Origin of the sequence: Vibrio sp. V30_P3S12P165 (assembly GCF_009904905.1) — a bacterium.
GTDB classification, from domain to species: Bacteria; Pseudomonadota; Gammaproteobacteria; order Enterobacterales; family Vibrionaceae; genus Vibrio; species Vibrio fujianensis.
In genome coordinates this window covers 1-57,671 of sequence record NZ_WXWH01000055.1, presented here as the reverse complement: position 1 = coordinate 57,671, position 57,671 = coordinate 1, and the positions used below count along the sequence as shown (strand labels likewise).

Genomic DNA, 57,671 nt, shown 5'->3' with positions numbered 1-57,671 from the left:
TTATGAGATTCGGTCGTGGTTGGGTGTTCAATCACGACAGAGGATTTTAGCTCGGCCATGTGGTACCAAATTTCATCATCGAAACAATAGAATAAAATGTACCTTGGATTGAGCTAGGGGACTAGTGAAACTCTTGGTGATAGCGCACAAATTTGCCCTATCAAATATGATAATAATTTGTTAAAATTGTTATCATATTTGTGGGGTGATGATGAAGTGCAATAAAGGAAGTCGCTGGTTTAAATACCTATCGGCCACATTACTATTCATGGTTTACTTGGGCTTACTTAGTTATCTGGCCAAGTATCTTGTGTAAATAAGATGGCTCGATAGGTGATCATTTTTATAACTAATAGTTACATATCATCATAATCGGCCAGTGCCTCGCCTTCGATAAGGTAGCCCGTTTCTGCGATATCAACGCTGACGATCTGTGTTTTTAGCGTGCCTATAACGTAAACCACATCCCATAATTGTTGTACTGGAGCGCCTTGCGGGAATTTCACATAAACAATTTGATTCGGGGGAGGTGGCGGGACATGAATACAGGCACCAAAGTAAGGGACAAGTAAAAATTCAGTGACAGTATTTTCATCACCTTCTAAAGGGATCACAAACCCTGGTATTTTTACTTTGCTGCCATTAAGTTCAGAGCGAACACTGCCGATCTGATTCTGCTGGGCGGGTAATTCACGGTTATGATCCACCATGGGCATGCCTATTTTATCCACTAGGTGGCGTTCATGTTCTGGAATAAGATCAATCCAATCGAGTTTGAGAACCTCACCATGGCTATAAGCGCGAGGTACAAACAGCATCAGTATCGTTAAAGTTAGGTTGAGTAATCCTTTGTACATCAAGATCTCCTAAAGTCTAATGGTCATACCATCACTCAGTGATTGTCGATAGGCGCGCAGAGCCGGAATAAAGCCGATCATGGTCCCCGCGATCTGCACATAAGCCAGTAGCAGCCATTCATAAGTCGTCAGTGATTGCAACGATAACTGAATACCATACTGGCTGGCTATGATCGGTGCGGCGAAGGCTAGTAGAGTATATAAGCCAATGATTCCGGTCAGAATCCCGAAAAAAGTCAAAACCGTTGCTTCACTAATTAATAACATAAAAACATGCTTAGGTTGTGCGCCCATAGCACGTAAAATAGACATTTCTCTTCGTCGCTCTTGTAGACTAGTGAGTAAACTACTCAGCATTCCAAGTAGTCCGGTAATGACCACAAAGATAGAAACAGCCTTTAACGCTTGTTCTGCAACCGACATCATGCCCCAAAGTTCATGCAGGGCGACGCCAGGTAAAATAGCACTAAGTGGTTCATCCCGATATTGATTAATTTGTCTTTGTAAGGCAAAGGTTTGAATTTTCGAATTTAGACCAAGTAGCATGGCGGTAATTTGCTTTGGCGTAAATTGATATTGTTCTAATTGCTGCTTATTGGGGGTGTGGCCTAAATTGGCCCCCGATTCCCAGCCTACATGGATGGCTTCAATGGCTTCAAGAGAAACGTGGACGGTTTTATCCACTGGAGTTCCTGTTGGCGCTAAAATTCCGACGACGGTAAAAGGTAAGTTATCATGTCGACTAAAACCCACATCACTGATGCCATGAGCGATAATAATTTCGCTACCTAATTGATAACCGAGTTGTTTGGCAACGTCTGCACCGAGAACCGTTTCAAATAAACCAGTAAACGCTCTTCCTTTGGCAAGCGTGAGTGGTTGCTTATGCCCATAGCGAAAATGTTCAAAGTAACTATGGTTTGTTCCCATCACTCGGAATCCTTTATGAGAATCACCTAAGGAAATTGGAATGGCCCATTTTACGGCTCGGTGTTGACTAAATTCTTGATAGCTTTTCCAGTCAATATTATTGGTCGCATTACCGATACGAAAGACTGAATAAAGTAGTAAGTTCACTTGGCCTGAACGTCCGCCGACAATGAGGTCTGTGCCTGAAATGGTATTTGCAAAGCTTGCTTTAGCTTGAGTTCGAATTCGTTCAACTCCCACAAGAAGCATCACGGAAATCGCAACAGTTAATAACGTTAATAAGGCCGTTGCTTTTCTATTGAGTAAGCTTTTCCAAGCTAAATTATAGATAACATTCATTCGATACCTCGTGCCTGATTTAAGGAAGGTAAGTACACACTACGCTGGAAAAGTTTTTCTAAACTTGGGTCATGACTGACAAATACCAATGTTGAACCAATCCGATTAGCCTCTTCTAATAACAGTTCAATAAAAGCGGTACGGTTATCGTAATCTAAGGCGGAGGTCGGTTCGTCTGCGATTAATAAAGCCGGTTCCCCGATTAATGCTCTGGCTGCCGCGACTCGTTGCTGTTGACCGATACTTAACTCCAACACAGGTTTATGCAATAGCGATGTTGGTAAGTGTAATTGAGTCAGTAATTCAATGGCTCGATGTTTCAGGCTGCCTTGGATGGTTTTTCGGCGCGGTAATGAAAACTGACAAGGAAGGATGACATTTTCAACTAGCGAGAGATAAGGCAATAAATTAAATTGTTGAAATATGTAGCCAATATGATCGGCTCGAAAACGATCGCGTTGTTGCGCTTTCAATTGAGCAAGATCATGTCCAAGTAGACGGACTTGACCTTGATTGGCAACATGAATTCCTGTCAGTAAGCTTAACAAGGTAGATTTACCACAGCCACTTGGCCCTTTAATAAATAAGTGCTCTCCGGCTGAAACAGAGAGTTTTTCAATATCTAAAGTCACTTGGTTGTTATTTGGCCACTGAAATTTGACTCGCTCCAATTCAATGATTGCGGCGGTGGTATTGGGAAAGGTTGCGTTCATCACGGTTCCTTTTACAGAAAAATGGGCAAGTATTTACTTACCCAAATAAACGTTAGAGTGAAATACGTGTTTGTTTTGGCGTCAACGCTAAGGCGGTTTGTACTTTATCTGTCAGCAAATTTACACTCATTTTTTCTGTGCTTGGAAATAACTTAAACCACTGGCTGTCGATGTGACGAAGGTCAGAAATATTTTCACAATGGTAGTGGTATTGGGCGTTAAATTCACCATGCTGGTGGTCGTGGTCGTGGTCGTGGTCGTGGTCGTGGTCGTGGTCGTGGTCGTGGTCGTGGTCGTGGTCGTGGTCGTGATGATGTTGATCAGTATGATGTTTTTCGCCATCGAGTGAATGAGTAATATGTGCCTCTTCCAATTGACAGTTTGCTTGGGTCGTTAAGTTAAATAAGCCATTGGCCTGCTCTAGAATTTCTAGGGCACGGTTTAGGCTTTGTCTTTCTTGATCGGTTTCTGGTGGATGTTCAAATCCAACCACATCAGCACCTGGCGCAGTGACTTCAATCAATAAGTCGTGCCCATCTTGTGCAATATTGAGTTCAACATGTCCATGAACATGGGCATCATGTTGGCGAAAATCCTGAGCGAAAACCCCGCCGGATAAAGCAGCAGAGAGACTTAACACGAGTAAAGGTTTAGTGAACATAGTCATCAATTCCATCATAATAAAATAAGTTGGCCCCTATAATCAGGGGGAAAGCATAAATTAAAATAGAAAATCAGACCTGGGCGGGGAGCGTGCTAAATAAGCAAACTGATTCAGTACGCTAGAAAACAGACGAAAAAAACGGGCAGTTGGGTACCGGTTTGGCCAAATGGGAGGAGTCGCCATCACATGACTTAACCCATGTTGAGCCACTGAAAATAATTGACAGTGATGATGCTCATGATGGCTTGGGTCGATATCCAATTGATGAATGATCGAAGCGACATTTAGCCATAGACTCAATAAGACAGCAACTAAAGCGACAGCCTGGGTATTAAGACGTAAATGTTGCAAGCTGAGCTTCATAATTCACCGTATAAGAAAAACAGAACTGTTATAATATAACAATTCTGTTGGCAAGCAAGCAAAGAGTGGCAGCGATGAGTTATGATGAGGTTAAATGCGTTTGAATTAATGTGAGCACTTGGTTAATTTGATCGTCATTTAAAGCGCCTTGTTTGATATATATGACTAACCCTTGTTTATCTAACACAATAATCGTTGATGACTTTTCGGGTAATGCCCAGCTTTGTGCGACAACACCAGAGGCATCGAGAACAATAGAGGACCAAGGAAATGATTTTTTACTCTCTTCTGCTGATGATTTCACAAATGATCCGGTTCCCCAAATGGCATCATCTTGATTAATGATTGAGGTTGTTTGATAGTGTTGCTGTGGAAATTGTGCTGCTGTCAGCGCTGCCATCAACGGAGCATTCATCTCTTTTGCTGCACTTCGTCCAGCCAGGGCTTGAATCACTCTGACTTTACCGGCTAATTGTGTACTACTCCAAGGCACAAACTGAGGCTCTTTTCCCTTTAAAACTACTTCGCCATATTTTTCGACATTCACGGGTGGAAGTGGTTGGCCAAGCATTAAATTATGTGCCGATGTGACTAAGGTATAGCTAGAGAGCAGTAGCGTGAGCAATGTTTTTTTTATCATGGTGAGTCCGTTTTAACCAATAAATGGTTTAAGTTAATGGTATATCGGTAAGCGAGAACCGCATTATGTTCCTGAAATTGGTAATCACTGTTGTTAACGTAAGGACTAAAATTATAGAGCAAGAACGCATGTTTGCCTTTTTTGACTTCCAAATAGACCCCAATCGCCTCACCAAATTTACTAAATCGAATGTTTTTTGTTTCGCCAAATTCAGGATGAGATGGTTGAGTAATTTGATAATTACCGCGTAGATTAAGGTATCCCAAACCAACCCCAACTCCAGTTTTTATTTGCCATTCATCTGGCTGATGGCGATTAAAATGGTAAAAAAATAGTGGCATGGCATAAAGAGCATAACCAGATATTTTGGTATCAAGATTGGTTAGCTGATTGTTTTGATGAAGCGTTTGTCGATCAACTTTGATCAGGTTGCCATCGAGTTGAAACTGTACACCGAATGAACTTTGCTCTGAAAGATAATAGCCTTTTGATAAGAGAGAGACTGTTGGAGACAGAGCGAGCTTGTTGCTCATTTGTGCAATGTTTTGAGCTGATTCGTCGCGCACATCAATGTTATTGGTGGTTAATTGTAGACCCAGATTGAGCTCAATAGCGCAAACAGGCAGGCTATAGCAAAGAGTAAAAATTATGCTCGTACTTAAATAATGGCTCATACAAGAAGGCTCTTTTATCATTCAACCAGCGATTGATAAACCCGCTTCGTTGGTATTACTGAAGCGAGTGTTAAATTAGTCTGAGGGATGATTACTTATAAAAAGCACACCCCGGTACCGCCTAGGCCGCAATATCCTTGCGGGTTTTTAGCCAGATATTGTTGATGAGAACTTTCCGCAAAATAATAAGCGCCAGCAGGAGTAATCTCGGTGGTGATCGCCGCTTTATGGTGTTGGCTGAGCAATGCTTGATATTCTGCGCGGCTCTGTTCGGCCAGCGTTTGTTGTTCATCGGTGTAAGTGTAGATCACCGAACGATATTGAGTGCCTAAATCATTACCTTGCCGCATGCCTTGGGTCGGATCGTGATTTTCCCAAAAGGTTTGCAGGAGTTTTTTAAAAGATAGAACCTCGGGATCGTAGATCACTCGAACCACTTCTGCATGGCCAGTTTGGCCGGTACAAACCTCTTGATAAGTAGGATTTGGAGTAAAGCCGCCCGCATAACCGACAGACGTTGAAACGACCCCATGGCGTTGCCAAAATAGTCGCTCTGCGCCCCAAAAGCAGCCCATCCCAATCAGTAATTGCTCTTGTCCAGCGCTAGGTTGGCTGCTCAGAGAGGTGTGATGGATAAAGTGTTTGTCTTCAAACTCGATGGGAGTCACACGGCCAGGTAAGGCTTGATCCGCTGAAATAAGCGAAGATTTGTTGAGCATGGGATATTCCTTATTCATTATAGTCAATGGAACGTTGAGTGAAATTCTGTGTCTCACTGGCAGAGTTGGATAAAAACATCTTGCGGTAGTGAGATCAACTGAAATGATTTATCCAATCATCAACATTTATCATTCAATGATTGTTTGGATAAGTTCGCTCTCTTTATGACGATTTTTTATGGTTATCGATAAGCTTATGAGGGGTTATCCTACAGACTTCTTATCTTAGAGTCGGTATGATTTTATGTCTATTGACCTAGCTTGCGGTAAGGCGCTTAATCACTGTTGAACATGAAATCACTCCCATTCTTTATCCTATTCGTTGCTTTATGCTTCTCTTGCACTGTGCTGGCGAAGGTTGATTTAACCATTCGAGGCTTGAGTGGTGATCTAAAAGATAATGTTGATGCCTATTTGTCGTCGATAGCGGACAGTGATTATTCGACTCAATTACGTTTTCAATCACGTTTAGAGCGAAGAATGGCCGAAGCATTAAAGGCGTTGGGTTATTACCAACCGACCTTTATTTTTGAAGTGACAGAGCCTGATCAAGCGATGACTGTGCGTGTCGATCCTGGAGAGGTGGTTCGTTTAGCGCTCGTTGAGATTACCGTTGACGGTGAAGCACAACAAGATGCTGATTTTATGCGCTTAATTGAACGAAGTGGATTAACGGTTGGTCAACCACTTAACCATAGTCAATATGATAGTTTAAAGTCATCCTTGCGTAATTTGGCCCTACAAAAAGGCTATTTTGATGGAGACTTTCAATTGAGTCGATTAGAAGTCGTTCCTGATCTGCATCAGGCTTTTGTACGGTTACATTTTGATAGCGGTATTCGCTATCATTTTGGGGCCACGACAATTTCTGGCAGTCAAATTGAAGAGGTACGCGTGCATTCATTGCAACCGTTTAAGCAAGGCGATCCTTATTTAGTCTCGCAAGTCGGTCAATTCAATCTTAACTTAGCCAATACCGATTGGTTTTCTTCCGTTTTTGTTAAGCCCGATCTTAGTCATATTGACTCGGGGCAACGGCAACTCCCCATGATCGTTTCTTTAGCACCTCAAGCACGTAATCAATTAGAAACCGGGATAGGTTATTCGACTGATGTTGGCGTGCGCGGTTCTTTGAAATGGAAAAAACCGTGGGTGAACGATTTAGGACACAGTTTTGATAGTAGCTTTTCGATTTCCGATCCAGAGCAGAGTATTACTGCCGGTTATAAAATCCCGTTACAAGATGTGTTACACCAGTATTATCGTATCCAATATGGGATGAAGCATGTCGATAATCGAGATACGAAAAGCCTTGAATCTAACTTATCGCTCGAGCGACATTGGCGATTAGACAGTGGTTGGCAGCGAACTTTGTTTGTTCGTTATTTGATAGAAAACTATGAGCAAGGTGTCCTTGACGATAGCGTACAATTTGTATTGCCAGGGTTGACTTATACACGGACTCGGACTCGGATGGATCGTGCTTTATTAACCTGGGGAGATAAACAGAGCATCACGATTGAATATGGTGATCCTGAATTTGTTTCTGAAACACGGGTTACGCGAGTTCAAGCTGGCAGTTCTTGGTTGCGCAGTATCGGTAATAACCATCGTGGTTTAATACGAGTCAATGGGGGGGCGAACTTCGCCGAGGAATTCGAGAAACTCCCGCCTTCGCTACGATTTTTTGCCGGGGGGGATAATAACTTGCGAGGTTATGGATATCAGTCCGTCTCACCACGTGATGAAAGTAATTCATTAACTGGAGCCAAATACATGGCGACCAGCTCACTTGAGTATCAATATCGTTTAACCGGTAATTGGTGGGGGGCTTTATTTGTCGACTCTGGGGATGCTTTTAACGACAATCCTGATTGGAAAACCGGAACCGGTTTTGGCTTGCGTTGGATTTCTCCCGTGGGGCCGCTGCGGCTTGATTTTGCTTGGGGATTAGATGCTGACCCTGGCGACCAGTTTAAGATCCACTTCACTTTAGGGCCTGAACTATGATAAAGCGGGCAATCAAATGGAGCAAATGGTTGTCTGCCAGCCTCGCAGGAGTGGTGATCATGCTACTTTTGTTACTGGCTGGTATATTGTTTACTCATCCAGGCTTAAATGTTGTGTTATGGGGAGTACATAAAGCGTTACCTGAACTTTCTGTTAGCGAGAGTGAAGGTGCTTTATTTCCCCGTTTTACCTTACATAATGTCACGTTCAACGATAAGGCCTTGTCGCTGCAGGTCACTCTTGAACAGCTAACGCTTGCGATAAACGCCAATTGTTTGCTTGAGCCCATGGTCTGTATTAATGACGTTATTGTTTCTGGTTTAGCGGTCAAGCTACCGCAATTACCGACGGCAGAAGAGCACGGTACTACAGCGTCATCTCCTGATCCCATGACTCACTTTTCAAGTCCGATTCCGATCAGAGTTGGGCGCTTAACGCTAAATAATGTTGAGCTTAATTTGCTTGGTCATCATATCGCTTGGCAACATTTTGCAACGGGGGGAATGCTGCAAAATAATCGCTTAAGAATTGACCCAACACAATGGAACGGCGTTCGTATCACATTGGCCGAGGCCTCACCATCCGATGAAACGCTTCCCTCTTCAATGGCGAATATGCCACTTACATTGCCGGAGGTGAGCATACCTTTGCGGGTTGAGTTGAGCGGCTTTGAATTGAAAGATGCAATACTACAGCAAGAAAATCCAATACAAATTAATCAGTTGTCGTTAGAGGCTCGTGCCTTTAAGTCTGAAGTGGAAGTGAAAAACTTAGCACTAGATATGCCGCAGTTAGCGGCAACATTAGCGGCTAAAACCACCTTAAGTGGCGATTATCCTCTCCACCTGACACTGAGTTCGTTATTGAAACAGCAAGCGCTAAAAGGGCAAACTCTACAATTAAACGCAACCGGTAGTGTTGCCGATCTTACTCTCGCTGCTCAATTGTCAGGTCGGGCAAAAGCCAAACTGTATGCCCATTTACAACCGCTGAAAACTAAATTGCCTTTTGAGGTTCGCATTGAACAACTTGACGCTCAGTGGCCATTGAATGGTGATGGAGAATATTTTATTACGGCTCCCCATATTGGTGCTAAAGGCTCATTGACGGCTTACCGACTGGAGTTAGAGAGTACTTTTTCTGGGCGCGATCTGCCTGATTCAGCATTTGTGTTGCAAGGTGAAGGTTCAATGAGCCACCTAGCTTTGCATCAATTACAGTTGAAAACGTTAGGCGGTGAAATACGAGGACAGGTGACGGCGGATTGGGCTGATTTAATTGAGTGGCACGCCAAACTTGATATGAGTGATATTCAACCTGAAATGCAATGGCCGGAACTGCCGGGAGTCATTCAGGGGCAATTCGTTACATCGGGACAACTGACTGAGCAAGGCGGGTGGAAAGTTGATTTACCGCTTTTAGATATTCAGGGAAAAGTCCGAGGATTTCCTCTCGATATTAAAGGCGATCTAACGGCGGATGATATGGCAGGGCGTGGCGAATTTCGCATCGCCACTTCAGGACTTTCGCTAGCTCATGGCCCCAATTCACTAACGGCTAAAGGCCAGTTGGATAAAGCATGGCATATGAATGTCGCATTAAACTTGCAAGCACTGGATAAAACGTTCCCGGAGCTTTTTGGCCAAGTTCAAGGTGATATCGCACTGCGCGGAGCCATCTCTGAGCCGAATATTCATTTAGCGTTACACGCGAATCAACTAATTTGGCAAGATCAAGCAAGCATTAAACAAGTGCATTTAGTCGGTGATGTGATGCCAATGCCAGAGCTTAAGGCGAATCTGCGTTTAGCGGTCAATGAGATCGACTATCAAGATCAAACGATAGACAGCGTCAGGCTGACGGTAAATGGCCTATTGCCAAAGCATCACTTAACGCTGGAGGTTGATTCTGAACAGGTTTCAACTCACTTAGCTATCCAAGGCATGTTGCAAGAGGAGCCTCACCTGATCTGGCAAGGGCAATTGGAGCGGATGGATGTCACTTCCAAGCAAGGGCGTTGGGTGTTGAATCAAGCGACCGATATACATGCTGATCTTGAACAGCAAGCTGTGATTATTGAACCTCATTGTTGGTTACAAGCGGATTCATCTTTGTGTCTCACTCAGCCAGCAACAGTTGGTCAACAAGGGGACGTTGATTTAGCGATTAAGCAGTTTTCATTTCCACAAATAGCCGTGTATCTTCCTCAAGATACACAACTTCAAGGGCAAGTGAATGGACGGCTGGCGGCTAAATGGTCACCAGATTCCCCCCCTCAAGTGGATGTCTCGTTACAGCTTCCGGTAGGACAAATTCAGCAAACGCTCGAACAACCGATCCGGTTGGCTTGGGATAATATCGACATCAATGCTCAACTTGCGAGCAATACCCTAAAGGCAGATTGGCATTTTAATATCACAGATAATGGCGATTTTTCTGGCCAAATGAGCATTCCAGATGTGACTCAAGAAGAGAAGCAATTGGCAGCCGTGATTAAGCTTACCCCATTTAATATTGATTTTTTGGCTCCCTTAATTGGAGAGTATAGCCAAGCAAAATCGACCATCACCGCGGATCTTGTCCTACAAGGCGCGATGTTGCATCCACAAGTGCAAGGGCATATTGGACTAAACGATGTACAACTGAAAGGTGACATTTCTCCGATTGATATGGATTCCGGTCAAGCATCAATAGACTTTTTGGGTTATCAAGCGACGCTACACGCGCAGATTGGTACGCAAGATGGCTTACTGAATATTACCGGTGATGCCGATTGGCATGATATGGATCAATGGCAGGTCAATAGTCGAGTGTTTGCAGATTCATTACTGCTGGATATGCCACCGATTGTGAAAATGAAGGTAGTTCCTGATTTAACTTTAACCATGCAACCGAATCTGGCACAAGTTACGGGGTCGATAAACCTCCCTTGGGGGCGGATTACGGTTGAAGAGCTACCTTCGAGCGCCATCGAAGTGTCTAAGGATCAAATTATATTGAGTAAAGATTTGCAGCCTTTAAGCGAGCAAAGTCGTTTACCGTTACGGTTTGAAACAGATTTACAAATCGTGATTGGTGAGGATGTTCGTCTGAGTGCCTTTGGTTTGGAAGGGGGGCTACGAGGGCGATTGAATTTTACTCAGCGTGAGCGTGGGCCATTGGTGATCGGTGAGGTTAATATTTTGCAAGGTCAGTATCGATCATTTGGCCAAGATCTGCAGATCCAAGAAGGGAAAATTTTAATGAATGGCCCTGTGGATCAGCCCTTTGTTTCCATTAAAGCGATTCGTAATCCGAATAACACCCAAGATGGTGTCATCGCCGGGATTCAAGTCACAGGGCCTGCAGATGAGCCCATGATCTCTATTTTCTCTGAGCCAGCGAAACCACAAGCGAATGCGTTATCTTACTTACTGCGTGGACAAGATATTGATGGTGAAGCGGGCGGTAATGCGATGACCATGACCCTTATCGGGCTAAGCTTAGCGCAAAGTGGTAAATTGGTGGGGCGAATTGGTGAAGAATTTGGTGTGCAAGATCTACAATTAGATACAACGGGCTCGGGAGAGGAGGCGCAAATTACCGTAAGTGGCTATATTTTACCTGGACTGCAAGTAAAGTATGGTGTTGGTATCTTTAATTCAGTTGGCCAATTTACTGTGCGTTACCGATTGATGAAAGATCTTTATCTAGAAGCGGTTTCTGGACTAGACAGCGCAATCGATCTGCTTTATCGGTTTGAATTTAACTGAGGAGAAAACCATGCATCTGGTTTTTGTTTATGGCACCCTGCGACAGGGGGAAAGCCACCATGATTATTTAAATGGAAGTAAGCTGTTAGGTTATTTTGAAACGCCACCGAGCTATGCGTTACATGATCTTGGCCCTTATCCAGGGTTGATTGCTGGCCAGCAGTCCATTAAAGGGGAGGTGTATCAAGTCGATGAGAAAACCTTGATCAAGCTGGATGTATTAGAAGATGTTCCCGTTGAATATCGGCGAGAAACGATCGACACGCCCTATGGACTTGCTTGGATCTATATCTATCAAGATACCAGTGGATTAACCAACTTGATTGAGTCTGGAGATTGGTGCCAACGTATTTAAATTTTCGTCGCCAATCGTAAAACAGCCAACTCATGAGAGCTGGCTGTTGACGTGGCGGAAATGAAGGTCTATTTCTGCTGAGCACGCTCGTAAGAAGACAAAATTTCTGCGCGAGCAGAGGCGGCATCTTCCCAACCCTCTACTTTTACCCATTTACCACTTTCTAATTCTTTGTAATGCTCAAAAAAGTGAGTAATTTGCGCTTTAAGCAGCTCTGGCACATCATTGATATCTTGGATGTGATCATACTCTTTGGAAAGTTTTGAGTGTGGCACCGCGATCACTTTCGCATCTTCACCGGACTCATCGGTCATTTTCAACACACCCACAGGGCGGCAACGAATTACTGAACCAGGCATTAGCGGGAATGGCGTTGGGACAAGTACATCCACAGGATCACCATCTAACGATAGCGTATGGTTGACATAGCCGTAGTTGCATGGGTAAAACATAGGTGCTGACATGAAGCGGTCAACAAATACCGCGCCAGAGTCTTTATCGACTTCGTACTTGATAGGATCAGCATTGGCTGGGATTTCAATCACAACATAGATATCGTCAGGCAGTGATTTGCCTGCTGGCACATGATTTAAACTCATTAAGGTTTCCTTTTTGTTAACCGGACTTCAAAAAACGTCATTAATTATTATGCAAACTGAGTAAAGGTGCAAAACCGATACACAATAAAGGGCAAAGTTTACCTGTAAATATTCCGATCCCCAAGAGGATGTTGGCAGAGAGTGTCAACCCGTTTTTAAATGCATGAAAAAAGTCGATTCCCCAACCCTATCTATGTGATCGTGTTGGGGAATGTTTTAACCAATGATTGGAATACAAAGGATCGGAATCGCGTTATTCATCAGGATGGTTGGCGAGGAAGCTTTCGACTTTCTCAACCATGGTTTTTGAGCCGACAAAAAATGGCACTCGCTGATGTAGCTCGGTTGGTTTGATATCAAGAATACGATCAACACCATCAGAGGCTAAACCACCCGCTTGTTCAATTAAGAATGCCATCGGATTGCATTCGTATAGCAAACGTAACTTTCCGTTTGGATGACTTTGGGTGCTTGGATAAAGGTAAATGCCCCCTTTAAGTAGGTTACGGTGAAAGTCAGCTACTAAAGAGCCAATATAGCGTGACGTGTAAGGGCGATTCTCTTCAGGGATACTTTCTTGACAGTACTTAATGTATTTTTTTACCCCAGTGGGAAAGCGAATATAGTTGCCTTCGTTGATGGAATAAATTTTCCCTTGTTCTGGAATACGCATATTTTCATGAGATAAACAGAATGAACCAATGGAGGGGTCGTAAGTAAAGCCATTGACACCATGACCCGTGGTATAGACTAGCATGGTAGAAGAACCGTAAATAACGTATCCCGCCGCGACTTGTTTATGACCGGGTTGTAAAAAGTCTTCAGCGGTAGGGGGCGCTCCGACGGGAGAAATTCGGCGATAAATGGAAAAGATCGTGCCTACCGAGACATTGACATCAATGTTAGATGAACCATCTAGAGGGTCCATAAGGACGACATATTTTGCATTTTTGTTGAGATCTTTATTAAAAGCAACCGCTTCATCTTCTTCTTCACTTGCCACGCCACAGACTTGATCGCGAGCTTCCAGTGCTGCTTTGAATTTTTCATTTGCGTAGAGGTCGAGCTTTTGTTGTTCTTCACCTTGAATATTATCTTGACCGGAAGCGCCTGTGATATCAGCCAGTCCCGCTTTATTAATTTCACGGTTAACAATTTTGGCAGCGAGGCGAATAGAGGCGAGCAGTGAGGAGAGTTCACCACTTGCATGAGGGAAGTCATGTTGTTTTTCAACAATAAACTCGCCAAGGGTGCGCATCTTCGACATGTAATTTCCTTAACATTTTTTATCATGGGGGGATTATCAACGCGGTGATGGATGTTGGTTGAGTCTTTAGAACGGTATTCACACGCGCCTTGCGAGGATTTTAGGGCTTAGATCTTTTTACGGGTAATAAACTAACTGTTTGAGATCTCAATTTAGTTGTCGACTATTTTAAAATTACATTACGTTGATTTTCGATGCTCGCTTTTATGAGTTGAATCAGGATAATGCTTGTTAGATAACACCGCATTGATGAGGTTAGTTGGATGCACATTCATATTTTGGGGATTTGTGGCACCTTTATGGGCGGCGTGGCTATGCTGGCTCGTCAACTTGGTCATAAAGTAACAGGGAGTGATGCTAATGTTTATCCGCCGATGAGCACGATGCTAGAGACACAAGGGATTGAAATTATTGAAGGATTTGACCCTGTGCAATTAGAACCTAAACCAGATTTAGTGGTGATAGGCAACGCCATGAGCCGCGGAAATCCGTGTGTGGAGTATGTGCTCAATCATAACCTTCGTTACACCTCTGGCCCTCAGTGGCTGCATGATTTTTTGCTTCATGATCGCTGGGTACTGGCGGTGGCGGGTACTCATGGTAAAACCACCACATCCAGCATGTTGGCTTGGATTCTCGAGCATTGTGGCTATCAACCCGGATTTTTGGTGGGTGGCGTACTTGGTAACTTTGGTCTTTCCGCTCGGTTAGGAGACAGCATGTTTTTCGTGGTGGAAGCTGATGAATATGACAGTGCTTTTTTTGATAAGCGTTCTAAGTTTGTACACTACCATCCACGTACCTTGGTGATGAATAACTTAGAGTTTGATCATGCGGATATTTTTGATGATCTAGAAGCGATTAAACGACAATTCCATCATTTAGTTCGAACGGTGCCGGGGAATGGTCGACTACTAGTACCGAAGCAAGATAGCGCCTTAGCCGATGTTTTAACCCGAGGTTGTTGGAGTGAAACTGAGTTTACTGGCCAGCAAGGTGAATGGCAGGCAGAAAAACAAAATCCAGAAGGTTCCTATTTTACCGTGTACTTCCATGGAGAAGTTGTGGGTGAGGTCGATTGGACACTGATTGGCGATCATAATGTCAATAATGCCCTCATGGCGATTGCCGCGGCGCGACATGTCGGGGTAACGCCGGAGTTAGCTTGCCAAGCCTTGGCCAGTTTCATTAATACGAAGCGTCGCTTAGAGCTGAAAGGCCAAGAAAATGGGGTGACCGTTTATGATGATTTTGCTCACCACCCAACGGCGATTGAGTTGACTCTCGGTGGGCTACGCAACAAAGTTGGTAAGCAAAAAATTATCGCGGTGTTAGAGCCTCGCTCTGCAACGATGAAATTAGGGGTACACAAAACCACGTTAGCGGCTTCCTTACAGCAAGCTGATTCGGTTTACCTCTATCAACCGGACAATATTGAGTGGTCAGTGGCTGATGTCGCTAAGCAATGCCAAGCTCCGGCTTATACTTCCGATCAGTTGGACGTGTTGGTGAGTGAAATTTGTGCAGAAGCGCAGCCCGGCGATCATATTTTAGTGATGAGTAACGGTGGATTTGGTGGTATTCATAGCAAGCTGTTGGCAACATTGCGTGAACAGGCTCAGAATAAAAAGAAGGACGATTTAATTCGATGACACCATTAACCAAAAAAAAACAAGCCATTACTTTGGCTTGGACAGGCGCTTCTGGCGCACCTTATGGGCTGCGTCTTTTAGAGTGTTTACTGGCGGCCGATTACACGGTTTACTTACTGATTTCCTCAGCGGCCCGTGTGGTGCTGGCAACCGAACACGGTTTGCAGTTATCTAGTCAACCCGAGGCCGCAAAACAGCAGTTAGTTGCCCATTTTGATTGTGATCCGAATCAGTTGGTGGTGTGTGGGAAAGAGGAATGGTTTTCACCGGTAGCCTCTGGATCGGCTGCGCCAAAACAGATGGTGGTGTGTCCATGTTCGGCGGGGAGTGTCGCTGCCATCGCGCATGGTATGTCGGACAATTTGATTGAACGTGCTGCCGATGTGGTGATCAAAGAGCGTGGTCAGCTTTTGTTGGTGGTACGTGAAACGCCATTCTCAACCCTGCATTTAGAAAATATGCATAAGCTGTCACAACTGGGGGTCACGATTATGCCCGCTGCGCCGGGATTTTATCATCAGCCAACCTCGATTGAAGACTTGGTCGATTTTATGGTTGCGCGTATTTTGGATCACTTGGGTATTGAGCAAGGACTTGTGCCTCGTTGGGGTTATGATCAACGTCGGTAAGTAGCTTCTTTACTCATTTACGATTACAATCTTCTTCACTCATCGGGGAGCTTACCATTGCTAAAAGTGATGGCGCTGAGATCAAGCCAAGCTTGGGACCCGCATTAGTCACACCTTGTGTGGTTAAACACCTGAACCAGATAATGCTGGCGTAGGAATTGAGCAGAATGAGGCACTTATCCATTCTTTCTCAAGCCTGTGCCGCTCATAAAGGAGCGCAAGCCTTGAATAATCAACTTACTGCTACTGTGGTTGCTAGTCTATTTTGCTCATCACTGGCATGGGCAGGTAATGAAACCTTGACTGTTTATACTTATGACTCATTTGTCGCGGACTGGGGGCCGGGGCCGGCCATTAAACGAGCGTTTGAAGCGCAATGTGACTGCCAGCTTAATTTTGTCGCATTGGATGATGGGGTGTCCATTCTTAATCGCTTACGTCTTGAGGGGCGTAATAGTCAAGCTGATGTGGTGCTGGGGTTAGACCATAACTTAATGGCTGAGGCCAAACAAACCGGATTATTGACCGAGCATCAAGTCAATACCGCCGCGATACAGTTACCCAATGGCTGGGATGATAAGACCTTTATTCCTTATGATTATGGCTATTTTGCTTTTATCTACAATCGGGAAAAACTATTAAATCCGCCAGCTAGCCTACGAGAATTAGTGGAGCAGCGTTCCGATATTAAGGTGATTTATCAAGATCCTCGCACCTCAACTCCAGGGCAAGGCTTATTGCTGTGGATGAAGTCTGTGTATGGTGACAAAGCCAGTGAAGCGTGGAAACAGTTATCGAACAAGACGGTCACGGTGACAAAAGGCTGGTCAGAGTCTTACTCCATGTTTTTAAAAGGCGAGGCGGATATGGTGCTCTCGTATACGACCTCTCCGGCTTATCATGCGATAGCGGAAAAAGATCAGCGCTATGCTGCGGCCAGTTTTAAGGAAGGACATTATCTACAGATTGAGGTGGCGGCAAAGGTTGCTAGTAGTCAACATTCGCGACTCGCGGACAGCTTTATGCAGTTTATGTTAAGCGATGATTTTCAGTCGGTGATCCCGACTACAAACTGGATGTATCCCGTCACCGACGTTCCCCTGCCCCAAGGTTATACAAATTTATCGATTCCGAATAAAGCGCTCTCGTTTTCAGAGCACGAAGTGGCTAAGCAGCGACGGAGTTGGATTCGTGAATGGCAGCATGCGTTAACGTTTTAAGACGATATGAATACGGTAGCCCCGAAATGGGGAATTGTGCTAGCAAGTCTCGTTGCGCTCTTTATTTTTGCCACGATTGGCGCTCTATTTTGGTATTCCCCTTCATTAGCGCTTGGAGAAATCTGGCGTGATGCTTATTTTCGTCATGTCACCTGGTTTAGTTTTTATCAAGCGTTGCTTTCTACCCTGCTCAGTGTCGGATTGGCGATCCCAGTTGCTCATGCTTTGCATCGACGACGATTCAAAGGGCGAGATCTGCTGCTAAAACTGTTTGCCATGACCCTAGTATTACCGGTATTGGTCGGGGTGTTTGGCCTATTGGCGATTTATGGTAATAGCGGATTATTAGCCAAGCTGCTGAGCCAGTGGCAGCAACCGTTACCTTTCTCCATTTATGGTTTAAATGGCATTTTGCTGGCTCATGTGTTTTTTAATTTGCCTTATGCCAGTCGCCTTTTACTGCAAAGCCTAGAAGGTATTCCAGTAGAACAGCATAAACTGTGTGCTCATTTGGGGATGAATCAATGGCAAAAGTTTAAATCGGTCGAGTGGCCTCGCTTACGCCAGCAGCTCCCTTCGGTGGGAAGTTTAGTCTTTATGCTGTGCTTTACCAGTTTTGCCACCGTCATGGCATTGGGGGGCGGCCCCAAATCGACCACGATTGAGTTGGCGATTTATCAAGCGATTAAATTTGATTTTGATTTAGCTACTGGAGCTTTGCTCGCTCTGTGGCAAATGGTGTTATGCGCTTTACTTTATCTCACGATGCAGCGCTTTGCACGTTCATTGCCTGCTAGCCAAGGGCATGCTGGAGAATGGTTTAGATTAGGCAAAGAGACATTCGCTAATCGGCTTTGGGATGGATTCTGGATTGGAATGGTGCTGTTGTTGGTTTTGCCCCCTTTACTGATGGTGATCATTAGTGGGCTGAATGTGCAACTCTTTACCATATTGCGTCGCCAAGAATTTTGGTCAGCTGTCATCGCCTCATTGCAAATTGCCAGCTTAGCGGGAACTATCGCCGTTGGGATTGGCTGCGCGATTGTGCTGACCAGCCGTTATTGGCGGATACAGCATCAACCTAAAAAAGCCAATAGTATCGAACTGATTGGCGCTATTATTCTGGTGACACCGGGGTTAGTGATTAGTACCGGGCTGTTCTTATTGCTTCGCCAAGCGATGGATGTGTTTAGTATTGGTTACTGGTTAGTGGTGGTGGTGAATAGCTTAATGGCGCTTCCTTATGTTATTAAAACCTTAGCTCAACCTATGCTGCATCTTGAGCAGCAATATCAGTTTTTATGTGCCAGCTTGGGGATTCGTGGCTGGGCAAGATTGAAGCTGATAGAGTGGCGCGCATTACAAAAGCCTTTTGCACATGCTTTATCGATCAGTTTCTTGTTGTCGATGGGGGATCTCAGTGCCATTGCCTTATTTGGTAGCCAGCAATTGACCACCTTGCCTCTTTATCTCTACCAGTTATTGGGCAGTTATCAGATGACGGCTGCTGCGGTGGTGTCTTTGGCTTTGCTTGTGCTTAGCGTCGGTGTTTATTACGGCGTTGAGCGCCTCTTTCATCACTATCATAAGGATGTATGATGCTCGCAATTAACCAATTGACTTATCAGTATCAACAAGCCTGGTTTTCGTTTGATCTTCAAGTTGAACGAGGCAGTATTACTGCATTAATGGGGCCGAGTGGCGCGGGAAAATCGACCCTATTAAGTTTGTTGGCTGGATTTATTGCCCCACACAGCGGTGACATATGGGTTGATGGTCAGTCCATATTGGCTAAAGTGCCTTATCAGCGTCCTTTCTCTATGCTCTTTCAGGAACATAATCTATTTAGTCATTTGTCCGTGCGAGAGAATATTGCGCTGGGACTGCATCCTGGGCTGAAATTAAATGTGCAGCAAAAAGATCAAGTACAATGGGCGGCTCAGCAAGTCGGTATTGAACCATTTCTTGATCGATTACCGGAACAGCTTTCAGGTGGGCAGCGACAACGTGTAGCGTTGGCACGCTGCTTTGTTCAGTCTCATCCCATCTGGTTGTTGGATGAGCCTTTCTCTGCCTTAGATCCGCTACTGAGAGAAGAAATGCTGCAATTGGTGAAATCGCTGGCTCAAGCACGAAATATTACGGTATTGATGGTGACACACCATTTGAATGATGCCAAAACGATTGCCAGCCATTTTGCCTTTATGGATCAAGGAAAAGTGGAAGTGGTAGGGGACGTTGCTGCTTTGTCTGAGCCTCAAAATCATCCGGCTTTTGCCGATTTTATTCGCGCGGGTAGTTAGCGGGTAGTTAATAGGCTTCAAGTAGGCTTCAAGCTTGACACCAAAAGAAATGGCGCAAGATAGCACACCAAACGAGGTTAATACGTTCGCTTGGTGTGTATTTTTTGGCCGAGTTTTGAACACCATTATGAATTAGATTGCTTCATCATTGAGTGTTTTGAGAATTTGGAAAATTTCTCGTGAGGCTTTTGGGGCTTTTTCCGCCTTTTTCTCTTTGCTTGCTTGACGGGCTAATTGACGCAGCCGCTGACGATCAGCTGCTGGATATTGTTGCATCAACTCTTCAATCGCACTGTCACCGTCGGCCACAATGCGATCTCGCCACTGTTCTAGCTTATGCAGAACAGCGGTTGACTGCGAATGTTTATTACGCAGTTTATCTAATGCGGCTTGAATCGGCTCCGGATCAATATTGCGCATGACTCGGCCAATGTATTGCAATTGTCGGCGGCGAGCTTCATTTTTGAAACGCTGAGCATCTTTAATTGCGTCCAGCAAATCTTCCGGCATCGGGATTTTTTGCAGCGCTGATGGTTTTAAATCAACCAGCTCTTCCCCGAGCTTTTGTAGCTCAATCATATCGTTTTTCAACTCGGTTTTACTAACCCAGATGATCTCTTCTTCCTCTTCCCAAGGAGCTTTTTGGTTTTTACGCGCCATAGTCTTCACTAATAAGTTATTTATCTTAGCTATTTTAGCAAGAATCGTGGGGAGAAAGCGAAATTCTTGTTATCCTAACCGGATAAAAGCTCAATTAGTTGGATGAGAGATGGATATAAGACAGCAAGTCGCAATGCAGCGCAGTGAATTGGAAGCGGCGGTAGCCAAAGCTCTTGATATGGCCTCAGCTCAAGCGGAGGCCGCCGAAGTCGCTATTAGCAAAAGCACTGGACTGAGTGTATCAACCCGGATGTGTGAGGTTGAAAATGTCGAATTTAACAGCGATGGGGCGTTGGGCATCACCGTGTATCGAGGGCAGCGTAAGGGGAGTGCATCCACCTCTGATTTGAGTGAAAAAGCCATTCAGCAAACGGTGTTAGCGGCGTTAGATATCGCTCATTACACGTCTGAAGATCCTTATGCAGGCCCTGCACCGAAAGCATTAATGGTGCAGACGATTCCTGATCTGGATCTGTTTCATCCTGATGAACCTGACCCTGATCGTGCTGCCACGATTGCTATTGCCGCAGAGCGAGAAGCATTGAACTCTAGCCGTAAAATCAAGCAAAGCGACGGTGCTAGTTACGATAGCCACTATGGTATTAAGGTGTATGGCAACAGTCATGGTTTATTGGCCAGTTATGCTTCTAGCCGTCATAGCATCAGTTGCTGTGTGATTGGTGAAGGGCAAAATGGTGAGATGGAGCGCGACTACAGTTATACCGTTGCACGCCATAGCGGTGATTTATGGACCCCAGAAGAGGTTGGCCGACAAGCGGCAGAAAAAACTGTCCAACGCTTAGATGCCCAACAACTGAAAACTGGGCAATACCCAGTGATATTTGCGGCGGATGTGGCGACCGGCTTGATAGGGCATTTAGTCATGGCGATCAGCGGTGGCAATTTGTACCGAAAATCTTCCTTCTTACTCGATCATCTTGGACAACAAATTTTACCTGATTGGTTTAATATCAGCGAGCGCCCTCATATTTTACGAGGTTTAGCTTCTAGTCCTTTTGATAGTGAAGGGGTACAGACCGTAGATCGTGAAATTATTACCAACGGTATACTAGAGACTTATCTACTGACTAGCTATGCCGCACGTAAAATGAAGATGCAGCCAACGGGACATGCGGGCGGTATTCATAACTGGTTTGTGCAAACAACAGGGCAAGATTTTGCTCAACTACTCAAAACGATGGATCGCGGATTGTTGGTCACGGAAGTGATGGGGCAAGGTGTGAATACTGTAACGGGTGATTATTCGCGTGGTGCAGCAGGGTTCTGGGTAGAAAATGGACAAATCCAATACCCGGTATCTGGGGTGACGATTGCGGGCAACTTAAAAACCATGTTTAAGCAAATTATTGCGGTGGGTAGCGATGTAGAAACTCGCTCTCAAATTCAAACCGGCTCAATGCTGTTAGAATCCATGAAAGTGGCAGGCGAATAACCTTTGCCACTCCCTGGTACCACAAAAGCGCTGAATATAATCAGCGCTTTTGCAGTCGTTAAATGAGATGAGGCTAAACGTTAGATAAATTAGATAAATAAGGTTGCTAAACCTAAGAAAACCGATAATCCCACCACATCGGTAACGGTGGTTAATGCCATACCGCCAGCGAGCGCGGGGTCGATATTCATTTTTTTGAGTAAGATTGGAATCATCACACCAGCCACGCCAGCGATAAAGAGGTTGGTCATCATTGCTGCAGAAATAATGCCACCTAGTAGCCATTCTCCCTTCCAAACCACCACAATTGCACCAATCGTCAATGCCCAAAGTATGCCGTTGAGAAAGCCAATAGAGGCTTCTTTCAATAGTAATTCTCGTTTGTTACTGTCGCCGATATGTCCAAGTGCAAGCCCTCGAATGACCAAAGCAACGGTTTGGTTGCCGGCCACGCCACCCATTGACGGCACAATGGTCATTAATACTGCAATGGCCGCCATTTGCTCTAAAGTTGCTTCAAACATATTGGATACAGAAGCGGCGGTTAAAGCGGCTAGAACATTCGCACCAAGCCAAATGCTGCGCTTACGTGCCGATTTGAAAACGGGGGCAAAGGTATCTTCATCATCGTTCATCCCCGCCATACTCATCATTGAGTGCTCGGCATCTTCTCGAATCACGTCCACCACATCATCAATAGTGATACGTCCGACGAGGTGCTGGTTTTCATCAACCACAGGAGCTGAAACCCAATTTCGCCGCTCAAATAGGCTCGCGACATCGGAGTCTTTAGCATCGACATTGATCGCTTCATCTGCGTCTTCCATCACTTCACTGACTGGAATGTCCGGCTGTGTTGTGATTAAGGTCGATAATGGTAAGTAACCAATGAGCTTACTCTCAGCATCAATGACATATAAAGAGTCTGTGGCATAAGGAAGTTGACCTTTCATACGCAGGTAACGCAGTACGACATCCACATCGACATCACCACGAATCGTGATGACATCGGTGTTCATTAATCCACCAGCAGTGTCTTCTGGATAGGAGAGAGCTGTTTCTACACGTAGCCGCTCTGCTGCATCCATTTGGGCAAGCACTTCACGGGACAAGTCATCGGGTAAACTTCGTAAGACATAGGCAACATCGTCACTGTCCATCCCCTCAGTGGCTTCGGCCAGTTTCTCGGGAGCCATTTTCGAAACGAGCGCATCTTTAACGTCTTCGTTGAGTTCTTCAAGGATCTCGCCGTAATCTTCAGGATCAGTGAGTTGCCATAGGACATAACGCGCCTTACGAGGAGAGGCTTCTAACAGATGAGCAATATCCTCCGGTTCCATATCCTGTAATTGACGACGGACATGGACGAATCGGCCATTTTCTAAGGCTTCGGTAATTTCTTGGAGGGTGTGGTGAGCTTGGTCAAACTCGATTTGCTCGGCCATAGCTTCCTCCTAATGCTTGAATTTAGACAATGAATTGAATAATAACTTAATTTTAGGGGCAAGTAACCAGAAGATAGTTGCTCGAGCGAAGCTTGCTGATTTATTAATCAAAGATTAATGTTAACCTCTCCGTCATACTCGACAGGTCAACAACCCCTAGTCATCCTCATCAAATTTCACTTCAATTAAGTGACAAACCGCATCAAGAGCAACGGCGGCTTGAGGGCCCTGTGCTGAAATAGTAATCATCTGGCCTTGAGCTGAATCAAGCATCAGTAAGCCCATGACGCTATCGGCGGTGGCTTGTTTACCCTCTTGGCCTTGGATGGTGATAATGGCATCAAAAGATTGAGCAAGTTCAACCAATTTGACTGCCGCTCGAGCATGCAAACCCAAGCGATTTTGAATTAATACCTGACGACTGATCTGTGACATGATAGCGCCTATTCGAGTTTCTCTAGCGAATGATGGCGAATTTGTACTTGATGACCAAGCTCTGCAAAATATTCACCAATTTGTTGTGTGAGGTAGACAGAGCGGTGTTTGCCTCCGGTACAGCCAATCGCAATGGTTAAATAACTGCGATTGTTTTTTTCCAGCATGGGTAACCAATATTCGATGAACTTTTGAATCTGTTGCTTAAGTTCCATCACTTCGCTATGGCTTTCTAGAAAAGATTTGATCGGTGCGTCTAGGCCAGTCAAAGGGCGTAAATCGGGCTCCCAGTGAGGGTTAGGTAGGAAACGAACATCAAAGACGTAATCAGCATCACTTGGGAGACCATATTTGAAACCGAACGATTGAAAGACCATTACCAAATCTTTACGCTCCCGACCTTCAATTCGCATACGAACGGTTTCACTCAATTCATGCAACGATTGGTTGCTACTATCGAGTAGTAAGTCGGCTTGTTCTTTCAAGGGTTCGAGTAGATACCTTTCTCGTTCAATCGCTTGAGCTAGGGTGGGTTTGTCTTCGTTTAAAGAGAGCGGATGGATGCGACGAGTTTCACTGTAACGCTTGAGTAACGTCTCTTTGCTGGCATCTAAAAATAACACACTGACATCGTTATTTTGTTTAAGCTGAGCGAGAACATCTTCCACTAAACTAGGTTCTTTCGGCAAGTTACGGATATCAATACTGACAGCAATATTCTGTTTACTGCCTTGTACAGATTGAATAAATGCCTCCAGTAGGCTGACGGGTAAGTTATCCACGCAATAATAACCCAAGTCTTCCAAGACTCGTAACGCGACACTTTTACCAGCACCGGATTGACCACTGACTACAATTAAACGCATCGGAAGGCCTATTGAGGTGAGTGAACCATAATATCGTACAACTCTTGATCGCTTTGTGCGCTGCGCAGTTGTTTGAGCGTCTGTTTATCGTTCAAACGTTCAGCCATGCAAGATAGGGTTGTTAGATGCTCTTTACATTGATCTTCTGGAACCAGTAGCGCAAAGAGAAGATCGACTGGGCGGTTATCTATAGACTCAAACTCAATCGGCTCTTCACATTGTACTAATACGGCAACAGCGTGTTCGCTTGCTGCCATTCGTGCATGAGGAATCGCTATACCATTCCCAATACCAGTACTGCCCATTTTTTCTCGGTTGAGCATGCTTTCAAACAGTTCGGTGGCATTTTGCCCAGTATGTTGGGCGGCTATTTCACTGATAATTTCCAGTGCTCGTTTTTTGCTAGAACATTGGACTGCACTTTTGGTGCAATCCAATGAGAGGACTTCGCTTAATTGCATGTTAGTGGCTACTTAGCTTTTCTTTATGCTTGTTGAGTTGACGAGTGAGTTTATCCACTAGGCCATCTATCGCTGCGTACATATTATCGTTGTCCGCAGTGGCGTGGATTTCGCCTTGATTAACGTGGAGCGTAGCTTCGGCGATCTGACGTAATTTTTCAACACGTAAAATCACATGAATGGTATTAATATGTTCGAAAAAGCGCTCAAGTTTTTGAAATTTCGAATGAACATAGTCTTGCATTGAATCGGTAAGATCAATGTGATGGCCTTGAATATTGATTTGCATAGACTTTCCTTCTCTGTTGGGCCTTATAACAGGCGTTTACGCTGACTGGATGGCGCAATGGCCAACGACTCACGGTACTTGGCAATCGTCCGTCTTGCCACTTGAATCCCTTGATCAGCGAGTAGGGCCGCAATTTTGCTATCACTTAATGGTTTTGCCGGATTTTCTGCGGCGACCAGTTTTTTGATTAAGGCTCGAATTGCGGTTGATGAACATTCTCCACCATTGTCTGTACTAACATGGCTTGAGAAAAAGTACTTCAATTCAAAAATGCCACGTGGGGTATGCATATATTTCTGAGTCGTGACTCGAGAGATCGTTGATTCATGCATTTCCACCGCTTGTGCAACGTCATTAAGCACCATCGGCTTCATGGCTTCTTCACCATATTCAAAGAAATCGTGTTGATGTTCAACTATGCACTTGGCAACTTTGAGCAAGGTCTCGTTTCGACTTTCTAAGCTCTTGATTAGCCATTTTGCTTCTTGCAAATTAGAGCGAATATAATTGCTATCTGCGTTATTCCCTCGTGCGAGACTGGCATATTGCTGATTGATTTTTAAACGTGGAACACCATCGGGGTTGATACTCACTTGCCACTTCCCTCGCTCTTTATATACCGAGACATCGGGGACGACATATTCGGCATGCTCTTGAGAAATTTGATTGCCAGGCCTTGGGTCGAGCTGTTGGATCAACTGCAGTGTGTCACGTAACGCTTCTTCTTTGAGCTTACTCTCTTTGATAATTTGCTTAAAATCACGGTTGCCGAGTAAATCAATATAGTCTGTTAACAGCATTTTAGCTTCAGCAAGCCAAGGTGTGTGCTCTGGATAAGTCGCTAATTGGAGTAATAGGCAATCTTGGAGATGTAAAGAGCCAACCCCTAGCGGATCAAATTGCTGGATACGTTTTCTTACCGCTTCTATTTCATCGAGTTCAACGTCGCTATTAAAGTTTTCTAGTAGTTCTTCTAGTGAGGTGGTGAGGTAGCCATAATCATCAATGGCGTCAATGATTGCATAAGCAATACTACGATCTGTATCACTAAAGGGGGTTAAATCGAGTTGCCATAATAAGTAATCGTGAAGTGTTTGGGTCGTTTCTCCCTGATAAACGGGCAGTTCATCATCAAGGCTAATACCAGTACTACCGGTATTCGCACTGTAGACATCGTCCCAAGTGGTATCGATTTCTAACTCCGCACTGATCTCGGATTTTTCAATTAAATCTGAGCTATCTGGCGACTCAGGCTCACTGATATCAGCACTGAGTTCGGAAGTGTTATTGCTCGGTGACGCATCGTCTAGCGCTGGTAAATCATCAGTCGATTCTTCAACATCCAGTAATGGGTTGGATTCTAGTGCTTCTTGAATCTCTTGCTGAAGATCTAATGTAGACAGTTGCAATAAGCGAATCGCCTGTTGCAACTGTGGAGTCATCGCTAACTGTTGACCAAGTTTAAGCTGTAATGAGGGTTTCATTCAGTATTAACTACCTTGTTTTAGTGATACCGTGCCTAACATTTATCGTACTGAAGTGATCATTCGGTTTGCTGCTACCACCTAATGGTGGGGCAGTTTTCAGGATACCTCCATTTATCGCTGTGCAATGAAGCGAACGATAATTAATGAGTTACTTTAATCATAGACGGAATTGTTCGCCAAGATAAACCTGTTTTACTTGTGCGTTGTTAAGAACATCATGTGGTGTTCCTTCAGCAATCAAACGGCCTTGGCTAACAATGTAAGCTTTTTCACAAACGTCTAATGTTTCGCGTACATTATGGTCCGTGATGAGGACACCTAAACCGCGATCGCGTAGATGTTCAATTATTTTTTTTATATCAATGACCGAGATGGGATCAACCCCAGCAAACGGCTCATCGAGCAAAATAAATTGAGGGTTGGCGGCTAATGCGCGAGCAATTTCGACGCGCCGACGTTCGCCACCAGAAAGTGCCATTCCCGCACTGTGGCGAATATGTTGGATATGAAACTCTTCGAGTAGATCTTCTAGTTTATCTTGTCGTTCTTCACGCGTCATTTCTTCACGGGTTTGTAGCACTGCCATAATGTTATCCTCAACGGATAACTTACGAAAGATAGAGGCTTCTTGAGGGAGGTAGCCTATTCCTAGCCGTGATCGGCTATGCATCGGTAAAATACTGATGTCTTTATCATCGATGCTGATGGTTCCCTCATCTCGTGCGACTAAGCCGACGATCATATAAAATGAGGTGGTTTTCCCTGCACCATTGGGGCCAAGTAAACCAACGATTTGTCCTGATTCAACTTGTAAACTGACATCGGATACGACTTTACGTTTTTTATAGCTTTTTGCTAAGTGCTCTGCTTTAAGTATGGCCATAATTATTCTTGCTGTGCGGCTTGAGGTTGAAGTACGGTGGATACGCGCCCACTGCCTTTGCTGTCAGCGATCAATTTTTGTGAAGAGATCTTATAACGAATTTTATTGCCACGAATTTGACTATCGTCTTGTGACAACATGGCTTGCTCCATCATAATCAATTCATCCTCTGCCATGGCATAGTGGAGCTGTTTGGCTTCACCGTATAAGGTTTTACCTTCGTCTGTGAGCTGAGAAAAAGTGGTAGGATTTCCGTAACCTTCGATCTTTTCTATTTTTCCGGTTTGTGAGTTACGGATCACAATTAACTTATCGGCATTAATATTAATGCTACCTTGCTTTAGTTTCACGTCACCCACAAAGGTGACGCGATTGCTTTTCATATCCAGTTGCTGACTAACCGAATCAATATAAACCGGTTGTTGAGTGTCTGTTGAGAGCGCCAACGCCCCTCCTGATGTGAACAGACAAGCCATAAGACTAAGGTGTGAGAGTTTCATATCTACCTTGTACATGGTTATAAAGAACAGCCGAATGATCGGATAAATTTCCCTTCATTGCCTGCCCTAATGTTTGAAATTGTGGGCCAACGAGTTCAACTTGACTATCAGCCCAAAAATCACGGCTATCAAGTTGAATGCTTAGCTTCGTGGTTGTCATCTGTTTAAACGCTGAATCTACGAGTAGATTATTTACGATAACTTGGTCATAAAGAATTAAAACTTGATCCTTGGTTAGGATGCCTCGTTTAGCGGTCAGTTCCCATTCTTGTGTAGTTCCATCACGAAACACTTTTAGCACCGGATATTCAAAGGTGGTGCTTCCACTGTTGGCATAATAATCAAGGTGTTGTGAGGTAATCACATAACTGCGTACACCTTGTTGGTTGTAAGAGACGTTATCGAGTAATTGGCCACTAAACAACGGAAGTTCGAAGTTAGGTGCAACTTGAACGGCTGTGTTTTGGTTTTTGTCTAATAAATAGTAGCCAGACCAAGCCGCAATAAAAAAAAGGCACAGATAAAGGATACGAGTGAAACTCATATACTCAGGCCTTTATGTTGATCCAATTCATCGCGTGCTTGCAAAATCAAATCACATACTTCTCGTACTGCGCCGTGTCCGCCTTTCGTTCGAGTCACATAGTTGGCTCGTTGAACTAACAAGGGATGGCCATCGGCGACACAGACTTTGAGTGCAACTTGTTCCATCACTGGCCAGTCAATTAAATCATCACCAATATACCCTGTCTGTTCCGGTTTGATCGCTAGCTTTTGACAAATATCGTGATAAGCGCTCAGTTTGTCATCCTGACCTTGATAAATCAGTGAAATACCTAATGCTTTCATGCGATTTTCGACAATTTGAGATTGGCGTCCAGTAATAATGGCGATCTGGATACCTGCATTCATGAGTGCCTTTACGCCATATCCATCTCGAGTATGAAAGGTTTTTAATTCTTCGCCTTGATTCCCCATGTAGATCAGGCCATCAGAGAAAACACCATCTACATCGCAGACCAACAATTGAATCGATTGTGCAATCGCAACGACCGATGCTTCAACCGGGCCATAAAGTGTGTTAACCAGTTGGGACATTACATGACTCCTGCTTTGAGTAAATCATGCATATTTAATGCACCGACTAATGTATAGTTGTCGACCAACATCAAACCACTAATGCGCTTTTCTTGCATTAAGTTTAGTCCTTCTACCGCTAGGAGATGAGGAGAGGCAACGACAGGCTTGTGTGTCATCACGTCTTGTATCTTAGCGGTATGAATATCAATTCGTTTATCTAAAATGCGTCGTAAGTCACCATCAGTAAAAATGCCGAGTAGGTGATTTTCTTCATCGACGACGGCTGTCATTCCCAGCCCTTTGTGGCTAATTTCAAGTAGAGCATCTCGGATGAGCGTTGTTGGTGATACCTTGGGTAAATCTTCTCCCTGATGCATGATGTCAGAGAGTTTAAGTAATAATTTGCGCCCGAGTGCACCGCCAGGGTGTGAGAGTGCAAAATCTTCTGCGGTAAACCCTCTTGCTTGTAGTAAGGCAACCGCCAAGGCATCCCCCATCACTAATGTGGCCGTGGTACTACTCGTCGGTGCTAAACCAAGTGGACAGGCTTCTTTAGGCACCGTGATCTGCAGATGAAGATCCGCCAGTTTAGCCATGTTCGATAGTGGGTTACCGGTCATGCTGATGATGCGATTATTTAGACGCTTAAGCACGGGGAAGAGCGCTAGAATTTCAGACGACTCGCCAGAGTTGGAAATGGCTAAAACGATATCTCCAGCATCAATCATGCCTAAGTCGCCGTGTGACGCCTCACCAGGATGAACAAAAAACGCGGATGTTCCGGTGCTGGCCAAGGTGGCGGCTATTTTTTTACCAATATGCCCAGATTTACCAATGCCCATCACCACCACTTTACCGGTTTGATTGGCCAAAATCATTTGGCAAGCTTGGCAAAAATCATCATTAAAATATTGTTCTAGTTGTTGTAGCGCGGCGATCTCGGTGGCGAGCACTTGTTGGGCAACACCTCGATAGTCAAAGTTATCAAACATCTTTAACTCCTCAATAATTAAGCGGCCATATTCATCAGTAAATATCCTTGATAACCGAGGAACACGATAAATAGAATGGCACCTTCTAGGCGATTAATACTGCGAGACTTACCCAATGCCATAATCACCAATAATAATGAGACGCCTAACATGACCCAAAAATCCCTTCCCATCGCATTTTCACTGAGTATCGATGGATTTAAGAGCCCCGGCAGCCCCATCACGGCTAGGATATTAAATACGTTAGAACCGATAATATTGCCGACCGCCATATCATCTTCTCCCTTCAGCACACCCGCTAAGGAGGCCGCGAGTTCAGGCAGGCTGGTACCGACTGCGATGATGGTCAGCCCGATCACTAAATCGCTCATGCCGAAGTATTTGGCAATGATAACCGAATTATTGACGAGCATATTGGCTGCGAAAGGTAGCAGGATTAAGCCGAAAACCACCCACATAGCGGCTTTTGAGTTGCTGACATCGTGGGGAATTTCAGACTCTCTTTCGGCTAATAAAAGGTCACCTTTTTGCTGTTCTTTTCGGCTGATGTGTAACATCGCTAGCAAAAAAACCACAAACAAGGCTAAAAGTAAAATACCTTCATAGAAACCCAGGTGATTATTCCACAATAAGGCACCAGCAATTAGGGTAACGATAATCATCAAGGGCAGTTCACGGCGTAGTACCGTTGAACTGATTGAGAGAGGCTTGATCAGTGCCGTAATACCTAAAATTAGCGCGATATTAGCGATATTGGATCCCAGCACATTGCCGACCGCGGTATCGGTTTTTCCACTCAAAGCCGCGGTTGCTGAAACCATCATTTCTGGCGCAGAAGAGCCCATTGCGAGAATCGTCATCCCTATGACTAGAGGTGAAATGCCGACATTTCTTGCAATAGCAGCAGCGCCAAAAACCAGTTTATCTGCACTCCAAACGAGTAAAATGAGGCCGACGATCAGTAATCCAACAGCTTCGAGCATGACAATTCCTAGTTTGATGAAAAAAACAGAATAAGTAACCGTTAATTTTGACGTGTTGATCACTAAAAGGGAAGCTGAAGATGGTATTTATTGTCTCATTTTCATGCATCGTTTTTATACTAAGGCAAAAATCGAGTGTCTCACCGTTCTCTCTTACACTTTGTTACGTATATATCGTCATCAAAAGTGGCAGATGATGAGCGAGAAAGCCCCAATAAAAGGTAGCTTGTGAGGTGAATAACAGTGGATCAGACGATTAAGTAATCGAACAGTGCTTTTAATTTGGGGTTAATCTGCTTATGATTGCTCATCTTCTAGATGGAAATCGACAACAGCGAATGGTGAGTATGCCTGAAACCAATCTCGTAACCATTAATAACTTAACCTTTTCTCGAGCAAATCGAGTGATCTTCGATGATATTAGCTTGCATATGCCGAAGGGGAAAATTACCGCGATTATGGGGCCTTCAGGGATTGGGAAAACCACCTTACTGCGTCTGATTGGTGGACAATTATTTCCTGAGCAAGGAGAAATTTGGTTTGATGGTGAAAACATTCCGCGTCTCAGTCGGCGGGAGTTATATCAAGCACGTAAGAAAATGAGCATGCTTTTCCAATCGGGCGCGCTTTTTACCGATCTTAACGTGTTTGATAACGTTGCCTTTCCTTTGCGTGAGCACACGCAACTTAATGATGCCTTTATTAAAACCTTAGTCATGCTTAAATTGGAAGCAGTCGGACTGCGAGGGGCGGCTCACCTCATGCCAAGTGAATTATCCGGTGGGATGGCTCGCCGTGCTGCATTGGCTCGAGCGATAGCACTCGATCCTGAATTGATCATGTACGATGAACCTTTTGTTGGACAAGATCCTATCACTATGGGGGTTTTGGTTGAGTTAATTCGTAATCTTAATCAGGCCTTAGGGCTCACTTCTGTGGTGGTGTCGCACGATGTGCCGGAAGTGATGAGTATTGCCGATTGGGTATATTTATTGGCTGATGGTAAAGTGATTGCCTTTGGTACGCCACAAGAGCTTGAAAAAAATCGCGATCCACGAGTGCAACAATTTTTGTGTGGTGAAGCGGATGGGCCGGTTCCTTTCCGTTTTCCTGCTCAGTCGATAGAAAAGGATCTGTTTGATGTTGAATAATGCAAAGCAGTGGGTGACGCATTTTGGCCGACGCTGTCTTGGCGTGAGCGAATCGTTTGGTCGAGCTAGCCTCATGCTGGTAGGGGCAATGACCGGACGGCCTAGACCGATTCAGCATTTGCCTTTATTGATTAAACAGTTATATAGCGTGGGAGTGCAATCTTTAGCCATTATTGTGGTGTCTGGTTTGTTTATCGGTATGGTATTAAGCCTACAAGGGTATGTGATTTTAGTCGATTATGGCGCGGAAACCAGCTTAGGCCAGATGGTGGCGTTATCATTGCTACGTGAATTAGGGCCGGTCGTGACGGCTTTATTATTTGCTGGACGTGCTGGGTCTGCCTTGACGGCTGAAATTGGTTTAATGAAGGCGACTGAACAAATTTCCAGTTTAGAAATGATGGCGGTCGATCCACTAAAACGTATTATTGCTCCTCGCCTATGGGCTGGCCTTATCTCAATGCCACTGTTGGCAATGATATTTATGGCGGTTGGTATTTGGGGCGGACAATTAGTTGGCGTTGACTGGAAGGGAATTGATTATGGCAGTTTTTGGTCAACCATGCAGGCCTCGGTCGAGCTGGGAGCTGATATTGGTAATAGCTTAATCAAGTGTGTGGTGTTTGCCATTACCGTCACTTGGATTGCACTATTTAATGGTTATGATGCCATTCCGACTTCGGAAGGCATTAGCCGAGCAACCACGCGCACCGTGGTTCATTCTTCTCTGGCAGTATTAGCGCTAGATTTTGTACTGACCGCACTGATGTTTGGGAACTAAACATGCAACAAACACGTAAACTAGAATTTTGGGTAGGCAGTTTTGTGCTAGCAGGAATTTGCGCAATTCTAGTCATTATTTTTCAAGTCGCTGACGTGAAAGGGCTTGGAGCGAACGATACTTATTCACTTACTGCAGAGTTTGATAATATTGGGAATTTAAAAGTTCGTTCCCCAGTTAAAGTTGGTGGTGTCGTGGTTGGACGAGTTGCTGCGATCAGCTTAGATCAGCATCGTCTTTTACCTCAAGTCACGTTAGCGATTGATAGCCGCTATGATCAATTTCCTGAAACGTCAAGCGTACAAATCCTCACCTCAGGGCTTATCGGTGAGCAATATATTGGCCTAATCCCTGGGTTTGTGTTTGATGATGAGCAGATGTTACGAGATGGCGACCGTATTGAAGACACTAAATCAGCGTTAGTCTTGGAAGACTTGATTGGTCAAGTTTTGTACAGTGTCGGTGGTGGTTCAAGTAGCGATAAAGACGGGAAATAATTATGCTGAAACGTTCACTCACGGTGTTAATGACTCTTTTGTGCTCTTGGGCCAGCGTGGCACAAGAGGTGATTGATCAAGCCGATCCATATCTAATGATGAAAGAAGTGGCCCAAGTTTCCTTTGACCGGCTCAAAGCTGACCAAAAGCTTATTCATGATAATCCTGAGCATTTGAAGGTGATTGTTGAACAAGAACTGATGCCTTATGTGAATGAGCAGTATGCCGCCTTAAAGTTACTCGGACCTCACCTGAAAGGAGCGAAGCGAGAAGATGTCGGTACTTTCATCCATGCTTTTCGTGCCTATTTAGTTAGCAGTTATGCGCAAGTACTTACCCAATATAGCGATCAAGAAATTGTTTTTGGGCCAGAGACCGCCATTCCTGATGATCGGCGCATTGCCAGTATAAAAGTCGAGATTATTGATACCCCACGCCCGAATATCAATTTGGAATTTAAATTACGTAAAGAAAAAGACGGAAATTGGAAAGCCTTTGATATGGTTGCCGAAGGTATCAGTTTACTTTCGAGTAAACAGTCAGAATGGAGTGGTAAAATTCGTCAAGAAGGGATTTTGGCGGTAGCCAAAGAGCTACAAACTCTGGCAGATCAACCCATCCGTTTTGAGAGTAATAATTAATGAGTTACGTTCAATGGCAGGTTGTCAACGCAGAACGGATATTGCTGCGTGGTGCGTTAGACCGAGAGACTGTTCCTCATTTATGGTCTGAAATTCAATCATGGCGAGCCGGTGCCTCGCAATGTGATGTGTCTTTAGCCGACGTTGAACGAATTGATTCAGCAGGGATGGTGATGTTAATTCACTTAATAGAGCATGCAAAAAACCAAAATTGCCATATAATACTCAGTTTTGTGCCCCAACAACTGCGCACATTATTTCAGTTGAGCAATATTGAAACGATGCTGGCTCAGCATATCAACCATCAGCAGGAGTGAACTGTGGATAGCGCACAAGTACAACAAATATTAGAACAAGCACTCAACCTTCAAGAGCTTCACGTCAAAGGTGAAGGAAGCCACTACGATGTCATCGCGGTTGATGAAAGTTTCGAAAGTATGAGCCGTGTAAAGAAACAGCAACTGATCTATGCACCGCTGATGCAGTATATCCAACGTAATGATATTCATGCTGTTTCAATCAAAACGTTTACCCCGCAAGAGTGGGCGCGCAATAAAAAGTTGATGTCGCTGTAAGGTTTTTTAATGGAAAAATTTCGAGTTATTGGGTCTGATTTACCACTACAAGGTGAAGTGACTATTTCTGGTGCAAAAAATGCGGCACTGCCAATTTTATTTGCTTCTATTTTAGCTGAAGAGCCCGTTGAAGTTGCTAATGTTCCTCATCTACGCGATATCAATACCACGATGGAACTGCTTAAACGTTTAGGTGCAAAAGTTGAGCGCAATGGCTCAGTACACGTGGATGCGAGTCAAATCGATCAATATTGCGCTCCTTATGATTTGGTCAAAACCATGCGGGCTTCTATTTGGGCTTTGGGCCCACTAGTGGCTCGTTTTGGACAAGGGCAAGTTTCCCTACCTGGAGGGTGTGCTATTGGTGCTCGTCCAGTCGATTTGCACATTCACGGATTAGAGCAGTTAGGGGCGACCATTACCCTCGAAGACGGCTATGTTAAAGCACAGGTTGATGGACGTTTAAAAGGTGCACATATCGTTATGGACAAAGTCAGCGTAGGCGCGACCATTACAATTATGTGCGCGGCAACATTGGCCGAAGGGACAACCATTTTAGATAATGCTGCGCGTGAGCCGGAAATTGTTGATACGGCCATGTTCTTAAATACGTTAGGGGCAAAAATTTCAGGCGCAGGTACCGATACCATCACGATTGAAGGCGTTGAACGGCTTGGCGGTGGTCGACATGCTGTTGTGGCGGATCGCATTGAAACTGGGACTTTTCTAGTGGCTGCGGCGGTTTCTCATGGCAAAGTGATTTGTCGTAATACCAAAGCCAGTTTATTAGAAGCGGTACTTGCTAAACTTGAAGAAGCTGGGGCCGTGATTGAAACGGGAGATGATTGGATCAGTCTCGATATGACTGATCGAGAACTCAAAGCCGTTTCGATTCGTACTGCTCCCCATCCTGGTTTCCCAACCGATATGCAGGCTCAGTTTACTTTATTAAATATGATTGCCAAAGGGGGGGGCGTAATCACGGAAACCATCTTTGAAAACCGTTTTATGCATGTGCCTGAGTTAATGCGTATGGGGGCAAAAGCGGAAATTGAGGGCAACACGGTGATTTGTGGTGATGTTGATTCACTCAGTGGTGCACAGGTGATGGCAACCGACTTACGTGCCTCTGCTAGCCTGGTGATTGCTGGCTGTATTGCCAAAGGGGAAACCATCGTCGATCGTATTTATCATATTGATCGTGGCTATGAGCGTATCGAAAATAAGCTTTCTGCGTTGGGCGCTCATATTGAGCGCATTCACGAGTCAAGCTAAACGGTTTGTCTGTTAATGGGCCGAAATCCAAGGGTTTCGGTTTTTTTATTCAAGCTCCTTTGGAGAAGCTGGATGATTGCTTTATTGCGAATTTTAGCCGTCGCGTTGTTTGCAGTGGTGATGTTTATATTTGGCTGTGGGTATTGTTTATTTAGCCCACGTAACCCCAAACATGTTTTTACTTTTGGCCGCATGTTTGCTGCAATGTCGAAAGTTTTTGGTATTACTTTAGAGTTGCGTATACCAGAGAACGCATACCAACGGGGTCAAGCCATTTATATTGCGAACCACCAAAATACGTGGGATCTTTTCACCGTGTCTGCGGCAGTAACACCGAAAGTGGTGACCGTGGGCAAGAAAAGCTTAGCTTGGATGCCCTTATTTGGGCAGCTATATTGGCTAACGGGCAACATTTTGATTGATCGAGCGAATAAATCCAAAGCGAAAGGAACTATTGATCAAGTGGTCGACAGCATGAAAAATAGCGACGTTTCTGTTTGGATGTTTCCAGAGGGGACACGCTCTCGCGGTCGAGGATTGCTACCTTTTAAAGCGGGAGCTTTCCATGCGGCGATAGGCGCTCAAGTGCCGATTATTCCAATTGTCTGCAGCTCAACAGATCATCTAAAACTTAACCGTTGGAATAACGGCCATGTGATCGTTGAAATGTTGCCTCCGGTCAGTACGGCTGGCTTAAATAAAGAGCAGGTTCGAATGCTTTCTCAGCAGTGTCATCAGGACATGTTAGCAAAATTGACTGAATTGGATGCTGAAGTCGCTCAGCTTAATGGAGCCAATATTCATTCACCTCAATAAATAACATTCACCTCAATAAATAAAAAGGTTGCTTTAAAAGCAACCTTTTTATTGGACTCTCTTGCCTGTCAATTAATGACGAACGGCAATCGCTTCGATTTCAATACCAACGTCTTTGGGTAAACGTGCCACTTCAACACAAGAGCGGGCCGGGTAATGGACAACATTATGCTCATCAAAAAACTGCCCGTAAACTTGGTTGACGGTTGAAAAATCATTTAAATCTTTAACAAAGACCGTCATTTTCACAATATCACCCACTGTTAAGCCGGATGACTCAATGACGGCTTTTACATTATCTAACGACTGGCGGGCTTGAGCGGCAATACCGGTAGGTATGTCACCTGTCTCTGGATTGACAGGGATCTGACCTGAAGTTAGAACCATATTACCTAAATCGACCCCTTGAACGTAAGGGCCTATGGCGGCTGGAGCTGAGTCAGTATGCAGAACTTTTGTCATGCTAGGGATTCCATCTTGGTGATTAAAAAGAACTTTTAGTGTGCCCTTAAAGATGTGTTAGGTAAAGAGGCAATCGCATGAGAAGCGGGCGTTGTTTTCACTCCCGATGTCAGAGAACATAAGGAGTGAAGAGCGATTTATGCGTCGCGCTCTGTGACGACTTCACGTGAAAAAACTTTCTCGCAATATTTACACTTGAGGCGAATATCGTGGTTTTTTTCTAGGATACGGAAGCTACTTTCTACCGGTTCATTATGGGAAATACAATTGCTATTTGGGCACGCAAAGACACTGTTGATTTGTGGTGGCAACTCAAGTGCAAGTTTTTTAACGACTTGATAATCTTCAATTTGATTCACTGTGGCATGGGGAGCATACAAAGCTAATTTATTGGCCTGCTCTTCATTGATAAAGACATTTTCAATTTTTAGTAAGTCTTTGTGTCCCAGTGCAGATGAAGGGAGATTTAAGCCAATGGTGACGCGTTGATTGGTGTTATGCATGTCAAAGAGCCTTAACACCTTAATACCGACTTTAGCCGGAATGTGGTCAATAACGGTGCCGTTTTTAATGGCTTCAACTTGCAGTTTGGTTTCTTTATTCATGATGGGCTCCAATTACAGTGACTCGTTTAACACAAGGGCAAGTAAGGCTTCACGCGCATAAACGCCATTTTCTGCTTGTTGAAAGAAATAAGCATGTGGTGTTTTATCGACATCGGTAGTGATTTCATCAACACGAGGCAGAGGATGGAGCACTTTCATATTATCGCGTGCCCCTTCAAGTAAGGAAGCGGTCAGGACATAGGCCGATTTGATATGAGCATATTCAGACTCATCAAAACGCTCTTTTTGTACTCGGGTCATATAGAGGATGTCGAGTTCAGGAATGACACTTTCCATATCAGTATGAAAGCTATATTGCATACCGGCTTCATCGAGTTCTTCACAAATATAATCAGGCATAGCTAGTGCTTCAGGAGCAATGAAGAAGAAACGGTTATTATCAAATTTAGCTAAAGCTTGAGTTAAAGAATGAACGGTACGGCCATATTTTAGATCCCCGACAAAGGCGATATTGAGGTTATCTAATCGACCTTGGGTTTCAAATAAAGTAAAAAGATCAAGCAACGTTTGTGTGGGATGCTGATTAGAACCATCGCCTGCATTAATAACAGGGACACCATGAGAAAATTCGGCAGCCAAGCGCGCCGCGCCTTCTTGTGGGTGACGAATTACAAAGGCATCGACATAAGTGGTGATCACTTGAACGGAGTCGGCAAGCGTTTCTCCTTTTTTGGCCAGCGAGGTATTACCAGCACTATCAAAGCCAATGACACTGCCACCAATGCGTTGAATTGCGGTTTCAAATGAGAGGCGAGTGCGGGTGGACGGTTCAAAGAAGCAGCTTGCGACGACTTTATTTTTTATCAGCTCCGGTTTTGGCTCTGCTTTCAACTGACTTGCGGTTTTAACAATTAATTCCAGCTCTGCTCGTGAAAGCTCAGAAATGGAGATAATGTGCTTTTGGTAAAGCGAATTCGCCATGATCTTCTTCCCTATATTTTTCTTTCAGCCATAAAAAAGCCTCCCGATCTGGGAGGCTATGTCATATCTAATAAGGGGGAAATAACGCCATACAGAGTAAGCATACTTGCTCTCTGAAATGAATCTTAGCAACATGAACAATGTGGCTTCTTTTCATTGGCTACCCCTCAGACAAATTGCTGCGCATTATACGCTGAACTTTGACCAAGGCAAGCGTTTGCTTGAGTTTTTGCTCGTTGGTACTGTGTCTCGTTGGTACTTTGTCTCGTTAGTATTGTGTTATGCGCCTAGTGTAGCAACCATGACCGCTTTGATGGTATGCAGCCGATTCTCTGCTTGATCAAAAACAATCGAGTAATCGGATTCAAAGACCTCTTCTGTGACCTCTAAACCATTCATGTCATATTTTTCTGCGATTTGCTGACCTACGGTGGTTTCATCATTGTGAAAAGCGGGTAAGCAGTGCATAAATTTAACTTGAGGGTTACCGGTGGTTTGGATAACGTCCATATTAATTTGATATGGCTTCATTAAAGCCACTCGCTCATCCCAAGCTGCGGCATCTTCTCCCATTGACACCCATACATCGGTATAGAGGAAATCACACCCAGTAACTCCTTGTGTGATGTCTTCGGTTAACGTAATTTTTGCCCCTGTTGTATTTGCAATGGTTTGACAGGTCTCGACTAATTGAGCTTCAGGCCAGAAAGCTTTGGGTGCCACTAAACGGATATCCATCCCCATTTTAGCTGCCCCTACCATCAATGAATTTCCCATATTATTACGAGCATCACCAAGGTAGGCGAAGCTGACTTGGTTCAACGGTTTGCCGGAAGAGTATTCTTGCATCGTTAGGAAGTCAGCTAAGATTTGAGTCGGATGAAATTCATCCGTCAATCCATTCCAAACCGGTACACCAGCGTATTGGCCAAGTTCTTCAACAATGCTTTGTCCATAGCCACGATACTCAATACCATCATACATTCGGCCAAGGACACGAGCGGTATCTTTCATCGACTCTTTATGACCAATTTGTGAGCCGGATGGCCCAAGGTACGTGACTTGAGCACCTTGATCAAACGCGGCAACTTCAAATGCACAGCGAGTTCTTGTCGAGGATTTTTCAAAAATCAGGGCGATATTTTTACCCAATAATTTTTGCTGTTCAGTTCCTGCATACTTTGCTTTTTTTAATTCGGCAGAGAGGTCTAACAGAAACTGGATTTCTTTGGTGGTAAAATCCAAGAGTTTAAGAAAATTACGGTGATGTAAATTAAAAGCCATACCCAGTCCTTTAGTCGTCAATCAATAGAGAGACCAGTAAAGCATAAAAATACACATAAAGTGAATAGTTATTTTTTATTTTATGGTGAGTCAACTGATTAACTCACCATAATTGATTATAAATTCTCTTCAGCAAATTGAGCTAATCGGCTACGCACCACCCCATTAAGGTGGATGTTGGCACTGCCTTCAAAGTTTTTGAACCGCTCAACCATGTAAGTGAGCCCTGATGTGACTGGAGTGAGATAGTGAGAATCAATTTGCGCTAAGTTACCCGAGCAGACTATTTTGGTGCCTTCACCGCAGCGAGTAATGATGGTTTTGATTTGTGAAGCGGTAAGGTTTTGACACTCGTCGAGTAACACAAAAGCATTTTGAATCGATCGGCCGCGCATAAAGTTAATCGACTTAAACTGAATATTGGCTTTATCGCAGATGTATTTGAGTGAACTTTCCGTACAGTGATCGTGTTTATGTAGCGCTTCTAGAGTATCGGTAATGGCGGCGAGCCAAGGCATCATTTTTTCTTCTTCGCTACCCGGTAAAAAACCGATGGATTCTCCAATATCAGGGGTGTTGCGCGTGACAATGATTTTGTCGAACTGTTTTCGTTCGATGGTTTGTTCTAAAGCCGCCGCCATGGCTAATAATGTTTTACCACTCCCGGCTGCTCCGGTGAGAATCACTAAATCAATATCGGGATCCAGCAAAGCATCGAGCGCCATCGCTTGATAAATATTTTTGGGTGTGATGTCCCATACTTTGCGATGCATCATCCGTTCTCGACTGAGATCGCGCAGGGTGACCGAGTCTGGTGTTAAATGCTCGACTCGAGCGGCAAAGTCACTTTCTTCATCGAGAATATATTGGTTTAAATAAGTGGGTTCGAAAGGTTGACGAGCGAGCTTGTGGAACGTTTTGCCAGTTAAAGTATAACTTTCGACATTTTCCACCCCAGCCCAGAAATTACCAGGACGAGTTTGAAACCCCTTGGTGAGGTATTGCACGTCATCAATCAATTGATCGGTGCGGTAATCTTCTACAAAACGTACCCCGGCCCCCTTTGCCCGTAAGCGCATGTTGATGTCTTTGGTGATCAGTACGACAGCACGAGGCGCGCGCTTGTTTTGTAGGTGTAGTACCGCATTGAGAATTCGATTATCGCCTTCTTTATCGGTAAATGCTTTGATGGTTTCATGGACATCGTAGTCGGCTAAGATAGCAATCGTGCCCCCTTGCAGACCCTGTTGCGTTAGTGGGATTCCATCGGAAATCGCATCAGGGGTTGCATCATGAAACACCGTTTCTAACGCTCGAATCGCGATTCGGGCATCGCGAGCGACGTCGCGTTTACTGTCTTTAATTCGGTCAAGTTCTTCGAGTACGGTCATTGGAATGACCACATCATGTTCTTGGAAGGAGTATATAGCGAGTGGTTCATGAAGTAGAATATTGGTATCTAGTACAAACAGTTTCCGGTTGTTATCGCCCATAAGCGTCTCCTTGCTACTCAGTGGCTATCATTTGACAAAGCATCGCGAAGTTCTTCTTCACTCATGACATAGAAATATGACGATTTGATGTCAGTGAAGAGGCTAGGAAAAAAAGCAGGGAATGAACGTGACCTACTTCATAGCTTCAAGTAAGATTAGCGGTCTTTTTCTGCGCCGGAATAATAGAGCGATTAGACTTTTTTTGTACAAGGCGCAGAGTTCTCAATAACTTTATGTCTAATCCAAATTGATGAGGTAGTCGATTAATGACTTTTGCTTTGGGGCAACGCTGGATAAGTGATACGGAAAGTGATTTAGGTTTAGGCACTGTGGTCGGCATGGATGCTCGCACGGTGACGTTAATGTTTGCTGCATCAGAAGAAAACCGAGTCTATGCTCGGCATGATGCGCCAGTGACACGAGTGACATTTAATGTAGGAGATACCATTGATAGCCAAGAAGGATGGTCACTGCATGTTGAGCAAGTCGTCGAAGAGCAAGGTGTATTCACTTACCTAGGAACCCGCGAAGACACGCAAGAATCGGGCATCGCACTTCGGGAAATTTTCCTGAGTAACCAAATTCGTTTTAACAAGCCTCAAGATAAGTTGTTTGCCGGTCAAATTGATCGGATGGACAACTTTGTTTTACGTTACCGAGCGTTAAGCAATCAATATCAACAGCATAAAAGCCCAATGCGAGGTTTATGTGGTATGCGTGCTGGTTTGATCCCTCATCAATTATATATTGCCCATGAAGTCGGGCGTCGTTACGCCCCACGAGTATTATTAGCCGATGAAGTTGGCTTAGGTAAAACCATTGAAGCGGGCATGATCATTCATCAGCAAGTGTTATCTGGACGGGCTGAGCGAATTTTAATTGTGGTGCCTGAAACCCTTCAGCACCAATGGCTAGTGGAAATGTTACGCCGGTTTAACTTGCACTTTTCGGTATTTGATGAAGAGCGTTGCGAAGAAGCCATTAGCGAAGCGGATAATCCGTTTGATACCCAGCAATATGTACTCTGTTCACTTGATTTTCTGCGCAAACGTCGACAACGCTTTGAGCAAGCATTAGATGCAGATTGGGATCTACTGGTGGTGGATGAAGCCCACCATTTGCAGTGGAGCCAAGATAAACCCAGCCGTGCATATCAAGTGATTGAGGCATTGGCTGAACGTACCCCTGCCGTCTTATTGTTAACGGCAACGCCTGAACAATTGGGGCGAGAAAGCCATTTCGCTCGTTTACGTTTACTCGATGCTGACCGGTTCTATGATTATGATGCTTTCATTAAAGAAGAAGAACAATATGCGCCAGTCGCTGATGCGGTGAGTGCATTATTTTCTGGTATGGCTTTGAGTAATGAAGCGAAGAATCAAATTGGTGAGTTACTGAGTGAGCAAGATATCGAACCATTGCTAAATGTCTTGGAAAGTCAAGCAGATGACTTGGAAAAGATGGCCGCTCGAGATGAATTAATCAGTAACTTGATGGACCGCCACGGTACCGGGCGGGTGTTATTTAGAAATACTCGAGCTGCTATCAAAGGGTTTCCAGTACGCAATGTCCATTTATTACCGATGGTGATTCCTGAACAGTACAGTACATCTATGCGAGTCGCAGGCATGATTGGCGGTAAGTTAAGCCCTGAGGCTCGGGCCATGAAAATGCTTTACCCAGAAGAGATCTTCCAAGAGTTTGAAGGGGATGATGCGAGTTGGTGGCAGTTTGACTCTCGTGTTAACTGGTTGATTGAAAAGGTAAAAGCGAAGCGCGGTGAAAAGATTTTAGTGATAGCTTCAAGGGCAAGCACGGCTTTGCAGCTAGAGCAAGCGCTGCGTGAACGGGAAGGCATTCGGGCAACAGTCTTCCATGAAGGTATGTCAATCTTAGAACGGGACAAAGCAGCGGCCTATTTTGCTCAGGAAGAAGGGGGAGCGCAGGTTCTTATTTGTAGTGAAATTGGATCGGAGGGGCGAAACTTCCAATTCGCGCATCAGTTGGTGATGTTTGATTTACCATTTAACCCAGATCTACTTGAACAACGTATTGGCCGTTTGGATCGAATTGGGCAACACAATGATATTGATATTTATGTCCCTTACTTGCAGGGGACATCGCAAGCGATTCTAGCCCGTTGGTACCATGAAGGCTTGAATGCTTTTGCTGAAACCTGCCCAACAGGACGCGCAGTGTATGACCAATTTGCTGAACGTTTGATCGCCATGCTGGCGAGCAGAGAGAGTAGTGAACTGGATGCGGTGATTGACGAGTCAGCAAAACTGAATAAATTATTAAAAAGCCAACTAGAGCAAGGGCGTGACCGACTGTTAGAAATGCATTCCAATGGGGGTGAAAAAGCACAGCAAATCGCCCAGTCTATTGCCGAGACAGATGGTGATACCAACTTAGTCACTTTTGCCTTGAGTCTATTTGATACGATTGGCCTTAACCAAGATGATCGTGGTGAAAATGCGCTAGTAGTGACGCCTTCTGAGCATATGATGGTGCCTAGTTATCCTGGTCTACCTTATGAAGGTGCGACAATTACCTTTGATCGAAATACAGCTCTTGCGCGGGAGGATATGCACTTTATCAGTTGGGAACACCCGATGATCCAAGGGGGAATTGACTTACTGATGAGTGAAGGTGTCGGCGTTTGTGCGGTATCGTTACTGAAAAATAAAGCACTCCCTGTAGGAACCATTTTGTTAGAAATGGTTTATTTGGTTGACGCTCAAGCACCGAAAAGTAGTGGTATCAGCCGGTTTTTACCGCCGACTCCGATCCGCATGTTGCTAGATGCACGTGGTCACGATTTATCTTCGCAAGTAGATTTTGAAGCATTTAATCGCCAACTAAGCCCCGTGAATCGTCATTTAGCGAGCAAATTAGTCAGCTCAGTACAAGTGGAAATTCACCGTTTGATCACCGAAAGTGACCTATTGGTCAGCGAAAAAGTCATGGCGATTCGTGAGCGGGCTGAAAATGAGATGCAGCATAGCCTGAATGCAGAGTTGCAGCGGTTGTTGGCTTTGAAAGCGGTCAATCCTAATATTCGAGACGAAGAAATTAGCGTCTTGGAGGAGCAAATTACATTATTAACAGGCTATATTTCCCAAGCGCAATATCAGTTAGATTCGCTACGGTTGATCGTCGTCACTCATAACTAATCAATGATTATTTGTAATAAAGGCCTTCAAAATGAAGGCCTTTATTTTCGATAGCCGAACAACATGGTTAGTTACATTAACCATTTCCACCAAATAAATAGTGCTAAGAAGCCGAATAAATAGAGTAATCCAACAAGAGATAAGGCTTTTAATTTTGGCCCAACTTGTAGTGCTTTAGGCAGCGGTGTTCGGGTGACCAGAACATAATTTAGCAGCGCAAAAATCGGAGTGGTCATAAAAGCCATCACCATGGCAAAGTCTAGCATTGGCATTAATGCGGATGCCCAGAAGATAATGATCGCTAAGGCTAATGCTGAAACCACAAACATCCATGACTGAAAAACTCGTGGGGATGGTTGTGCTTGATGGCTTAGGAGCCGTTGAGATTCAGCAATCACTCGGGAATAGCCATCAATAACGGTAATGGTACTGCCAAAAATACAGAAAAAAGCGATGACAGCAATCAAGTATCTTGACCATTCACCAATGGTCGAGGCATACAATCCAACCAATTGATGAGAAAATCCGACTCCGGATTTAGATAATTCGACACCGGTGCCATGCAGCACTAAGCTGCCCAATGCAAGAAAGACAATCGCTAAAATGGCTGTCCCTATGTAGCCGACATTGAAATCAAATAAGGCGGATTGAGGGGTAACGGATTGTTGTTTGCACTGACTTTTTAACCACATTGAAGTGAGACTAGAAATTTCAATGGGGGCTGGCATCCATCCCATGGTGACAACAATAAAACCGATGGCGGCAATATTCCAAGGGGAAGGTGCTTGTGTTGCCATGGTAACAGGCGCAGGGTTGGTTGCTGCAATGAATACTGCTGTTAATGTCGCAAGAGTGAGCACCGCCATAATGGTTTTGGATAACAGATCTAATGCTCGATAGTGTCCCGTCAATAGAATCACCAAACAAGTGATGAGAATCAGCGAACTGAGTGTCGGCATAGATAACTGAAAAGGAATAAAGTATCCCAGTAAACTGGCACTGAACATCAGCAGTGCTGCGGTATTGACGATGCCAGAGAAGACGCTGAGAATGGCAAAAATCCATAGGTAAGGTTTACCGAGTTTCGCATAACCTTGGACGAGACTATTCCCGGTTCCCATGGTGTATTGCACACTGGCTTTAAAGAAGGGGTACTTAAAGAGATTAACCAGTAAGATCAAAGCCGCCAACTGCCAGCCATAGATAGCCCCCGCTTTAGTTGAGGCAACCAGATGTGACCCGCCTACCGCAGCAGCTGCCATCATAATGCCAGGGCCAAGTGCCCGAATCAGCTGAGCGAAAGAAAGCTTGGCCGAGGATGAGTAAGGGACGGTGTTTTCCATGCTTGTTCCTTATATATCTGAGCTATTGATACTCGATGTTGCTGATGTTTAAACCGATTGGTCTAGTGCATCTTAATAAGCCGGTAATCGAGGCCAATTACGGTGATTTCTTTCAATAGCGGTATTCATCGTTGTGTGGGTTGTTATTATGCGAAAAACGAGACAACTGTCTTTGGTGTTCTTTATTGTCAATACCCATGATTAATATCACTTATGATTAATCTGTCAATCATTATTTACATTGTTGTCATTCAAATTGGACGGTGATGCCGAGCTTTATCATCTCAATTGAACGGCTCCATCGCTTCTATGCTCAGTATCATTCGTCGTGAAAATGAGGCAAAAATACCGATTTATGCTGAGCTTGATGGCGCTGCAACTTTGTCAGTTTTGGGTATATAATGCAGCGTTTTGAGTAAATGAGATGTAATTGATGGCAATGACTGAGTATCATCCACCAACTGAACCGTGGATTGATGTCGTGTACGAAGATGACTATATTTTAGCGGTCAATAAGCCGTCAGGGCTGCTTTCGGTTCCGGGTAAGCATGCAGAACATTACGACAGCATGTGGAGCCGCTTAGTGGAGCGTTACCTTGAGATTCAAGTGGTTCATCGACTCGATATGTCGACATCAGGATTAATGTTATTTGCCAAAAATAAATACATGGAAGCGGCGTTAAAAAAGCAGTTTCAATATCGCTTAACCCATAAAGTGTATTACGCGCGGGTATGGGGAAATATCGAGCAGTCGCAAGGGGTCATCGAGCTGCCATTGATTTGTGACTGGCCTAATCGTCCGAAACAAAAAGTTTGTTTTGAGCACGGCAAAGCCTCAACAACCCTTTATCAGGTCGTCAAACAAGAAGAGCAAACAAGCATTGTGCGCTTATTTCCGATCACAGGGCGCTCACATCAACTTCGCGTACATCTACTTGCGATTGGTCATCCTATTGTCGGCGATGAGTTTTATGCTTCTCCTGAAGCGTTAGCTTTTGCTAATCGTTTACAACTACATGCAGCAGAGCTCAGTTTTTATCATCCGCGCAGTCATTGGCTACGTACTCTGTTCGTACCTTGTGATTTTTATCCTGAGGCTCAGGAAGAAATTTTACACCACTTTGATCCTGAGCGAAAATTACCAGACTATAAAACGCTTCCTCGACCATAATGTGAAGCGGATTTATCGTTGGTGAGTCGCGTCACCGTTTAGTTTTATCGGCAGCAAGCAATAAGGCAGCGAATCGCTGCCTTATAATGATGATGAGTGACTATACCGTTGATTAAAGTGCGGCAATAGTTGCTTTTTGCTCAGCTAATTTTACTAGCGTTTCTTGATAGCCTTCGAGTTTTTCACGCTCTTTGGCCACAACCGCTTCAGGAGCTTTAGCGACGAAGCCTTGGTTACCCAATTTGCCTTCGATACGTTTAATTTCCCCTTCCGTTTTTGCGATTTCTTTACTTAAACGTTCCAGCTCAGCTTCTTTATCAATCAAGCCAGCCATGGGAATCATCAACTCTGATTTACCGACTAAGGCGGTCGCACAGGCTGGAGTGATTTCTTCGTCGGTCAGCACGCGAACGCTTTCTAACTTAGCTAGAGCTATCAGTACTGGTTGATTCGCTGCAAGGCGAGCGGCGTCTTGTTCATTGGCAGCTTTAAGCATTACTTCCAATGGTTTACCCGGATTAATGTCATATTCTGCTCGCAAGTTACGAATGCTGGTGATAAAGGCTTTTACCCACTCAATATCATTCAGAGCTTCTTGATGGAAGTTCGCATCATTATATTGTGGCAGTGTTTGCAGCATGATGGTGTCACCTTCGACCCCTTCGACGAGAGGTTTAACACTTTGCCAAATCGTTTCTGTGATGTAAGGGATAACAGGGTGTGCCAAGCGTAGCGTTTTTTCTAGCACGGTAATCAAGGTGCGACGAGTGGCTCGTTGTTGCGCTTCACTGCCTTTCCAAAGGATCGGTTTAGTCAGCTCTAAATACCAGTCACAGAATTGGTTCCAGATAAACTCATACAGCGTATTAGCTGCCATATCTAGCCGGTAGTTATCAATGTGATTATTGAACTCTTGAGCAGCCAATTCGAATTGTGACTCGATCCATTTATCAGCCAATGAATATTCAAGCTCAGCACCAGCGGCAAAGCCGCAATCTTGCTCTTGAGTGTTCATCAAAACATAGCGACTCGCGTTCCACAGCTTGTTACAGAAATTACGGTAGCCTTCTAAGCGTTTCATGTCCCAGTTGATATCACGGCCCGTTGAAGCCATGGCTGCAAGTGTGAAACGCAAAGCATCGGTGCCATATGCTTCAATACCATTTTCGAATGTTTTACGGGTATTTTCCTCTATTTTTGCAGCCAGCTGAGGCTGCATCATGTTTCCAGTGCGTTTAGCGACTAGCGATTCGAGATCAATACCATCAATCATATCGATTGGATCGAGTACGTTACCTTTTGATTTTGACATCTTATCGCCATTTTCATCGCGAATCAGGCCTGTCATATACACGGTCTTAAAAGGCACCTGAGGTTTGCCATTTTCATCTTTGACAAAATGCAGCGTCATCATGATCATGCGCGCCACCCAGAAGAAGATAATGTCGAAACCAGACACCAATACATCTGATGGATGGAATGTCTTCAGTGCTTCTGTATTTTCCGGCCACCCTTGTGTACCAAAAGTCCACAAAGCGGAAGAGAACCAAGTATCCAGCACGTCATCATCTTGACGCAGTACCACATCCACTGCCAGATTGTTTTCTGCCCGGACTTCAGCTTCGTTACGACCGACAAATACATTGCCTTGCTCGTCATACCAAGCCGGGATACGGTGCCCCCACCATAATTGGCGAGAGATGCACCAATCTTGTACGTCTCGCATCCAAGCAAAATACATATTTTCATATTGCTTTGGAACAAACTGGATATCACCATTTTCAACGGCTTCAACCGCTGGTTTTGCTAGAGGTGCTGTACGCACGTACCATTGGTCGGTCAGCATTGGTTCAATCACAACGCCACCACGATCACCGTAAGGAACGGTTAAATCGTGATCTTTGATTTCTTCCAAAAGACCTAACGCTTCAAATTCAGCGACGATCGCTTTACGCGCAGCAAAACGTTCCATACCTTGATATTTTGCTGGGATTTCTGTGCTATAAGCATGACTTGCTTCGCCGTTTGAGTTAAAAACTTCGGCTGCATCACGGATGTTCGCATCAAGGGTTAGAATGTTGATCATGGGGAGCTGATGGCGCTTACCGACTTCATAGTCGTTGAAATCGTGCGCTGGGGTAATTTTCACACAGCCAGTGCCTTTCTCCATATCGGCATGTTCATCGCCGACAATAGGAATACGACGACCCACTATAGGCAGAATGATCGCTTTACCAATCAGATCGCGATAGCGAGGATCTTCTGGATTTACGGCAACGCCAGTATCACCAAGCATGGTTTCTGGGCGCGTGGTCGCAACCACGATATAGTCTTTGCCCTCGGCGGTTTTTGCACCATCGGCTAATGGATAGCGGAAATGCCACATATGGCCTTTGGTGTCTTTGTTTTCTACTTCAAGATCAGAAATGGCGGTATGCAGTTTAGGATCCCAGTTGACTAACCGTTTGCCGCGATAGATCAAATCTTCTTTATAAAGGCGCACAAACACTTCTTGTACTGCTTTATAAAAACCATCATCCATGGTGAAGCGCTCGCGATCCCAGTCAACAGAGGCACCGAGCCGACGTAATTGTTGGGTGATTGTGCCACCGGATTCTTTTTTCCATTCCCAAATTTTATCGATAAAGGCATCTCGACCGTAATCGTGTTTGGTTTTCCCTTCTTCTGCGGCAATTTTACGTTCAACAACCATTTGTGTTGCAATTCCTGCATGGTCGGTACCGACTTGCCATAAGGTATTTTTGCCTTTCATACGCTGGCAGCGAATCAAGGTATCCATGATGGTGTCTTGGAATGCGTGCCCCATATGTAGGCTACCAGTGACGTTTGGCGGTGGAATCATGATGCTGTACGCGTCGTTGCTTGTATCGCCGTGAGGCTTAAAGTAGCCTTGCTTTTCCCAAGTCTGATATAGATCTTGTTCGATGGATGTTGGGTTATATGTCTTTTCCATAGTGCTCTTAAATGGATACTTTGATGGTTAATTGGGTTTATCACTATAAGTGAGTTCTCTCTCGGTAAGTAAGAGAGCTTAACTATAAGGATAAATGATTCAAGGGTAATTTATCTCGATGGTTTGCAGTTGGTATCCTGCTTGGCGGTATTGTTTATACCGTTCTCGAGCTTGTTGCTTGGCTTTTTCTTCACTAGGAACGAAGTCTACCACCTCTGTGAAGGCGTTCGCAAAGGTTGTATGATTATCGGCCAAATTTATTACCAGTTGTCGATTACGAGAAGGGCGGACTTCTGGGTAGCCAATTTCAATATGAGTTCCATATTTGGGCCCTTCACCAACTAAATTATGTGCAAGAAAATCCTCAGGTTTGACTTGCCAAAATTGTTCAGCAAGTTGTTCTGCCTGCTTTTTATCACGACACTGTATATAGATTTTTGCTCCTTGCCGAGCAAAATATTGTGCGAGATAAACCACATAGTCTTTAAAACCTGTTGGCGTTGCTTGCGGGCTATCGGCAGAAATGAGATAGAAGGTAGCGGTTGTCATAAGAGTTACTCAGATGATAAAAAGGGCCAATTGGCCCTTTTAGTATGAGGTTTATTCCTCTGTCTCTTGACCACAGCGATTGAGTAGGAACTGAACTAACATAGAGACGGGACGTCCTGTTGAACCTTTCGCGACGCCAGACTTCCAAGCAGTGCCTGCAATATCAAGATGTGCCCAGTTATATTTTTTAGTAAATTTAGCCAAGAAACAACCGGCAGTGATAGCTCCTCCTGGCCTTCCCCCGATATTTGCCATATCAGCAAAAGGGCTTTTTAGCTGTTCATGGTACTCATCTGTGAGCGGCAAGCGCCATGCACGATCACTGGCTTGTTCGGAGGCATTAACTAACTCATGAGCTAACGGATTGTGATTGGCCATCACACCACTAATATGGTGACCCAGTGCGATAACACAAGCGCCAGTCAAGGTGGCGATATCCACCACACAGTCTGGTTCAAAGCGTTCGACGTAGGTCAGTGCATCGCATAGCACAAGTCGGCCCTCTGCATCGGTATTAAGAACCTCGACTGTTTGTCCTGACATGGTCGTTAGGATATCACCCGGACGGTAAGCCTGACTTCCCGGCATATTCTCACATCCAGCCAGTACACCCACGACATTCAGAGGCAGATTTAATTTCGCCAATGCTTTCATGGTGCCAAAGACCGATGCGGCTCCACACATGTCGTATTTCATTTCATCCATCCCTTCACCCGGTTTTAATGAAATACCCCCGGAATCGAAAGTCAGCCCTTTACCGACTAAGACGATAGGTTTGGCATCAGGATCTGGATGGCCTTTGTACTCAATGATCGACATCATCGATTCATTTTTAGACCCACGACCAACAGCAAGGTAGGAGGTCATGCCCAGTTTTTCCATCTCTTCTTCGCCAATAATTTTGCTGGTCACCGTCGCATAATCATCAGCTAAGCGACGAGCTTGAGAGGCAAGATAAGCTGGATTGGCGATGTTCGGTGGCATATTGCCTAAGTCTTTACAGGCTTTAACGCCAGAAGCAATGGCTAAACCATGATTAATGGCACGCTCACCTAAGCTGAGTTCTCGTCGGGTTGGCACATTGAAAACCAATTTACGCAGTGGACGGCGAGTTTCTGGCTTAACACTCTTGAACTGATCAAAGGTGTATAAACCGTCTTTGGTCGCCTCTATGGCTTGGCGAACTTTCCAATAAGTGTCACGTCCTTTAACATGTAACTCGGTTAAAAAGCAGACCGCTTCCATTGAGCCAGTTTCGTTAAGTGTGCTGATCGTTTTCTGAATGATCTCTTTATATTGACGTTCACCTAACTCACGTTCTTTACCGCACCCGACCAGCAATACTCGCTCTGAAAGCACGCCGGGTACTTGATGCAGCAGTAGCATCTGCCCCGGTTTTCCTTCGAGATCACCTCGACGAAGTAGTGAACTTAGGTAACCATCACTGATTTTATCAAGTTGCTCTGCTACTGGAGAAAGGCGGCGCGGTTCAAAGACTCCAACAACGATACATGCACTACGTTGTTTTTCAGGGCTACCACTTTTAACACTGAACTCCATGCGTACTCCTACATCTTAAAGACAAATAGAACTAAATGTTAGATAATGCATTCTTACTTGATGAATCCTTTTGGGAATCGCCTTTGAGTGTTGGTGTTCTAACAAATAGTGAAAATTTAAAAAAACAAACAGTTCAACAGGAAATTATAGTGATTCAATCAAAAAAACAAGTTTTGCATAGGTTATTTCAGCGTGATTATTGTTAGATATTTGATCCGAGAGACACTAAAAAGCCAATTTGCGATTTTTTTCGTCCTTTTTTTGGTGTTTTTAAGCCAAAAATTTATCCGAGTTCTGGCTGATGCTTCGGACGGTGAAATTCCTGCGCGGATGATTTTATCCATTGTCGGTTTAAATATGCCAGCCATGGGGCTGCTGATGCTACCGCTGAGCTTGTACATTGGTATTCTATTAACTTTCGGACGTCTCTATGCCGAAAGTGAAATTACGGTGATGAATGCGACAGGGATTGGTAACAAGTTTTTAATCCGAGCTGCGTTGTATTTGGCGATCATTACCTCGAGTGTTGCCGCATTTAACGCTTTTTGGTTATCGCCTTGGAGTCAAAACAAAGAAGCGCAATTAATTGAGCAGCTTGCGGCGGAAAATAGTGTCGATCTATTACAAAAAGGCCAATTTCAGCGTTCGCCAGATGGGTCGTCGGTCGTTTTTATTGACAATATAGAAAATAAAAAACTAAGTAATGTGTTTGTCGCTCAACTTTCGCCACGTCAGTCCATTTTACCGAGTGTGATGTTTTCCGACTCTGGTGATGTCCAAGAGCTCAGTGATGGCCGACAAGTGATTACCATGCATAATGGGGTGCGTTATGAAGGCGTGCCGACTCGAGTCGATTATATGATTACTCGTTTTGAACAATATGAAGGGTTAATCGGTCAACGCGAAGTGAAAAGTAAGGGGCGAGATTGGGAAGAAATTCCGACCCTAGATTTAATTCGTAATGCCGATCAACGCGCTCAGGCTGAGCTACAATGGCGAATTTCTTTAGTTGTTTGTATTCCGTTACTGACCATGTTGGTCGTGCCTTTATCTTCAGTCAATCCAAGGCAGGGACGTTTTGCCAAAATGGGGCCCGCTATTCTTATTTATCTCACCTATTTCTTAGCAATTAGTGCAACAAAATCGGCATTAGAAGATGGTTCCATTCCGGTTGCGGTCGGCATGTGGCCAATTAATGCCGCATTGCTGTTCGCCGCTATCATTGCGAACACACTAGATAGTGTGATAGTGAGAAGGCTCAAAGATAGATTAAAACAAAAGAGAAAGGTGGCTTAACGGGTGTTTAAAATATTGGATTGGTATATCGGTAGAACCATTATTGCCACCACAACATTGGTTTTGGTGACCTTCGTTGGCTTGTCCGGCATCATTAAATATGTCGAACAGCTCAGAAAAGTGGGTGATGGGACTTACGATCTGCTACAAGCTTTATTATTTGTTGTGCTAAGTGTGCCAAGAGATATAGAGATGTTTTTCCCTATGGCGGCACTGTTGGGGGCGTTGATAGGCTTGGGCGCATTAGCGGCAAGTTCTGAACTTGTGGTGATGCAAGCGTCTGGCTTTTCGAAGTTAGATATCGGTTTATCGGTACTGAAAACCGCAGTCCCGTTGATGATTATTGTCACGCTATTAGGCGAGTGGGGGGCACCTCAAGCTCAGAAAATGGCGCGTGATTTGCGAGCTTTCGCGACCTCTGGCGGCAATATTTTGTCGGTGAGAACTGGGGTATGGGCTCGCGATGTCAATGACTTCATCTTCGTTGCCAAAATTGATAACGAACACTTGTATGGGCTAAACATGTGGCGTTTCGATGAGCATAAAAAATTACGTCATGTCGTGTTTGCTGAGCAAGTGGATTATCTCGGAGACAATCAGTGGCTGATGAAGAAGGTAGAATTAACCGATTTTCAAAACGACATCATGATAACTAAGCAAACACTGGATGAATATTTATGGAAAACCTCTTTAGCTCCTGATAAGTTGGCGGTTGTTACCGTGAAGCCAGAAGAGTTAGCGCTCAGTGGCTTGTACGATTATGTGCATTACTTAAAAGCCTCAGAGCAGGATGCTTCACGTTATGAACTGGCATTATGGCGCAAGATCACTCAGCCTTTTTCTATTGCGGTGATGATGCTGATGGCATTGTCCTTTATCTTTGGCCCGTTACGTAGTGTGACGATGGGAGCAAGGATTCTCTCTGGCGTTGTGGCGGGCTTTACCTTTTATATCTCTAGTGAGTTTTTTGGCCCTTTAAGTTTAGTGTATGGTATTCCTCCTGTGTTCGGGGCTATTGCACCAAGCCTAGTGTTTTTAACCATTGCCGTGATGCTATTACGTCGAAAATTATAAGGGTGTGAATCCTAGCCAATAAAAGCCCAGGGGAAGCTGAATACCTCACTGGGCTTTTATCGCTGATGGTTTAACGAGTGGTATCTAATCTCACGACTTCTGTCTTCGCCCACATATCTTGAAAGCTGCGCTTTTGTGGGTCAATAAGAACGATTAGGTTACCTAATCCAAAAACTGAAGTGGCTAGGCGAATCAGCGCTTGGGTTGAGCTGATTAATGAACCGTCAGCATTGCGTAGCATAATTTTCCACGCCCTCATACCAAGTGTTTGTCCAGCTCTTGTCCAAAAGAAAACAAAAAAATAGATCCAAGTGGTAGCAAGGTAAAGTGTATAGAGCGGGCTCCAAATCGGATCGTGGCTAAGTAGTTCACCAGCATCTTGATAAGGTGAGTAGCTCATGACGTTGAGCGCAACGAGCGCTTCTAAGGCCGCAATAACGACACCTCCAGCGATCATTAAAATCGCCATTATAATCAACGAATCATATAAAAGAGCGCCAAGACGTCGAAAAAGCCCTGCTGGAGGTAAGTTGGAAGTATTCATGGTAGACCAGAGTTAATCATTCATAGTAGCCAGCATATCGGGAGTTTCTCTTGCTGAAAAGAGAGTCAGAGCACAGCATTTCGTCTTATGGCTAAATTATCAGCAAACAATTGGTTTTTTGATATTTTTTATTGCACCGCTCACTTTCTTACGTATAATGCCAACCATCAAAAGGCAGTAGCCTAAATGCCGATGTGGTGAAATTGGTAGACACGACGGATTCAAAATCCGTTTCCTTCGGGAGTGGCGGTTCAAGTCCGCCCATCGGTACCATTATTTATACAACAAAGCCTCGACGACAGTCGGGGCTTTGTTGTTTCTAGGCTAATCAAACGCTTACCTCAGTTTTCCTTTTCTGCTATCGCCTCTTTTCTTCCCAAAATAGATTCACTTTATCCGCCTTAAAAACGCTTTCATGGTTCATCTAGGGTTTATTTATCTTAGTTTAGGTTTATTTATGTTGCTTCGGTATCGATTACAGTTCGGCCTTGTTTAAAGGTCAAACTTTGATTTTAGCGAGACTGCGTTGTAGCTAGCATAAAAAATAAACTCGCTTTACGACTTGAAGCTATAGTGGTTGGTTCGGTTTGCTCATTTAATTACCGAGACTATGTATCCTGATCGATATTCATTTATACCCTTCCTACTTGAATCTGCGGCGGTATTGGCTACGTTCTTTCACCACAATCACATAGCCTGTCTATGCTCTTGGGGATTATGAGAGCCATCCGTGGCTCTCACCAAAGGCCAGACTACGGCTGTTCAAATTTATTCCAAACAAATTTGTCACTCACTTGCCGCCGACCTGCAACTCCAAGTTGTTTGGGTATAGCAACCACCTACCGATTTCTCTAAGTGGTGGGAAGGTGTTGTTTAAAGAAAGTGATGCTTTATATCTTGATTGATTGTTTCAACGGATGTCGTTGTTGTTTGGTTTGTTTTAATATTCCAAATACGAATATCTTCTTCGTTTAGCGTGATAATTAATTTACACCCCATTTTTAACGCTCTAGCATGTTGACGTTTAAGTTTTACCCCGCTAAAGTCATTTAAGATTTTAATCTGCTGATTTCCCTTTCTGATTTCATTGGCTAATAATAACGCATCAATATTTTTTGAAGATTCTTCATAAGTAATTACAATATCTGGACTGTTATTGATGTTTTTATTGAGATTTAAAGTTTCAAGAAGCAGTAATAAACGCTCAATTCCAATGGCAAATCCAGATGCCGGAATGCTTTTATTGCCAAATAATTCGACTAGTCCATCATATCGTCCACCGCCACAGATAGTTCCTTGTGAGCCTAGTTCATCCGTTATCCATTCAAACACGGTGCGTGTATAATAATCTAACCCACGTACCAGACGTGGGTTGATTATATATTCAATGCCTGATTTATCTAATAAGTAACATAAGTTTTTGAAATGTCTTTGTGACTCTTCACCGAGATGATCTAATAATCTTGGAGCATTGTTTAATAATTCTTGCATATCTGGATTTTTACTATCAAGAATTCTCAGTGGATTTTTTTCAAGACGATTTAGACTATCATTATCAAGTTGATCTAAGTTGTCTGAAAAGTATTTTATTAATTGTTCTCGGTGTTTTTTTCTTTCATCTAATGTGCCAAGAGAGTTAATTTCGAGTCTTATATGTTTTGTAATACCGAGCTGTTTGAAAATATCATAAGCCATGAAGATTAATTCAGCATCTATATCTGCATCAGGCATACCAAACGTTTCAACACCCAACTGAGTAAATTGACGTAAGCGGCCTTTTTGTGGACGTTCATAACGGAACATTGGGCCTTGATACCATAGACGTTGAGTTGTTTGATAGCACATGTTTTGCTCTATTACTGCGCGAACGCAACCACTAGTACCTTCTGGACGCAAAGTAATGTGTTCACCACTTTTATCATAAAAGTTATACATTTCCTTCGATACAATGTCGGTAGCTTCTCCTACTGCGCGTTGGAATAGAGCGACAGGCTCTAGTATCGGCAGACGTATCTCTTGATAGCCATAGCGATGGGTTGCTTTCCTAATAATATTTTCAAGCCACTGCCATATCGGTGTTTCATCAGGAAGAATATCTTTCATTCCACGTATTGATTGAATATTGTTCATTTTTTCTTCATTCTCCATAAATAAGGTATACAAGGTGGATATTTATTTCATAGCGTATTTATTACGCTATTTCTAAAAATCAAGGTATGGCTTTCTGTTATCTTTAAGCATT

The 57,671-nt window shown here is 44.2% G+C and carries 55 protein-coding genes, 1 tRNA gene and 1 pseudogene (1 of these 57 running past the window's edge); 22 read left to right on the top strand and 35 right to left on the bottom strand.

The genetic code is table 11. The features are described 5' to 3' along the window. The 9 genes and pseudogenes from CAG57_RS11140 to msrA form a co-directional block, all read right to left on the bottom strand. Nucleotides 1-59, bottom strand: the 5' end (the start) of a protein-coding gene (locus CAG57_RS11140) for a TIGR03899 family protein (RefSeq protein ID WP_099610451.1). 838 nt of this gene lie to the left of the window's left edge; only the first 59 of its 897 coding nucleotides appear in the window; the start codon lies at nt 57-59; the stop codon falls past the left edge of the window. 297 nt (nt 60-356) lie between these two features. Continuing rightward, nucleotides 357-794, bottom strand: a pseudogene (locus CAG57_RS11135) (DUF3299 domain-containing protein); the annotation flags it as partial. Between the two features lie 72 nt (nt 795-866). Further along, nucleotides 867-2,126, bottom strand: a complete 1,260-nt coding sequence (locus tag CAG57_RS11130; protein WP_161428086.1) for an ABC transporter permease — start codon at nt 2,124-2,126, stop codon at nt 867-869. Then, nucleotides 2,123-2,839, bottom strand: a complete 717-nt coding sequence (locus CAG57_RS11125; protein ID WP_161428085.1) for an ABC transporter ATP-binding protein — start codon at nt 2,837-2,839, stop codon at nt 2,123-2,125. The genes CAG57_RS11130 and CAG57_RS11125 overlap by 4 nt, the downstream gene beginning before the upstream one ends. Nucleotides 2,840-2,891: 52 nt before the next feature. Beyond that, on the bottom strand, nt 2,892-3,500 hold the full coding sequence (gene zrgA / locus CAG57_RS11120; protein WP_161428084.1) for a zinc uptake protein ZrgA: 609 nt from the start codon (nt 3,498-3,500) through the stop codon (nt 2,892-2,894). A 60-nt stretch (nt 3,501-3,560) separates the two neighbouring features. Further along, a complete protein-coding gene (locus CAG57_RS11115; RefSeq protein WP_099610446.1) occupies nt 3,561-3,866 on the bottom strand; it encodes a DUF2607 family protein in 306 nt (101 codons plus the stop codon). A 79-nt stretch (nt 3,867-3,945) separates the two neighbouring features. After that, nucleotides 3,946-4,506 carry a YtfJ family protein gene (locus CAG57_RS11110; protein WP_099610445.1) on the bottom strand — a complete coding sequence of 187 codons (561 nt, stop codon included), beginning with the start codon at nt 4,504-4,506 and terminating at the stop codon, nt 3,946-3,948. After that, nucleotides 4,503-5,180 (bottom strand): hypothetical protein, encoded by a 678-nt coding sequence (locus CAG57_RS11105; protein ID WP_099610444.1) that lies wholly within the window; start codon nt 5,178-5,180, stop codon nt 4,503-4,505. The genes CAG57_RS11110 and CAG57_RS11105 overlap by 4 nt, the downstream gene beginning before the upstream one ends. 95 nt (nt 5,181-5,275) lie before the next feature. Next, nucleotides 5,276-5,899 carry a peptide-methionine (S)-S-oxide reductase MsrA gene (gene msrA, locus CAG57_RS11100; protein ID WP_161428083.1) on the bottom strand — a complete coding sequence of 208 codons (624 nt, stop codon included), beginning with the start codon at nt 5,897-5,899 and terminating at the stop codon, nt 5,276-5,278. 285 nt (nt 5,900-6,184) lie between these two features. Between msrA and tamA the strand changes: the two genes are divergently transcribed. From tamA to CAG57_RS11085, 3 genes are read left to right on the top strand one after another with little or no spacing between them, the layout of a single operon-like run. Then, the gene (tamA, locus tag CAG57_RS11095) at nt 6,185-7,909 is read left to right on the top strand and encodes an autotransporter assembly complex protein TamA (protein ID WP_443083776.1); all 1,725 of its coding nucleotides are present in this window, start codon (nt 6,185-6,187) and stop codon (nt 7,907-7,909) included. Beyond that, nucleotides 7,906-11,661 carry an autotransporter assembly complex protein TamB gene (gene tamB, locus CAG57_RS11090; RefSeq protein WP_161428081.1) on the top strand — a complete coding sequence of 1,252 codons (3,756 nt, stop codon included), beginning with the start codon at nt 7,906-7,908 and terminating at the stop codon, nt 11,659-11,661. Before tamA ends, tamB begins: the two co-directional genes overlap by 4 nt. Nucleotides 11,662-11,671: 10 nt before the next feature. Beyond that, on the top strand, nt 11,672-12,016 hold the full coding sequence (locus CAG57_RS11085; RefSeq protein ID WP_099610440.1) for a gamma-glutamylcyclotransferase family protein: 345 nt from the start codon (nt 11,672-11,674) through the stop codon (nt 12,014-12,016). 68 nt (nt 12,017-12,084) lie between these two features. Here CAG57_RS11085 and ppa read toward each other — a convergent pair whose 3' ends face one another. Together ppa and fbp are read right to left on the bottom strand one after the other, a co-directional pair. Continuing rightward, nucleotides 12,085-12,615, bottom strand: coding sequence for an inorganic diphosphatase (gene ppa / locus CAG57_RS11080; RefSeq protein ID WP_099610439.1), 531 nt, complete (start codon nt 12,613-12,615; stop codon nt 12,085-12,087). Nucleotides 12,616-12,868: 253 nt separating this feature from the next. Continuing rightward, entirely contained in the window at nt 12,869-13,882 is a 1,014-nt protein-coding gene (gene fbp / locus CAG57_RS11075) for a class 1 fructose-bisphosphatase (RefSeq protein WP_161428080.1), read from the bottom strand. A 263-nt stretch (nt 13,883-14,145) separates the two neighbouring features. Here fbp and mpl point away from each other — a divergent pair, with 263 nt between their 5' ends. The 5 genes from mpl (at nt 14,146) to thiQ (ending at nt 19,686) form a co-directional block, all read left to right on the top strand. Further along, a complete protein-coding gene (mpl, locus tag CAG57_RS11070; protein ID WP_161427716.1) occupies nt 14,146-15,534 on the top strand; it encodes a UDP-N-acetylmuramate:L-alanyl-gamma-D-glutamyl-meso-diaminopimelate ligase in 1,389 nt (462 codons plus the stop codon). Further along, a complete protein-coding gene (locus tag CAG57_RS11065; RefSeq protein WP_099610436.1) occupies nt 15,531-16,163 on the top strand; it encodes a flavin prenyltransferase UbiX in 633 nt (210 codons plus the stop codon). The genes mpl and CAG57_RS11065 overlap by 4 nt, the downstream gene beginning before the upstream one ends. 224 nt (nt 16,164-16,387) lie before the next feature. Beyond that, nucleotides 16,388-17,383 carry a thiamine ABC transporter substrate binding subunit gene (gene thiB, locus CAG57_RS11060; RefSeq protein ID WP_202597868.1) on the top strand — a complete coding sequence of 332 codons (996 nt, stop codon included), beginning with the start codon at nt 16,388-16,390 and terminating at the stop codon, nt 17,381-17,383. A gap of 6 nt (nt 17,384-17,389) precedes the next feature. Then, nucleotides 17,390-18,982, top strand: coding sequence for a thiamine/thiamine pyrophosphate ABC transporter permease ThiP (gene thiP, locus CAG57_RS11055; protein ID WP_161427714.1), 1,593 nt, complete (start codon nt 17,390-17,392; stop codon nt 18,980-18,982). Next, entirely contained in the window at nt 18,982-19,686 is a 705-nt protein-coding gene (gene thiQ / locus CAG57_RS11050) for a thiamine ABC transporter ATP-binding protein (RefSeq protein ID WP_161427718.1), read from the top strand. The genes thiP and thiQ overlap by 1 nt, the downstream gene beginning before the upstream one ends. 132 nt (nt 19,687-19,818) lie before the next feature. Here the strand turns inward: thiQ and yjgA are convergent, their stop codons facing one another. Further along, nucleotides 19,819-20,346, bottom strand: coding sequence for a ribosome biogenesis factor YjgA (yjgA, locus tag CAG57_RS11045; RefSeq protein ID WP_099610432.1), 528 nt, complete (start codon nt 20,344-20,346; stop codon nt 19,819-19,821). 109 nt (nt 20,347-20,455) lie between these two features. Here yjgA and pmbA point away from each other — a divergent pair, with 109 nt between their 5' ends. Next, complete coding sequence (gene pmbA, locus CAG57_RS11040) at nt 20,456-21,799, top strand: metalloprotease PmbA (protein WP_161427713.1); 1,344 nt, start codon at nt 20,456-20,458, stop codon at nt 21,797-21,799. Nucleotides 21,800-21,888: 89 nt separating this feature from the next. Here the strand turns inward: pmbA and mgtE are convergent, their stop codons facing one another. From mgtE to CAG57_RS10980, 12 genes are all read right to left on the bottom strand, one after another. Continuing rightward, nucleotides 21,889-23,244, bottom strand: a complete 1,356-nt coding sequence (mgtE, locus tag CAG57_RS11035; RefSeq protein ID WP_161427712.1) for a magnesium transporter — start codon at nt 23,242-23,244, stop codon at nt 21,889-21,891. Between the two features lie 156 nt (nt 23,245-23,400). Continuing rightward, nucleotides 23,401-23,679, bottom strand: coding sequence for an HPr family phosphocarrier protein (locus CAG57_RS11030; RefSeq protein WP_099610431.1), 279 nt, complete (start codon nt 23,677-23,679; stop codon nt 23,401-23,403). Between the two features lie 8 nt (nt 23,680-23,687). Next, complete coding sequence (rapZ, locus tag CAG57_RS11025; protein WP_099610430.1) at nt 23,688-24,545, bottom strand: RNase adapter RapZ; 858 nt, start codon at nt 24,543-24,545, stop codon at nt 23,688-23,690. A gap of 8 nt (nt 24,546-24,553) precedes the next feature. Then, the gene (ptsN, locus tag CAG57_RS11020; RefSeq protein WP_099610429.1) at nt 24,554-25,006 is read right to left on the bottom strand and encodes a PTS IIA-like nitrogen regulatory protein PtsN; all 453 of its coding nucleotides are present in this window, start codon (nt 25,004-25,006) and stop codon (nt 24,554-24,556) included. A 1-nt stretch (nt 25,007) separates the two neighbouring features. Next, nucleotides 25,008-25,295, bottom strand: a complete 288-nt coding sequence (gene hpf / locus CAG57_RS11015; RefSeq protein WP_099610428.1) for a ribosome hibernation promoting factor — start codon at nt 25,293-25,295, stop codon at nt 25,008-25,010. Nucleotides 25,296-25,318: 23 nt separating this feature from the next. After that, nucleotides 25,319-26,779 (bottom strand): RNA polymerase factor sigma-54, encoded by a 1,461-nt coding sequence (locus CAG57_RS11010; protein WP_099610427.1) that lies wholly within the window; start codon nt 26,777-26,779, stop codon nt 25,319-25,321. A 160-nt stretch (nt 26,780-26,939) separates the two neighbouring features. After that, complete coding sequence (gene lptB, locus CAG57_RS11005) at nt 26,940-27,665, bottom strand: LPS export ABC transporter ATP-binding protein (protein ID WP_099610426.1); 726 nt, start codon at nt 27,663-27,665, stop codon at nt 26,940-26,942. Between the two features lie 2 nt (nt 27,666-27,667). Then, a complete protein-coding gene (gene lptA, locus CAG57_RS11000) occupies nt 27,668-28,165 on the bottom strand; it encodes a lipopolysaccharide transport periplasmic protein LptA (RefSeq protein WP_161427711.1) in 498 nt (165 codons plus the stop codon). Then, nucleotides 28,146-28,709, bottom strand: coding sequence for an LPS export ABC transporter periplasmic protein LptC (gene lptC / locus CAG57_RS10995; RefSeq protein WP_161427710.1), 564 nt, complete (start codon nt 28,707-28,709; stop codon nt 28,146-28,148). Before lptC ends, lptA begins: the two co-directional genes overlap by 20 nt. Continuing rightward, entirely contained in the window at nt 28,706-29,263 is a 558-nt protein-coding gene (gene kdsC, locus CAG57_RS10990) for a 3-deoxy-manno-octulosonate-8-phosphatase KdsC (protein WP_099610423.1), read from the bottom strand. The genes lptC and kdsC overlap by 4 nt, the downstream gene beginning before the upstream one ends. After that, complete coding sequence (locus CAG57_RS10985; protein WP_161427709.1) at nt 29,263-30,237, bottom strand: KpsF/GutQ family sugar-phosphate isomerase; 975 nt, start codon at nt 30,235-30,237, stop codon at nt 29,263-29,265. The genes kdsC and CAG57_RS10985 overlap by 1 nt, the downstream gene beginning before the upstream one ends. A gap of 17 nt (nt 30,238-30,254) precedes the next feature. Continuing rightward, on the bottom strand, nt 30,255-31,220 hold the full coding sequence (locus CAG57_RS10980; protein ID WP_099610422.1) for a calcium/sodium antiporter: 966 nt from the start codon (nt 31,218-31,220) through the stop codon (nt 30,255-30,257). A gap of 347 nt (nt 31,221-31,567) precedes the next feature. On the opposite strand from CAG57_RS10980, the gene mlaF reads away from it, so the two are divergent. From mlaF to CAG57_RS10940, 8 genes are all read left to right on the top strand, one after another. Further along, nucleotides 31,568-32,371, top strand: a complete 804-nt coding sequence (gene mlaF / locus CAG57_RS10975) for a phospholipid ABC transporter ATP-binding protein MlaF (RefSeq protein ID WP_161427717.1) — start codon at nt 31,568-31,570, stop codon at nt 32,369-32,371. Next, nucleotides 32,361-33,152, top strand: coding sequence for a lipid asymmetry maintenance ABC transporter permease subunit MlaE (mlaE, locus tag CAG57_RS10970; RefSeq protein WP_099610421.1), 792 nt, complete (start codon nt 32,361-32,363; stop codon nt 33,150-33,152). Before mlaF ends, mlaE begins: the two co-directional genes overlap by 11 nt. Nucleotides 33,153-33,154: 2 nt before the next feature. Beyond that, complete coding sequence (mlaD, locus tag CAG57_RS10965; RefSeq protein WP_099610420.1) at nt 33,155-33,649, top strand: outer membrane lipid asymmetry maintenance protein MlaD; 495 nt, start codon at nt 33,155-33,157, stop codon at nt 33,647-33,649. 2 nt (nt 33,650-33,651) lie between these two features. Next, nucleotides 33,652-34,290 (top strand): MlaC/ttg2D family ABC transporter substrate-binding protein, encoded by a 639-nt coding sequence (locus tag CAG57_RS10960; RefSeq protein WP_161427708.1) that lies wholly within the window; start codon nt 33,652-33,654, stop codon nt 34,288-34,290. Then, nucleotides 34,290-34,607, top strand: coding sequence for an STAS domain-containing protein (locus CAG57_RS10955; protein WP_161427707.1), 318 nt, complete (start codon nt 34,290-34,292; stop codon nt 34,605-34,607). Before CAG57_RS10960 ends, CAG57_RS10955 begins: the two co-directional genes overlap by 1 nt. A gap of 3 nt (nt 34,608-34,610) precedes the next feature. Then, complete coding sequence (gene ibaG / locus CAG57_RS10950) at nt 34,611-34,865, top strand: BolA family iron metabolism protein IbaG (protein WP_099610417.1); 255 nt, start codon at nt 34,611-34,613, stop codon at nt 34,863-34,865. 9 nt (nt 34,866-34,874) lie between these two features. Then, entirely contained in the window at nt 34,875-36,140 is a 1,266-nt protein-coding gene (gene murA / locus CAG57_RS10945) for a UDP-N-acetylglucosamine 1-carboxyvinyltransferase (protein ID WP_161427706.1), read from the top strand. Between the two features lie 72 nt (nt 36,141-36,212). Further along, nucleotides 36,213-36,956, top strand: coding sequence for a 1-acylglycerol-3-phosphate O-acyltransferase (locus CAG57_RS10940; protein WP_161427705.1), 744 nt, complete (start codon nt 36,213-36,215; stop codon nt 36,954-36,956). A gap of 72 nt (nt 36,957-37,028) precedes the next feature. Here CAG57_RS10940 and CAG57_RS10935 read toward each other — a convergent pair whose 3' ends face one another. The 5 genes from CAG57_RS10935 to CAG57_RS10915 all read right to left on the bottom strand — a co-directional run bounded on the left by CAG57_RS10935 (nt 37,029) and on the right by CAG57_RS10915 (nt 41,742). Then, nucleotides 37,029-37,418 carry a RidA family protein gene (locus tag CAG57_RS10935; protein WP_161427704.1) on the bottom strand — a complete coding sequence of 130 codons (390 nt, stop codon included), beginning with the start codon at nt 37,416-37,418 and terminating at the stop codon, nt 37,029-37,031. Nucleotides 37,419-37,555: 137 nt separating this feature from the next. Then, nucleotides 37,556-38,023 (bottom strand): aspartate carbamoyltransferase regulatory subunit, encoded by a 468-nt coding sequence (gene pyrI, locus CAG57_RS10930; protein WP_099610413.1) that lies wholly within the window; start codon nt 38,021-38,023, stop codon nt 37,556-37,558. A gap of 12 nt (nt 38,024-38,035) precedes the next feature. After that, nucleotides 38,036-38,965, bottom strand: coding sequence for an aspartate carbamoyltransferase (pyrB, locus tag CAG57_RS10925; RefSeq protein WP_161426959.1), 930 nt, complete (start codon nt 38,963-38,965; stop codon nt 38,036-38,038). A gap of 279 nt (nt 38,966-39,244) precedes the next feature. Beyond that, a complete protein-coding gene (locus CAG57_RS10920) occupies nt 39,245-40,249 on the bottom strand; it encodes an ornithine carbamoyltransferase (protein WP_161426960.1) in 1,005 nt (334 codons plus the stop codon). A gap of 116 nt (nt 40,250-40,365) precedes the next feature. Further along, the gene (locus CAG57_RS10915) at nt 40,366-41,742 is read right to left on the bottom strand and encodes a PhoH family protein (RefSeq protein WP_161426961.1); all 1,377 of its coding nucleotides are present in this window, start codon (nt 41,740-41,742) and stop codon (nt 40,366-40,368) included. Between the two features lie 266 nt (nt 41,743-42,008). On the opposite strand from CAG57_RS10915, the gene rapA reads away from it, so the two are divergent. Then, entirely contained in the window at nt 42,009-44,918 is a 2,910-nt protein-coding gene (gene rapA, locus CAG57_RS10910) for an RNA polymerase-associated protein RapA (RefSeq protein WP_161426962.1), read from the top strand. Between the two features lie 71 nt (nt 44,919-44,989). Here rapA and CAG57_RS10905 read toward each other — a convergent pair whose 3' ends face one another. Next, nucleotides 44,990-46,261: an Nramp family divalent metal transporter gene (locus CAG57_RS10905; protein ID WP_161426963.1), complete on the bottom strand. Its 1,272-nt coding sequence runs from the start codon at nt 46,259-46,261 to the stop codon at nt 44,990-44,992. Nucleotides 46,262-46,694: 433 nt separating this feature from the next. Between CAG57_RS10905 and CAG57_RS10900 the strand changes: the two genes are divergently transcribed. Further along, on the top strand, nt 46,695-47,432 hold the full coding sequence (locus CAG57_RS10900; protein WP_161426964.1) for a pseudouridine synthase: 738 nt from the start codon (nt 46,695-46,697) through the stop codon (nt 47,430-47,432). A 112-nt stretch (nt 47,433-47,544) separates the two neighbouring features. On the opposite strand, the gene CAG57_RS10895 is transcribed toward CAG57_RS10900, so the two are convergent. The 3 genes from CAG57_RS10895 to pepA form a co-directional block, all read right to left on the bottom strand. Further along, entirely contained in the window at nt 47,545-50,406 is a 2,862-nt protein-coding gene (locus tag CAG57_RS10895) for a valine--tRNA ligase (protein WP_161426965.1), read from the bottom strand. A 99-nt stretch (nt 50,407-50,505) separates the two neighbouring features. Beyond that, the gene (locus CAG57_RS10890) at nt 50,506-50,955 is read right to left on the bottom strand and encodes a DNA polymerase III subunit chi (protein ID WP_099610406.1); all 450 of its coding nucleotides are present in this window, start codon (nt 50,953-50,955) and stop codon (nt 50,506-50,508) included. A gap of 51 nt (nt 50,956-51,006) precedes the next feature. Continuing rightward, entirely contained in the window at nt 51,007-52,515 is a 1,509-nt protein-coding gene (gene pepA, locus CAG57_RS10885; protein ID WP_099610405.1) for a leucyl aminopeptidase, read from the bottom strand. Between the two features lie 192 nt (nt 52,516-52,707). Here pepA and lptF point away from each other — a divergent pair, with 192 nt between their 5' ends. After that, complete coding sequence (lptF, locus tag CAG57_RS10880) at nt 52,708-53,811, top strand: LPS export ABC transporter permease LptF (RefSeq protein WP_161426966.1); 1,104 nt, start codon at nt 52,708-52,710, stop codon at nt 53,809-53,811. Nucleotides 53,812-53,814: 3 nt separating this feature from the next. Then, nucleotides 53,815-54,885 (top strand): LPS export ABC transporter permease LptG, encoded by a 1,071-nt coding sequence (lptG, locus tag CAG57_RS10875; RefSeq protein ID WP_161426967.1) that lies wholly within the window; start codon nt 53,815-53,817, stop codon nt 54,883-54,885. A gap of 70 nt (nt 54,886-54,955) precedes the next feature. Here the strand turns inward: lptG and CAG57_RS10870 are convergent, their stop codons facing one another. Continuing rightward, complete coding sequence (locus CAG57_RS10870; RefSeq protein WP_161426968.1) at nt 54,956-55,429, bottom strand: RDD family protein; 474 nt, start codon at nt 55,427-55,429, stop codon at nt 54,956-54,958. 188 nt (nt 55,430-55,617) lie between these two features. On the opposite strand from CAG57_RS10870, the gene CAG57_RS10865 reads away from it, so the two are divergent. Continuing rightward, nucleotides 55,618-55,702 (top strand) — tRNA-Leu (locus CAG57_RS10865). Nucleotides 55,703-56,302: 600 nt separating this feature from the next. Here CAG57_RS10865 and hisS read toward each other — a convergent pair. Continuing rightward, on the bottom strand, nt 56,303-57,559 hold the full coding sequence (gene hisS, locus CAG57_RS10860) for a histidine--tRNA ligase (RefSeq protein ID WP_161433687.1): 1,257 nt from the start codon (nt 57,557-57,559) through the stop codon (nt 56,303-56,305). Between the last annotated feature and the right edge of the window lie 112 nt (nt 57,560-57,671).

Bases quoted from the DNA above. Each gene is read 5' to 3' on its own strand.
- rapA (WP_161426962.1), top strand. From the start codon at position 42,009: ATGACTTTTGCTTTGGGGCAACGCTGGATAAGTGATACGGAAAGTGAT.
- CAG57_RS10890 (WP_099610406.1), bottom strand. From the start codon at position 50,955: ATGACAACCGCTACCTTCTATCTCATTTCTGCCGATAGCCCGCAAGCA.
- CAG57_RS11030 (WP_099610431.1), bottom strand. From the start codon at position 23,679: ATGTCACAGATCAGTCGTCAGGTATTAATTCAAAATCGCTTGGGTTTG.
- CAG57_RS10895 (WP_161426965.1), bottom strand. From the start codon at position 50,406: ATGGAAAAGACATATAACCCAACATCCATCGAACAAGATCTATATCAG.
- CAG57_RS10940 (WP_161427705.1), top strand. From the start codon at position 36,213: ATGATTGCTTTATTGCGAATTTTAGCCGTCGCGTTGTTTGCAGTGGTG.
- thiP (WP_161427714.1), top strand. From the start codon at position 17,390: ATGAATACGGTAGCCCCGAAATGGGGAATTGTGCTAGCAAGTCTCGTT.
- CAG57_RS10915 (WP_161426961.1), bottom strand. From the start codon at position 41,742: ATGGGCGATAACAACCGGAAACTGTTTGTACTAGATACCAATATTCTA.
- CAG57_RS11125 (WP_161428085.1), bottom strand. From the start codon at position 2,839: ATGAACGCAACCTTTCCCAATACCACCGCCGCAATCATTGAATTGGAG.
- hisS (WP_161433687.1), bottom strand. From the start codon at position 57,559: ATGAACAATATTCAATCAATACGTGGAATGAAAGATATTCTTCCTGAT.
- mlaD (WP_099610420.1), top strand. From the start codon at position 33,155: ATGCAACAAACACGTAAACTAGAATTTTGGGTAGGCAGTTTTGTGCTA.
- msrA (WP_161428083.1), bottom strand. From the start codon at position 5,899: ATGCTCAACAAATCTTCGCTTATTTCAGCGGATCAAGCCTTACCTGGC.
- lptB (WP_099610426.1), bottom strand. From the start codon at position 27,665: ATGGCCATACTTAAAGCAGAGCACTTAGCAAAAAGCTATAAAAAACGT.
- CAG57_RS10905 (WP_161426963.1), bottom strand. From the start codon at position 46,261: ATGGAAAACACCGTCCCTTACTCATCCTCGGCCAAGCTTTCTTTCGCT.
- CAG57_RS10935 (WP_161427704.1), bottom strand. From the start codon at position 37,418: ATGACAAAAGTTCTGCATACTGACTCAGCTCCAGCCGCCATAGGCCCT.
- CAG57_RS11115 (WP_099610446.1), bottom strand. From the start codon at position 3,866: ATGAAGCTCAGCTTGCAACATTTACGTCTTAATACCCAGGCTGTCGCT.
- lptA (WP_161427711.1), bottom strand. From the start codon at position 28,165: ATGAAACTCTCACACCTTAGTCTTATGGCTTGTCTGTTCACATCAGGA.
- CAG57_RS10955 (WP_161427707.1), top strand. From the start codon at position 34,290: ATGAGTTACGTTCAATGGCAGGTTGTCAACGCAGAACGGATATTGCTG.
- mpl (WP_161427716.1), top strand. From the start codon at position 14,146: ATGCACATTCATATTTTGGGGATTTGTGGCACCTTTATGGGCGGCGTG.
- kdsC (WP_099610423.1), bottom strand. From the start codon at position 29,263: ATGTCCCAACTGGTTAACACACTTTATGGCCCGGTTGAAGCATCGGTC.
- fbp (WP_161428080.1), bottom strand. From the start codon at position 13,882: ATGTCGAAGATGCGCACCCTTGGCGAGTTTATTGTTGAAAAACAACAT.
- ptsN (WP_099610429.1), bottom strand. From the start codon at position 25,006: ATGCAATTAAGCGAAGTCCTCTCATTGGATTGCACCAAAAGTGCAGTC.
- CAG57_RS10870 (WP_161426968.1), bottom strand. From the start codon at position 55,429: ATGAATACTTCCAACTTACCTCCAGCAGGGCTTTTTCGACGTCTTGGC.
- ppa (WP_099610439.1), bottom strand. From the start codon at position 12,615: ATGAGTTTAAATCATGTGCCAGCAGGCAAATCACTGCCTGACGATATC.
- pmbA (WP_161427713.1), top strand. From the start codon at position 20,456: ATGGATATAAGACAGCAAGTCGCAATGCAGCGCAGTGAATTGGAAGCG.
- pyrB (WP_161426959.1), bottom strand. From the start codon at position 38,965: ATGGCGAATTCGCTTTACCAAAAGCACATTATCTCCATTTCTGAGCTT.
- CAG57_RS11010 (WP_099610427.1), bottom strand. From the start codon at position 26,779: ATGAAACCCTCATTACAGCTTAAACTTGGTCAACAGTTAGCGATGACT.
- tamB (WP_161428081.1), top strand. From the start codon at position 7,906: ATGATAAAGCGGGCAATCAAATGGAGCAAATGGTTGTCTGCCAGCCTC.
- CAG57_RS11085 (WP_099610440.1), top strand. From the start codon at position 11,672: ATGCATCTGGTTTTTGTTTATGGCACCCTGCGACAGGGGGAAAGCCAC.
- mgtE (WP_161427712.1), bottom strand. From the start codon at position 23,244: ATGGCCGAGCAAATCGAGTTTGACCAAGCTCACCACACCCTCCAAGAA.
- mlaE (WP_099610421.1), top strand. From the start codon at position 32,361: ATGTTGAATAATGCAAAGCAGTGGGTGACGCATTTTGGCCGACGCTGT.
- murA (WP_161427706.1), top strand. From the start codon at position 34,875: ATGGAAAAATTTCGAGTTATTGGGTCTGATTTACCACTACAAGGTGAA.
- CAG57_RS10920 (WP_161426960.1), bottom strand. From the start codon at position 40,249: ATGGCTTTTAATTTACATCACCGTAATTTTCTTAAACTCTTGGATTTT.
- CAG57_RS11065 (WP_099610436.1), top strand. From the start codon at position 15,531: ATGACACCATTAACCAAAAAAAAACAAGCCATTACTTTGGCTTGGACA.
- CAG57_RS10900 (WP_161426964.1), top strand. From the start codon at position 46,695: ATGGCAATGACTGAGTATCATCCACCAACTGAACCGTGGATTGATGTC.
- CAG57_RS10980 (WP_099610422.1), bottom strand. From the start codon at position 31,220: ATGCTCGAAGCTGTTGGATTACTGATCGTCGGCCTCATTTTACTCGTT.
- yjgA (WP_099610432.1), bottom strand. From the start codon at position 20,346: ATGGCGCGTAAAAACCAAAAAGCTCCTTGGGAAGAGGAAGAAGAGATC.
- zrgA (WP_161428084.1), bottom strand. From the start codon at position 3,500: ATGTTCACTAAACCTTTACTCGTGTTAAGTCTCTCTGCTGCTTTATCC.
- rapZ (WP_099610430.1), bottom strand. From the start codon at position 24,545: ATGCGTTTAATTGTAGTCAGTGGTCAATCCGGTGCTGGTAAAAGTGTC.
- thiQ (WP_161427718.1), top strand. From the start codon at position 18,982: ATGCTCGCAATTAACCAATTGACTTATCAGTATCAACAAGCCTGGTTT.
- pyrI (WP_099610413.1), bottom strand. From the start codon at position 38,023: ATGAATAAAGAAACCAAACTGCAAGTTGAAGCCATTAAAAACGGCACC.
- lptC (WP_161427710.1), bottom strand. From the start codon at position 28,709: ATGAGTTTCACTCGTATCCTTTATCTGTGCCTTTTTTTTATTGCGGCT.
- CAG57_RS10985 (WP_161427709.1), bottom strand. From the start codon at position 30,237: ATGTTTGATAACTTTGACTATCGAGGTGTTGCCCAACAAGTGCTCGCC.
- mlaF (WP_161427717.1), top strand. From the start codon at position 31,568: ATGCCTGAAACCAATCTCGTAACCATTAATAACTTAACCTTTTCTCGA.
- pepA (WP_099610405.1), bottom strand. From the start codon at position 52,515: ATGGAGTTCAGTGTTAAAAGTGGTAGCCCTGAAAAACAACGTAGTGCA.
- CAG57_RS11110 (WP_099610445.1), bottom strand. From the start codon at position 4,506: ATGATAAAAAAAACATTGCTCACGCTACTGCTCTCTAGCTATACCTTA.
- CAG57_RS11105 (WP_099610444.1), bottom strand. From the start codon at position 5,180: ATGAGCCATTATTTAAGTACGAGCATAATTTTTACTCTTTGCTATAGC.
- CAG57_RS10960 (WP_161427708.1), top strand. From the start codon at position 33,652: ATGCTGAAACGTTCACTCACGGTGTTAATGACTCTTTTGTGCTCTTGG.
- hpf (WP_099610428.1), bottom strand. From the start codon at position 25,295: ATGCAAATCAATATTCAAGGCCATCACATTGATCTTACCGATTCAATG.
- CAG57_RS11130 (WP_161428086.1), bottom strand. From the start codon at position 2,126: ATGAATGTTATCTATAATTTAGCTTGGAAAAGCTTACTCAATAGAAAA.